The organism is Halorubrum distributum JCM 10118 (assembly GCF_000337335.1).
GTDB classification, from domain to species: domain Archaea; phylum Halobacteriota; class Halobacteria; order Halobacteriales; family Haloferacaceae; genus Halorubrum; species Halorubrum distributum.
Map to the genome: position 1 here is coordinate 55788 of NZ_AOJN01000013.1, position 52720 is coordinate 108507.

The window sequence follows — 52720 nt, forward strand, 5'->3', positions numbered from 1 at the left end:
GCGGTCCCGGTCCGTCCCGAGACGCGCGCCTGCTGCGACGCGCTCGGTGTCGATCCCCTCGCGACGTTCGGCTCCGGCGCGCTGCTGGCCGCGGTCCCGCCGGAACGGGTCGACGCGGCGCTCGACGCGCTCGACGCCGCCGGGATCGCGGGCGCGGAGATCGGCGTCGTCGAGCCCGGCGGCGAGAGCGACGGCGACGCCGGCTCGGCCAAGGGCGACGGCGAGCCGGGAACCGTCCGGATCGACGGGGAGCCGCTCGCGGAGCCGCCCCGAGACGAGCTGTACCCGCTCTGGGAAGCCCGGGAATAGCTCTCTCCCCGCCGATCGCTCACCTTTTTCGGTGAGGGACCGAAGGCGGTGACATGACCGGAGCACGCGTCGGGTCGGCGCTCACCGACGAGCAGGCGGCGGTCCGCGATCTCGTCGAGGAGTTCGCGGCCGAGGAGGTCCGGCCGAATGCGGCCGAGGCCGACGAGACGGAGACGTTCCCGGAGGACGTGTGGGACGGGCTCGCGGAGCTCGGCCTGACGGGACTGACCGTTCCGGAGGAGTACGGCGGGTTCGGCGCCGATAAGACGACCTACGCGGTCGTCAACGAGGCGCTGGCGCACGGGTCGCTCGCGGTCGCGACCGCCCTCTCCGTCCACTGCCTCGCCACCTCCTGTATCGCCGAGTTCGGGACGGAGGCGCAGCGCGAGGCGTGGCTCCCGGAGATGGCCGAGACGGGTCGCCCGGTCGGCATGTTCTGCCTCTCCGAGCCGCAGGCGGGGTCGAACCCCGCCCAGATGGCGACGACCGCGACGTACGACCCCGAGGCCGACGAGTACGTCCTCAACGGCGAGAAGCAGTGGATCACGAACGGGCGGCGCGGCGGCGTGGCGATCGTCTTCGCGAAGGCCGCGGGAGAGGGCGACGCCGATTCCGACGAGCTCGACGACGCGATCACCCAGTTCCTCGTGCCCGCCGATACCGACGGCTTTGAGGTCGGCAAGAAGGAGGAGAAGCTCGGCCTCCGCGCGTCGGACACCACCGGGATCACCTTCGACGACTGCCGGGTCCCCGCCGAGAACCGGCTCACCGAGGAGGGGAAGGGGCTCTCCGCAGCCTTCCGGACGCTCACCGAGGGCCGGATCGGCATCGCTGCGCAGGCGGTCGGCGTCGCGCAGGCCGCGCTCGACGAGGCGACGTCGTACGCCGAGGAGCGCGAGCAGTTCGACCGCCCGATCGGCGACATCCAGACGATCCGGCACAAGCTCGCGGAGATGTCGACCGACGTGTCGGCGGCGCGGCTGCTCGTCCGCGAGGCGTGCCGGCAGGCGGAGGCGGGCGAGGACTACCGCGTCGCCGCCTCGAAGGCGAAGTACCGCGCCAGCGAGGCCGCGATGTCGGTGACGAACGAGGCGGTCCAGATCCACGGCGGCTACGGCTACACCACCGAGTTCGACGTCGAGCGGCTCTACCGCGACGCGAAGATCACGGAGATATACGAGGGGACGACCGAGATCCAGAAGACGATCATCGCCCGGGGGGTGTTCGGCGAGTGACTCCCGGCGTCGAGGGGGCGCCCGCCGGCGCCGACGGGACGCCCGCCGCGTCCGGAACCGACCCCGTCGGCTCGCGGCTCGCCGGCTACGACGCGGTCGTCTACGACCTCGACGGCACCCTCGTCGAGCTCGCCGTCGACTGGGACGCGGTCGCGGACGACGTCCTCGACGCCTACGCCGAGCGCGCGCTCATCCCGCCGACCGAAGAGCTGTGGGATCTGCTCGGCGCGGCCGACGACTACGGGATCCGCGCCGAGGTCGAGGCGGCGATCGCGGGCCACGAGCGCCCCGGGGCCCGCGAGTCTGCGCGGCTCCCGCTCGGGGATCGACTGACCGGAACCGCGGCTGGCGCCGACGCCGGTTCGCATCCCCCCGCGGGCGTCTGCTCGCTCAACTGCGAGGAGGCGTGTCGCATCGCGGTCGAGACGCACGGGCTCGACGACGCGCTCGTCTCGGACGCCATCGTCGGCCGCGACACCGTCGAGACCCGCAAGCCGGACCCGGCGTCGCTGCTCGCGGCGATCGATCGGATCGGCGCCGCCCCCGAGGACGCGCTGTTCGTCGGCGACTCGCGGAGCGACGCGGTCACCGCCGAGCGCGGCGGCGTCGACTTCGCGTGGGTCGCCGACTTGGTCGCGGAGTAGCGCGCAGGGAAAAGCCGCCGCGCGCTCAGTCCCGCTTTCCTGATTCGTTCGTGCTCGGCTCGCCGTCCTCGGTCGGATCTCCGTCGTCGTCCGAGTCGGCTTCCTCGTCCGGGTCGGCTTCCTCGTCCGAGTCGGCTTCCTCGTCCGGAGCCGCGTCGTCGTCCGTGCCCGCGCCGCCGTCGCCGGCCTCGGCCCGCTTCGCGTACAGCGCGACGGCGACCGCGGTGACGAACCAGATGGGGGCGCCTACCCGGACCGCGAACGCGGCGCGCGCGCCCCACGACTCCAGCGTCACGAGCGTCGACAGCAGGGCCGCGGCGGGGGCGCCGACGAGGATGGTGACGACGAACGTCGTCTGCATCACCCACGCGTAGTCGACCCCCTCGTACTCGGCCCGCTCGACTGGTTGCACGCGAGAGGCTCCGCGGCGGAGCGGCAAATCGGTGGCGGTCGCCGGCGGTAGGGTCGGACGCGGTCGCGATCGGCGGCGAGGGCGGCGAGCGAACCGCTGGTCGCGCCGCCGCGCTCACTTTCCGGTTCCCGACGATTTTACGGCGGCGCGCGGGTGAATCCGAGGTATGACCACCACGCGGGGACTCCGGGACGCCGAGGATCCGATCACGATGCTGACCGCCTACGACGCCCCGACGGCGGCGGTCGTCGACGAGGCGGGGGTCGACGTCATCCTCGTCGGCGACAGCATGGGCAACGCCGCCTTGGGCTACGACTCCACGCTCCCCGTGACGTTCGACGAGGTCGCGAGCCGGACCGCGGCGGTCGCGCGCGCCACCGAGGACGCCCTGGTCGTCGCCGACATGCCGTTCCTCTCGTTCGGCGTCGACGAGGCCGAGTCCGTGCGCAACGCCGGGCGCCTGCTAAAGGAGGCGAACGCGGACGCGGTGAAGATCGAGAGCGGTCCGCACACGGTCGCGACCACGCGCCGCATGACGGAGGTCGGGATCCCGGTGATGGCGCACCTCGGCTTGACCCCCCAGCACGTGAACCGGCTCGGCGGCTACACCCGACAGGGGACAGAGCAGGACGCCGCCGAGGAGATAATCGAGCTGGCGGGCGACCACGCCGACGCCGGGGCGTTCGCGCTCGTGTTGGAACACGTCCCGGCGAACCTCGCGGGCGCGGTGACCGAGGCGCTGGAGATCCCGACGATCGGCATCGGCGCGGGCCCCGACTGCGACGGGCAAGTGCTGGTGATCAACGACGCCGTCGGCCTCGGCGAGTGGTCGCCGCCGTTCGCGCGGCAGTTCGGCGACGTGCGCGGGGAGATGGTCGACGCCGTCGAGGCGTACGCGGAGGCCGTGACGAGCGGCGAGTTCCCGGCCGAGGAGCACTCGCACGTCGAGGCAGAGCTAAACGACCTGTACTGAGACGCGACCCGCTCGCCGCTGCCCCGAAATACGGACCCTCAGACCGGGAGGAACCCGAGGACCGCCGGCATCGCGTCCGGGCCGACCTGCGTGACGGTGACGTAGAGGACGGTGAAGATCACGGCGTTGTGGAGGCCGTGGAGCAGCGCGGGGACGACGAGGTTCTCGGTGTACTCGTACACCGCGCCGAAGACAAGGCTCGGCACGAAGAGGATCGCCACGGTCGTGAGCCGCGCGGAGAGGCCGCCCGTCAGCGCCATCACGTGGATGGTCGCGAAGATGGCGGCCGAGAGCACGATCGACGGGGCCGCCGGCAGCGACTCGCGGAGCCGCCCCTGGACGACGCCGCGGTAGAGGATCTCCTCGCAGGGGCCGATGACGAGGAACGAGGCCGCGATGAAAAGCGGGATGATCGCCGGGTTCCCCATCGCCAGCTCCGCGCTCTGGTTCGCGGCCGTCTCCGTCCCGAGCAGCTGGACGATCGTCGAGACCACGAGGATCAGGATCAAGATGACGACCCAGCTGCCGAGGACGATCCCGACCTCCTTGAGGCTCGGCACCCGGACGCCGAGGTACGAGACGATCCCCTCGCGGTCGAAGCCGCGCCACGCGAGGTAGCCGACCGCGAGCCCGCCGAACGCGACGTACTGGCCGAATATGAGCGTGAGAACGACGCTCGCGGTCAGCGAGAGCCCCCCGACCGCCGCGTCGATCGCGAAGACGGCCACGCCGCTCGCGAGCGCGATGACCGGCCCGAGGACGCCGAGGAGCAGCGCGGTCGCGACCGCGATACCGGGCGACCCGCCGGTCCGGTCGGGGCCGCCGGCGTCGTCGACGGGGTCCGGGTCGATCTCGTCGAACTCCTCGGACACCCCGCCGTCCGGGGCCGGATCGCCGCTGGAGGGATCTGTCATTGCCGCGGGTAGGAACCGCCCGGCAAAATGGTTGTCCGTGTCGGAAGGCGCGCGGACGGCTATCTCCCGGGCGCGTGAGCCGCGATTACCGGTGGAGCAGCTCGTACCATAGCACCGCGGTGACGGCCCGGCCGTCGCGAAGCTCGTCGTCGACGACCGCGGCGAGCAGGTCGTCGTACGGCACCGTCTCGACCGAGATCGACTCGTTGTGGTCCAGCTCGCGCTCGGCGGTCGGCTCGCAGCCGGTCGCCAGCACGTGGTGGTGGACCGAGTCCGCCATCCCGTTCGTCGGCTCGACGGTCGTCAGCCGCTCGAAGGCGTCCGCCTCGTACCCCGTCTCCTCGGCGAGCTCGCGGGCCGCGGCGCGTTCGATCGCGTCGTCGGTAGCCCCGCCGTCAGCGCTCTCGTCCCCCCCGTCTTCGGGCTCCATCGTCCCCGCCGGGATCCCGCGGTTCACCCGGCCGACGGCCTGCCGCCACTCGTCGATGACGACGGCGTCGCCGTCGGGCGTCAGCGGGAGCACGACGACCGCGGGCGGCTCGTCGACGTAGTGGAACCCGTCGGTCTCGCCGCTCGGGAACCGCACCTCGTCGCGGCGCACGTCGAAGCCGGGGCAGGCGTAGTCGACGGCCGAGTCGAGCGTCTCCCAGGAGAGATCGTCCATGCGTCCGGGTCGGCGGTCGAGCACCTAAACCCCCGGACTCCGCGGAGCGGTACTCGGCGGGCGCGTCGCCCGGCGGGGACGCTACTCCGCGGAAGCGTCCCGTCGCCGGTCCCGGAGCTCGTCGACCGCACGGCGCGCGACCGCCCCGGCGATCCACGCGACCGTTCCCAACGCGAGGGCCTCGACGCCGACGAAGACGAGCCCGTCGACCTCGACGAGCGCGGCGACGCGCTCGCCGAGGGGCCGACCCGGGAGCCCGAGCAGGTAGTGGTCGGCGTTGCTCCCGAGCAGCGCCCCGTAGACGGTGCCCCACGCGAGCGCGATCCCGGCCCGCCGGTAGGCGAGGACCGCGGCCGCGAGGACGCCGAGGGTCGCGGCGTCGACCGCGAGGAACACGACCCCGCCGGCGTGCGCGAAGAGTCCGAGCGCGTAGGCGGCCAGGGAGACGAGAAAGAGCAGCGGCGGGACGAGGAGTCGACGCCGGCGCGGCGAGCCGTTCGGGTCCGAGCCGAGGAGGACGCGGCGAGCGAGGGACATGCCCGCGGATCGTTTCGACCGCGTAATGAATCCACGCGTCAGGCGCGACTCACGACCAGTCGCCGAGCGACGCCTGCCCCTCGTCGGTTCCCCGTCGCTCGCGCTCCGCGATCGAGCCGGACTCGTCGCCGCCGCGGTCCGGCGGCCCGTCGACCCAGTCCGTGAGCTTGCCGCCGTCGCCCCCTTCACTCCGCGTCTCTCGTTTTCCACCCTGCCCTTGGCCACCGCCGTCGCCGGCGTCGAACCCGCCGAGCGTCGCCTGATCGGTCTCGGCGAAGTCGAGCTTGGAGACTCGCACGCCGAGCTTGCGGACGCGCGCGTCGTCGAACTCGGAGAGGAGATCGAGCGCCACCTCCTCGACGAGGTCCGGGTCGTCGACGGGGCCCGGGAGGCTCCGGGCGCGGGTGTTGACGTCGAACGGCGGCTCGACCGCCTTGATCCCGATGGTGCGGTAGAGGCAGCCGCGCTCGCGGGCGCGGCGGGCCACGTCGGCGGCGAGCGCGGAGACGGTCTCCCGCTTCGTCGCCTCGTCGGCGGTCGTCGGCAGCGCCGACTCGCGCGAGAGGCTCTTCGGGAGGCCGGTCGGCGTCACCTCGCGGTCGTCGTCGCCCGCGGCGCGCCGGGAGAGCTCCGGGCCGCGCTCCCCCAGCGCCTCGGCGAGGCGGTCGCGGTCGGCGGCGGCCAGGTCGCCCGCAGTCTCGATCCCCAGCTCCGCGAGCGTCTCCTCGGTCACGGGGCCGACCCCGTGGACGTCGGCGGTCGGCAGCGGCGCGAGGAACTCGGCGACCGACCCCGGCGGCACGACGACGAGGCCGTCCGGCTTGTCGGCGTCGCTGGCGACCTTCGCGGCCGACATGTTCGGCGCGACGCCGACGCTCGCGGGCACCCCCGCCTCCCGCTCGATCCGGTCTTTCACGTGGCGGGCGTACCCCTCGGCGAGCGTCCGGGCCTCTGCCGGGCCCGCGGCGCCGCTCGGCGGGGGGTCGTCGGGACCGTCGTCGGTCCCATCGCCGCCGCCCCCGTCGCTCGGGCTCCCGCCGCCCCCCGCGGCCGCCCACGAGGTCCGGTCGGTGACGTCGAGGTACGCCTCGTCGATGCTCACCTCGCGGCGGGTGTCGGCGCAGTCGCGTAGGACCTCCTTTACCTCGCCCGCCACGTCCTCGTAGAAGTCGAGGTCGACGGGGACGTACCGGCCCGTCTCCTCGGGGTCGGGCGCGTCCGGGTCGTCAGGGTCCGCGTCCTCGCGACGGGGAAGCAGCTCCAGCGCCTTCGAGATCGGCATCGCGCTCTCGACGCCGAACTCGCGGGCCTCGTAGCTCGCGGTCGCGACCGCCCCGATCGAGTCGCCCGGCTCGTACCCCATCCCGACCACGACGGGCTCGCCCGCGAGGTCGGGGTGTCGCAGCCGCTCGCAGGAGGCGTAAAAGCAGTCCATGTCGACGTGACAGACGACGCGGTCAACGGCGTCGTCGCCCTCGTCGCCGGCGCCCGGGAGCGTCTCCCCGGCGGCGGGCGTCCCCCCGGTCATCGCGTTCGGGTCCGCGCTCCGCGGCCTTAAGAACCAGCCACGCGGGCCGGAAGTGGACGCTGGACGCGCAGCGTCGCACGCGGATCCAGATCCGATAGCCAGGTCGGTAGTCGTTTATTCTGTGCGCCCCTATTTTCCCGTATGTCCGGAGCGATCGACGTGCTACACGTCGACGACGACCCCTCGGTCCTCGACCTCGCGGAGGCGTACCTCGAGCGGGAGCTCGACGCGGTGGCGGTGACGAGCGTGACCGACCCGGAGACCGCGTTGGACCGCCTCGACGAGGCCGCCTTCGACTGCGTCGTCAGCGACTACGACATGCCCGCGATGGACGGGCTGGAGTTCTTCGAGACGCTGCGCGAGCGCCACCGCAAGATACCCTTCGTGCTGTACACCGGCAAGGGGTCCGAAGAGATCGCGAGCCAGGCGCTCAACGCCGGCGTCACCGGCTACTTCCAGAAGGGCGGCCCCGAGCAGCTCCGCCGGCTCGCGAACCGCGTCGACCAGGCCGTCGACGAGCACCGGACCAAGGAGATCGCCGAGCGGTACTCGACGGTCATCGAGGCGCTCGGCTACCCCGTCTACGTCGTCGACGAGACCGGAGAGTTCCGGTTCGTCAACGAGCCGTTCGCCGAGCTCACCGGCTACGACCGCGAGGAGATCATCGGCCGCACGCCCGGGTTCATCAAGGACGACGCGGCCGTGGCGGAGGCCGAAGACCGGCTCGGCACGATCCTCTCGCACGACGGCCCCGACGTCCAGCACTTCGCCGTGGACATCGTCCCGAAGGACGGCGAGCCGATCCCCTGTCGCGACCACATGGCGGCGCTGCCGTACGAGGGCGACTCCTTCGACGGCAGCGTCGGCATCCTCCGCGACGTCTCCGACGAGCGCGAGCGGCGCGAGGAGTTGGAGACGAAGACCCGCGCGCTCGACGAGGCGCCCGTCGGGATCACCATCACCGACCCCGCCCGGGAGGACAACCCGATGGTGTACGTCAACGACCGGTTCGTCGAGATGACGGGGTACGACCGCGAGGAGTCGATCGGCGTCAACTGTCGGTTCCTCCAGGGGCCGGACACCGAGGAGGAGTCCGTCCAGGCCCTCAGAGACGCGATCGACGCCGAGGAGTCGACGAGCGTCGAGCTGTTGAACTACCGGAAGGACGGCACGGAGTTCTGGAACCGGGTGAGCATCGCCCCGATCTGCGACGCGGACGGCGCCGTCACGCACTGGGTCGGCTTCCAGGAGGACATCACGGCGTTCAAGGAGCGCGAGACCGCCCTCGAACGACAGAACGACCGGCTGGACTCCTTCGCGAGCATCGTCTCGCACGACCTGCGCAATCCCCTCAACGTCGCGCAGGGGCGCGTCCAGCTCGCCCAGGACGCGGTTGCCGACGGCGGGGACGAGAACCTGTCCGCCGCGCTCGACGCGCTGGATCGGATGGAATCGATCGTCGAGCGCACGCTCACGCTGGCGCGGGAGGGGGAGACGGTCGGCGACCCCGAGCCCGTCGACCTCGCGGCGGTCGTCACCGACAGCTGGTCGACGGTCGACACCGCCGACGCGTCCCTCTCGATCGAGACCGAGCGCGAGGTGCTCGCCGATTCGGACCGGCTCCGGAACCTCTTCGAGAACCTGATGCGCAACGCGGTCGACCACGTCGGCCCGACCGTCTCGATCCGCGTCGGCGACCTCCCCGGCGGCTTCTTCGTCGAGGACGACGGGCCGGGGATCGACCCCGCGGTCGCGGACTCGCTCTTCGAGCCCGGCGAGAGCGGCACCGCGGGCAACACCGGGTTCGGGCTCGCGATCGTCCAGGAGATCGCCACCGCGCACGGTTGGACGGTCGAGGCGACGACCGGCGAGGAAGGCGGCGCGCGGTTCGAGGTCCGCGGGATCGACAGGCGGACGCCGGCGCCGCGCTGAGCGGCCCCGTTCTGCCCCGGTTCGCCCGAAAGCGGATCGACTCCCCCCGTTCACAAGCGCCTTTATGCTTCGTTCCGAACTTCGGGTGAATGGGCTCGCTCTCCGGTATCGCCGAGACCGACCGCCGCGTGATCGTGTTGGCGCTCGCGCGGATGGTCGGCGCGGCCGGGAACTCCTTCCTCATCGTCGTCCTGCCGCTGTACATCACCAGCGACGTGGTCGACATCCAGGGGTTGCTCGGCACGGAGGTCGGGGTCGGCGCGGCCGCGGTCACGCTGACCGAGCCGCTGCTGATCGGGGTCGTCCTCTCGCTTTTCGGCTTCCTCAACAGCCTCTCGCAGCCGTTCACCGGAAGACTCTCTGACCGGGTCGGCAGGAGGCGCCCCTTCGTCCTCGCCGGAATCCTCCTCCTCGGGACCGCGAGCGGGCTGTACACGATCGCGACGAGCTACCCGGCGCTGGTCGCGCTCCGCGCGATCCAGGGGCTCGGCGCGGCGCTCATCATCCCCGCGACCGTCGCCCTCGTCAACGAGTACGCCGCGAGCGACACCGACCGCGGCGGGAACTTCGGGGTGTACAACACGTTCCGGCTCATCGGCTTCGGCTTCGGCCCGGTCCTCGCGGGCGCCGTCGTCGAGGCCGGTCCGTACGACCTCTCGCCGATCGGCCTTCCGGTCCTCGACGGCTTCGACGCGGCCTTCGTGGCGGCCTGCGCGGGGGCGTACCTCAGCTTCACCTTGGTGTTCCTGCTCGTCCGCGACGCCGACGTCGAGGCCGAGGCCGGCGACGACGTCTCGATCCGGGTCCGCGGCGAGGACCGCCTGCTCGACCCCGTGTTCACGCTGGGGCTCGCCACCGTCGCGATGGGCGCGTGCATCGCGCTGTTCGCGACGCTCCAGAACCAGGTGAACGTCCGGTTGGACCAGCCCCCGGTCTGGTTCGGCGCGCAGTTCGCGGCCGTGACGATCGCCAACGTGATCTTCCAGGTCCCGGTGGGGCGCGCCAGCGACCGGATCGGCCGCCGGCCGTTCCTGCTCGCCGGGTTCGTCCTCCTCGTCCCGACCACGCTCCTCCAAGGGATCGTGACGGAGCCGGCGCTGATGATGCTCGTCCGCCTCGGGCAGGGGGTCGCGGTCGCGTGCGTGTTCGCGCCGTCGCTCGCGCTCGCCGGGGACCTCGCGCGGGAGGGCGAGTCCGGGACCACCCTCTCCGTGCTCACGATGGGGTTCGGCTTCGGCGTCGCCCTTGGGCCGCTGGCGTCCGGCTGGCTCTACGGCTTCGGTTTCGTCGTCCCCTTCGCGGTCGGGGCCGCGGCCGCCGTGCTCGCGCTGATCGCCGTCTTCACGCAGGTGGAGGAGACGCTGGACGTCGACGACGAGCCGGCAGCGGCGCCGGGCGCGGACTGAGAGAGGGCGGCGGACCCGGACCGCCCTAACTCGCGCGCTTTTTCCCGGTCGCGGCCGAACCGCCTCGCGTGTCGAGCGACCGCCTCCGCTGCGTCGACTGCCGCGAGCCGATCCCCGCAGACGCGCGGATCTGCCCGCACTGCCGCGCGATCCAGCCGTCGCCGCTGCTCGACGTCGTCGTCGTCGTCGCCGGGGTGTTCGCGCTGCTGTTCGGCGTCGTCCTCGCGGTGATGACCGTCGGGGCCAGCCGCCTCCTCGGCTTCCTCCTGCTCGTCGTCGGCTTCGGGCTGGCCGTCGGCGGCTACACGCGGTACCTCGACCGGCAGGCGGCGAGCCGGGCGCGGTAGGGGCGTTTCGCCTCCCCGGACCCCTTTCCCGTCGCTCTCGCTGCGACAATTTAAGTACCGTCGACCGCCACGGTACGGACATGCTCACCCCACTCACCGGCGGCCTGGTCCTCGCGGGGCTGGCGCTCGCGTTCGTCGGCGCGGCGGTCTCCGTCTACGCGGTGACGCTGACGGGGCTGCTCGTCGGCGCCGGCGCCGGCTACCTGTTCGCGCCGAACGTCGTCGGCCTGGTCGCGGTCGACGGTGCGGTCCTGACCGCCGGCGCGGTCGGGGTCGGCGGCCTCCTCGGCGGCTTCCTCGCGTACGCCGGGCTCTCCTTCGCGGTGTTGGGGATCGGCGCGGTCGTCGGCGGCTTCGCCGGGCGGTTCGCGGTCGGCCCCTTCTACGCGGCGGACGCGGCGGGGATCGAGGGGACGGCGCTGCTGGTCGGCGCGACGCTCGCGGGCGTCGCGGTCGGCGCGCTGTTCGGGTTCGTCCTCACCCGGACGACGCTCGTGGTCTCGACCGCGCTCATCGGCGCGGCGTTCGCCTCCCGGTCGCTCACGCCGGCGGACTTCGAGGCGGCCGCCGCGGAGACGACGGTCGAACCCCTCCTCTTCGACCTCTCCGCGCCCGCGTTCCTCGCGGTGTTCGTCCTCGGGGCGCTCTCACAGCTGGGGCTGTTCAAGTTCGGCTACGTGACGAAGCTGGTCGGGTTCCTTCCCGGCGCGCGGCGGTGGACGGCGGACGACGACCGCGACGCGGACGCGAAGGGCGCCTAATCACCTCCCGGTGCCGACCTCCGGCTACTCGTACTCGTAGAAGCCGCGGCCGGTCTTCTTCCCGAGGTCGCCCGCCTCGACCTTGCGCTTGAGGAGGTAGGCGGGCTTGTAGCGGTCGCCGAGCTCCTCGTGGAGCGTCTCGCTGGCGTCGAGCGCCACGTCGAGCCCGATGTGGTCGGCGAGTTCGAGCGGGCCCATCGGGACGTTCGTGCCGAGCGTCATCCCGCGGTCGATGTCGGCCTTCTCGGCGACCCCCTCGTCGTACGCGCGGATCCCCTCGTTTATCCACGGCATCAGGATGCGGTTGGTGACGAAGCCGGGCTTGTCGTCGGCCTCCCAGGTCTCCTTGCCCAGGTCCTCGGCGAAGGCGTGCGCGAAGTCGACGACCGCGGGGTCGGTACGCTCGCCGACCACGACCTCGACGCCGTCCATGATCGGGACGGGGTTCATGAAGTGGAGGCCGACCACGTCGGTCGCGCGGTCGGTCGCGCTCGCGACGCTCGTGATAGACAGCGTGGAGGTGTTCGTCGCGAGGACGACGTCGTCGTCGGTGACGCGGTCCAAGTCGGCGAACACGTCGCGTTTCACGTCGAGGTCCTCGATCACGGCCTCGACGACGAGGTCGGCGGCCGCCAGGTCGTCGAGGTCGGTCGTGCCCGTAATTCGGTCGCGGATCGCGTCCGGTTCCTCGTCGAGCGCGTCCTTCCCGGCCAGCCGGTCGAGGCTGTCCTCGACGCTGTCGAGGCCGCGCTCGACGTACTCGCTCTCGACGTCCCGCATCACCACGTCGTAGCCCGCGGTCGCCGCGACCTGCGCGATGCCGTTGCCCATCGTCCCGGCGCCGACGACGCCGACGACGTCCACCTCGGAGAGTTCTCGCATGCGGACCGCTGCCGCGCCGCGGGTGGTAAGTATTGCGGAAGCCCGAGGGCGACGCCGTTTCTCGCAAAGAAATTAACAATTTGAGTAGTAATGGATCGGTTCGCTCGATCGCTCGGCATTCGCCCGGAGACGCCACGTAAAGGGTCGCTCCGATTCTTTACGTTCGGTGAAACCACCATAGCCCTTTTTACGTATGTAACGGAACTACGAACTGATGCTTCCTCACGCCGCCGACGACATCGAGCGCGACGGTAAATCCCTGATCCTCGCGTACGACCACGGGCTCGAACACGGGCCGGTCGACTTCGAACCGAACCCGGACACGGCGGATCCGGAACGGATCTTCGAGCTCGCCACCCACGAGGCGGTCACCTCGCTGGCCGTCCAGAAGGGGCTCGCGGAGGCGTACTACCCCGACTACGAGGACGAGGTGAACCTCCTGTTGAAGCTCAACGGGACCTCGAACCTCTGGCGGGGAGAGCCCGACAGCGCGGTCAACTGCACGGCGGAGTACGCGGCCGAACTGGGCGCCGACGCGGTCGGGTTCACCGTCTACGGCGGGTCGAACCACGAGGTCGAGATGGCCGAGGAGTTCCGCGAGGCGCAGGAGGGCGCCCGCGAACACGACATGGGCGTCGTCATGTGGTCGTACCCCCGCGGCCAGGGGCTCCGCAACGACGGCAGCCCGGACGTGATCTCCTACGGCGCGCGGCTCGGCCTGGAGCTCGGCGCCGACGTGGTGAAGGTGAAGTACCCCGGCTCCGCCGAGGCGATGGGCCACGCCGTCGAGATGGCCGGCCCCGCGGACGTCGTGATGTCCGGCGGGACGATGCGCGACGACAAGGCGTTCCTCCGGAACGTCTCGAACGCCATCGACGCGGGGGCGACCGGGATCGCCGTCGGCCGGAACGTCTTCCAGCGCGACCAGCCCGAGCGCATCCTCGACGCGCTGGAGGCCGTGATCTTCCAGGAGGTCGACCCGGCCGAGGCGCTGGCCATCGCCGAGAGCGACGACTGATGACCGACTCCGACCCCCGCGCCGACGGCGGGCCCGCCGACTCGACCGTCGCGGCCGTCTTCGACGCGGTCGCGGCGACCGCCCCCGAGATCCGCGACGCGCTCCCCGGCCGCCGCGTCGAGAGCGGGACGGAGAACGCCTCCGGCGAGTCGGTGCTGGCGGGCGACCTCTACGCCGACGAGCTGCTCGGCGAGGCGATCACCGGGGTCGACGGCGTCGGCTCGTTCGTCAGCGAGGAGCGCGAGGAAGCGGTCGACGCCGGCGGCGCCGTGGGAAGCGGGCCGGACGACGCCTACGCGGTGGCGATCGACCCCCTCGACGGCTCCTCGAACCTCCGGTCGAACAACGCGATGGGGACCGTCGTCGGGATCTACGACGCCCCGCTGCCCGCGAGCGGCCGCGACCTCGTCGCCGCCGGCTACGTCCTCTACGGGCCGATCACGACAATGGTCGTCGCCGACGAGGCGGGCGTCCGCGAGGAGGTCGTCGAGCGCGACGGCGGCGGTGCGGACGGTTCGACGGTCTCGCGCTCGGTCGTCGAGGCCGACCTGACGCTCCCGAGGGACCCGACCGTCTACGGGTTCGGGGGGCGCGTCCCCGACTGGCCCGCCGACTTCCGGGCGTACGCCCGCTCGATCGAGGACGACCTGAAGCTCCGCTACGGCGGCGCGATGGTCGGCGACGTGAACCAGGTGCTCACCTACGGCGGCGTGTTCGCGTACCCCGCGCTCCGGAGCGCGCCCGAGGGGAAGCTCCGCCTCCAGTTCGAGGCGAACCCCATCGCGTACATCGTCGAGCGCGCGGGTGGCGCCTCCTCGGACGGCACCGGCTCGATCCTCGACGTCGAGCCCGAGGCGGTCCACCAGCGCACGCCGCTGTACGTCGGCAACGAGGCGCTGATCGAGCGGCTGGAAGCGGCCGTCGACGCGGACTGAGCCGGACCGTACCGTCGCCCCGGGGCTCGGTCCGTCGTCCGACGCCCGCCGCCGATCTCGCATGGAAAACTGTTTAGGACTCTCCGCAAATCTTGCGTCCATGAAAGTCCACGTCGGCGCGGCGGCGACCCCCGAGGAGGCCGAGGCGATCGCGAAGTCGCTCGCGGAACACCTCGGCGTCGACGTCGACGTCCACATCGAGGGCGAGGAGACGCCGCTCGCGAGCGCCGAGCCGTCCGAACCGAGCTACCCGCTCGACGACGACCTCGGGCCCACGGAGCGCGAGCGCGACCTCCGCGCCGAAATCGCCGACATCCGCGAGGGCGGCCCGGAGAAGTACCGCGACCGGCTCTCCGAGCAGGGGAAGCTGTTCGTCCGCGACCGCCTCGACCTCTGGTTCGGCGGCGAGGACGGGACGCGGGGCGCCGGCGACGCGAGCGCGGCCGACGGCGACCCCGCGGGCGTGAAGTTCGAGGACGGGAAGTTCGCCGCCTTCGACGACTGGCACCCGGACGCGCCCGCCGGCGAGGACGGGGAGCGGAACGAGGCGGGCGGCGACCGCCTCCCGGGCGACGGCCTGCTGACGGGCGCCGCCGAGTTCGAGGGGCGCGACGTCCACTTCATGGCCAACGACTTCACCGTGAAGGCGGGGTCGATGGCGTCGAAGGGCGTCGAGAAGTTCCTCCGGATGCAACAGCGCGCGCTGAAGACGGGCAACCCCGTCCTCTACCTGATGGACTCCTCCGGCGGGCGGATCGACCAGCAGACGGGCTTCTTCGCCAACCGCGAGGGGATCGGGAAGTACTACTACAACCACTCGATGCTCTCCGGCGCCGTCCCCCAGATCTGCGTCCTCTACGGCCCCTGTATCGCCGGCGCCGCCTACACGCCCGTCTTCGCGGACTTCACCGTGATGGTCGAGGACATGTCCGCGATGGCGATCGCCTCGCCGCGGATGGTCGAGATGGTCACCGGCGAGGAGATCGACCTGGAGGACCTCGGCGGCCCCCGCGTCCACGCCGAGGAGTCCGGCTCCGCCGACCTGATCGCGCGCGACGAGGAGCACGCCCGCGAACTGGTCTCGAAGCTGATCGGCTACCTCCCCGATCAGGCCGGCGAGAAGCCCCCGAAACGCGAGACGAAGCCGCCGAAGTTCTCGCCCGACGGGATCGACGAGCTGATCCCGGAGGCGCCGAACCGCCCGTACGACGCCCACGACCTGATCGACCGGATCGCCGACGCCGAGTCCGTCTTCGAGCTGAAGGAGGGGTACGGCCCGGAGATCGTCACGGCGTTCTGCCGGATCGACGGCCGGCCGGTCGGCGTCGTCGCCAACCAGCCCACTGAGCGCTCCGGCGCCATCTTCCCGGACGCGGCGGAGAAGGCCGCGGAGTTCATCTGGACCTGCGACGCCTACGAGATCCCCCTGTTGTATCTCTGTGACACGCCCGGCTTCATGGCCGGCTCGCAGGTCGAGAAGGACGCCATCCTCGAGAAGGGGAAGAAGATGATCTACGCCACCTCTTCGGCGACGGTCCCGAAACAGACCGTCGTGGTCCGGAAGGCGTACGGCGCGGGGATCTACGCGATGGGCGGCCCCGCCTACGACCCCGAGAGCGTCATCGGGCTCCCCTCCGGCGAGATCGGGATCATGGGCCCGGAGGCCGCCATCAACGCGGTCTACGCCCGCAAGCTCGCCGAGATCGACGACCCGGAGGAGCGCGCGGCCGAGGAGGAGCGCCTGCGCGAGGAGTACCGCGAGGGGATCGACGTCCACCGGATGGCCAGCGAGGTCGTCATCGACGAGATCGTCCCGCCCTCCGACCTCCGCGCGGAACTGGCCGCGCGGTTCGACTTCTACGAGGACGTTCAGAAGGATCTGCCCGACAAGAAACACGGAACGGTCCTGTAACCGGCGGAACGGGTCGGCCCGGCCTACAGCGCCGCGACCAGCTCGCCGCCGTACGCCCCGACGGCGCCGTCGAGCCCGAGCCCGACGGCCAGCCCGACCGCGAGCAGCGCGCCGGCGTAGGCGGCGGACCCGACCAGCGACGCGGCGGCGAACCGCGGCGCGGAGACGGTCGAGGCGTTCGCGGTCGGCACGGCGAGCCAGCCGCGCGTCCCCGGGACCGCGTTCGAGGCCGCCACCGCGGGGAGCCCCCACCGGTCGAACCAGCGGCCCGCGCCGTCCAGTCGGGCCTCGTCGACCGGGACGAGGGGGAGCGACGTCGGGTCCGCGTCGAACCGGCGGACGCCGACGAAGAGGAGGGACTGGCCGACCGTCGCGCCGGTCACCGCCGCGGCGAACACCGGGAGCACCGCGACCGCCTCGACGCCCGCGGCGACCACGGCCGCGACGAACAGCGTCCGCGCCGGCAACACCTTCCCCACGAGGGCGCCTTCGAGGGCGAAGACGGCGAAGACCGCGACGGCCCCGTAGGTACCGACGAGGGCGAGCGCCGTCTCCGCGTGGGGGCCGATCACGACGAACCTCCGCGCCCCACGCGCATAAGTCCCGTCGAGAGGGACGGTAGCACCCGGCAACGCCCCGATTATCGCGCGGCGCGGGTCCGCTCCGCTCGTTCCCGCACGGCTGGGGCGTGGCTATTTACCGCCCACGCGCGCACCGATCCCCGTGATACCCGTATGATCGACGTCGGCGACACGGCTCCGGACTTCGCCGCGCCCGCGGTCACTGGCGAGCGCGCCGACGAGCTGGCGCTGTTCCGGCTCGTTGAGGCCCACGACGCGGTCGCGCTCCTGTTCGCGCCCGCGACGTTCGTGCCGACGTGTACGGCCGAGCTCGCCGCGGTCCGCGACGCCGGCTGGGCCGACCGCGACGACCTCGCCGTCGCCGCGCTCACGGGCGACTCGCTGTACGCCGGGTTCGCGTACGCCGACCGGTTCGACCTCCCGTTCCCGGTCGTCAGCGACTTCCACGGCGGCGTCGCCGAGTCGTACGGCCTGCTCGCGGACTCGTGGGAGGGTCACTCGGACATTCCGCGCCGCGCGGCGCTCGTGGTCGACGGCGACTGGACGGTCCGGTTCGCCGAGGCGACCGCCGACCCGCTCGACCGCGCCGCCCCTGCCCCGGTCGAGCGCGCGACGGAGGCGCTCCGAGAGATCGGCGCCGAGGCCGACCGGCCGCGGGTGGCGTACGACGGCCGCTGGGAGACCGACGACTGAGGGGCTTTCCAGGCCGAAGCGCGGTCTCCGAACGCCGGCGTTCGCGGCCGCATGGTTTTATTATCAACGTCGAAATAGGACGGAGTCGTGACGCTCCGAGTGAACGGGAGCTGCCGGTTCCGCTTTCCCGTCCCCGACTACGAGGCGGCGTTCCCGTGGCTGGACTCTCCTCCGAAGTGGCGTCTCGGGAGCTCCGAGGCGGGCTCCGGCGTCGAGGACGGCGTCTGGCACTGTCCGCACGAGGCGTACGGCGACCGCGACCGGTGCCTCTTCCACCTCGACCCCGAGGAGCGGCCGCCGACCGACCTCGCGAACGTCTCGGTCCGACTCGTCGAGGCCGTCGAGGCGGCCAACGCGGAGAGCGACCCCGTCGTCAGCCGGCGGCGGTGCCAGTTCGTCGGTGCGAAGTTTCCGAGGCTCGACCTCGAACAGCGCCAGATCGGCGGGGGGAGCCGGGAGACGATCGACTTCAGGCACGCCGAGTTCGGCGCCGTCGTCTGTCGGAAGACCGAGTTCGAGCAGCCGGTCGACTTCTCCGGCGCGACGTTCGATCCCGGCGCCGCGCCGCCGGCCACCCCCGGGAGCGACGTCCTCGATCCGGCCCTGGAACGCGTCGACTTCGGCATCGACTTCAGCCGCGCGACGTTTTCGGACTTCCTCGACCTCAAGAGCGCGCTGTTCCGCCGACCGGCACTGTTCCGCGAGGCGCAGTTCGACAGGTCCGTCAGCGCCGGGCACGCCCGGTTCCTCGGTCACGCCTCCTTCCTCGCGGCCGACTTCGACGACCTCGCGATGTTCAACGACGCCCTGTTCCGCCGCGACGCCCGCTTCCAAGCCGCTCGGTTCTTCGATCTCGCGGACTTCAAGCGCGCGTACTTCGGCGGCCGAGTCAGCTTCGACCGGGTGCTCTGCGAAGGCGACCTCGAGGTCGACGAGGCCGACTTCGTCGAGCCGCCCCCGAACGGCCCGGTCCGGTCGACCCCGGCGTTCAGGGGGTCGGTGAGCGCGGACATGGCGACGGTGACCGGCCGCCTCTCGTTCGACCGCACCGTCGTCGGCGGCGACGTTCGGATACGGGACGCGGAGCTGTCGAGGCTCCAGTTCAAGTCGCCGGACACGGGCGGGGCGACCGGCTACGTCGACCTGGCTCGCTCGACCGTGACCCGGGGGACGCTCGGCCAGCCCGACGGCGGCGGAAAGGCGGTGTACGACCTGTTTCGAACGACGCTGGGCGACGTCAAGTTCACCGGAGACCCCGACGAGCTCCTCTTCACGCGGCTCCGGCTCCTCCGGACGCGCTACGACGGGTTCGACTTCACCGACGACGACGCCATCGACCTCTCCCGCGTCGACAACTGGATCCACCGGTTCGATGTCGACCCGATGGCGATCCCCTGCTACTGCGGGGACGGGCCCGAACACGCGGGCCGCTACATCGTCGACGACGCGGTGTGCCCGCGCCACGACCGGGAGGCCGACCACTCCGCGCTCCAGGCGACGTACGCCTACGCCAAAAACGGCGCTGACGCGGCCGGTGACAACGTCACCGCGGGGGCGTTGTTCTACCGCGAGATGCGGTTCCACCGGGCGGAGTACCTTGACAACGCGCTGTACGGTGACTCCGAGGCCGGGGTCCTCGGACGACTCAGAGACGGCTCCCGGTGGGCCCGGTCGTGGCTGCTCGCGGCCTCGACGGGCTACGGTGAACTGCCGTACCGGGTGGTGGTCACGTCGCTGGCCCTCATCTGCGGCTTCGGGTACCTCTACTGGAACCGGTCCGGCCTCGCCGGGGAACTGGGCCCGCTCGAAGCGCTGACCTTCTCGTTCCAGTCGTTCATCTCGTTCGTCCTCGGACCGCCGGGAACGACGACCCTGACACAGGAGATCACCTCGGCCGTGGAGGGGTTCATCGGGGCGTTCCTGATCGCGCTGTTCGTGTTCACGTTCACGCGCCGGATCCACCGGTGAAACCGCCGATTCGGGCGTGACCACCACAAAAAAGAGCCTGGCTTTCGTACGCGCTTCCAATGGTGACCCACCTCGTCTCTGCCGTCGACTCCTACTCTCTCTCCGACGCCGCGGTCGAACTCCAGTGCCGGCTCGAGACGTCCGGCGCTGCGACGACCGACGACGACCGAACCGTCCCGGTTCGGATCCGGTTTTACGCGCCGGACGTGTTCCGGTTCGAGATGCTGTCGACACCGGAGAACCCGACCGCCGGCTCCCCGATCTCGTACGATATCGACGCCGTCCGGCGCCCAGTCTCACTTTCGGCGACCGAGAGCGACGGGACGCTCCGCGTCGAAACGACGGCGCTGTCGCTGCGCATCGGTCTGGAGGAGTGGGCCTTCGAGGTCCGCGCGGACGGCGATCGGCTCCTCCGCGAGCGCCGCGACGACCGCACCGCCAAGGGCGAACGGCGGACGCAGCCGCTGCGGTTCGTCGAGGAGGAGGTCAACCGCTGGCCGCTCAGGGTGACCGAGACGGGAACGGCGTTCGGGCTGGGCCCGGATGAGCGCGTCTTCGGTCTGGGCGAGAAGTTCACTGACCTCGACAAGCGCGGACGGGTGATCGAGTCGTGGGTGACCCAGCCCAACGGCACCGAGACCGAGTTCGCACACAAGAACGTCCCGCTGTACCTCTCGACGCGCGGATACGGGCTGTTGGCCGACACCGCCCGCAAGACGACCTTCGACTTCGGGGCGTCCTCGTCCGGGACCATCGATCTCCGGGTGGAAGGCGACGCCCTGCGGTTCTTCTTTTTCACGGGCGACCGGCTGAAAGAGCTGCTCCGGCGGTACACCGCGCTCACCGGACGGCCGCACCGCCCCGAGCGGTGGACGTTCGGCGTGTGGATGTCGCGGCTCAGCTACCAGTCCCGAGACGAACTGGAGTCGGTGGCCGAGACCCTTCGGGAGCGGGAGATCCCCTGCGACGTGCTCCACGTGGACCCGTACTGGATGGACATCGAGACCATCTGTGACCTCGCGTGGGACGAGGACGCCTTCCCGGACCCCGAGGCGATGATCGAGTCGCTCGCGGACCGCGGGTTCAAGCTCTCCCTCTGGGAGTACCCCTACGTCCGGGTCGACTCCCCGCTGTTCGAGGAGTTCGCCGACCGCGGGTACCTCGTCGAGGACGGGACCGGAAGCCCGTACGTTCTCTCGAGGCTCAGCGTCGACGACCGGGGCGGAATCGTCGACTTCACCGACCCCGGCGCCCGGGAGTGGTGGGCGGAGCGGCACCGGGAACTGGCCGAGTCGGGCGTCGACGTCTTCAAGCTCGACTTCGGGGAGTACCTCCCGCGAGACGCCGTGTTGAGCAACGGCAAAACCGGCGCGGCGATGCGGAACCGCTACCCGCGGCTGTACTACGAAACGGTTCAGGACGCGCTCCGCGCGGCCGGGCGAGAACGGCCGACGCTGTGGGTCCGCTCCGGCTGGATCGGCGACCAGGTGTTCCCGATCCACTGGGGCGGCGACCCCGACACGACCTTCGAGGCGATGGCGGCGAACCTCCGAGGCGGACTCAGCCTCGGGCTCTCGGGATACCCCTTCTGGGCCACCGACATCGGGGGGTTCCGCGGCGAACCGACGCCGGAGCTGTACGTCCGCTGGGCCCAGTGGGGGCTGCTGGGAACCAGCCACGCTCGGTTCCACGGGACGACGCCCCGGGAACCGTGGCACTTCGGCGAGGACGCGGAGGCGATCGTCCGCGACTACGCGAAGGAGCGCTACCGGCTCCTCCCGTACTTATACACGTACGCCGAACGGGCCGCCAGGACGGGGCTTCCGGTGATGCGGCCGCTGGTGCTCGAGTTCGAGGACGACCCGGCGGCGAGGGCCATCGACACGCAGTACCTCCTCGGGGAGGAGCTTCTGATCGCGCCGATACTGCGCCCGGGCGGCCGACGCGAGGTGTACCTCCCCGAGGGGGAGTGGGTCGACTACTGGTCGGGCGCGCGGTACGACGGCGGCCGGTCGCTCGACGTCGACGTCCCCCTCGACACGATGCCGGCGTACGTCCGCGCGGGGAGCATCGTTCCGTACCGGACGTGGACGCAGCACCTCGACGGCGACCGCGGACCGATCCACCTCCGTGTCGAGTTCGGTTCCAGCGGCGAGACGGCCGCCCCCCGTGAGGCGACGTTCGAGCACTTCGACGCCGGCGCCGACGAACTCGTCTCCGTCACGGCGGTCCACGCGACCGCGTCGGACTCGGTGACGCTCGACGTTCCGCCGGACGTCGCGTCCGCCCGCCTGCGGCGCTTCGACGACCCGCCGGCGGCGCTCGCGGTGAACGACGACTCCTACGAGCGGGTCGCCGACGACCCCGGTCCCGGGGAGTGGACGCACGACGCCGCCGACGGCGCCGTCCAGGTCACCGTCGCGGCGACGGACGGCGAGAACCCCCTGACGTGACGCCCGCGGCCGCGGAGCGTTCCCGCGCCCCCGTCGCCGTGGTTATTTGACCCCGCCGTTCGGAGGTCCCGACATGGACGCCGCCTTCGCGGAGTACCTCGACGAGTTCACGCGCCGGGACTGGGAGACGCTCGCCCCCGACGCCGTCACCGACCCCGTCCGGGTCGCGGTCGTCGGCCTCGGCTGGTTCGCCCGGGAGTGGGCGCTGCCCGGCATCGCTCGGTCGGCGTACACCGAGGCGACCGTCGTCACCGACGTCGACGCCGCCGCGGTCGAGTCGGTCGCGGCCGAGCGCGACCTGACCGGCGTGACGCCCGACGAGTTCCGGTCGGGCGCCGTCGCCGACGAGTACGACGCGGTCTACGTCGCCACGCCCAACGCGACCCACCTGGAGTACGTCGAGGCCGCCGCCGGACAGGGGAAGGCGGTCCTCTGCGAGAAGCCGCTGGAGGTCACGCCGGAGCGCGCCCGCCGGCTCGTGAGCGCGTGCCGCGACGCCGACGTGCCGCTGATGGTCGGCTATCGGATGCAGACCGACCCCGCGGTCCGGCGGCTCCGCGACCTCCTCGACGCGGGCGTCGCGGGCGAGGTGACCCACGTCCACGCGACGATGTCGCAGACGATGCTCGGCGAGCTCGGGAGCGACACGGACCAGTGGCGGCTCGACCCGGAGCTGTCCGGCGGCTGCGCGGTCATGGATCTGGGCGTCTACCCGCTCAACACGACGCGGTTCGCGCTCGGCGCGGACCCGGTCCGCGTCTCCGGGCGGACGCGCTCGGAGCACGAGGCGTTCGCCGACGTCGACGAGCACGCGTCGTTCCGGCTGGATTTCCCCGGCGACGTGGACGCGCTGTGTACGGTGAGCCAGAACGCCCAGCACGCGAGCCGACTGGAGGTCACCGGCACGGACGCCCGGCTGATTCTCGATCCCGCGTTCTACGAGCGCGAGGACCGCGGGTTCGCCGTCGTCCGCGACGGCACGCGCGTCGACGTCGACTTCGAGCAGGTCCACCAGATCGAAGAGGAGTTCGCCTACTTCGGCCACCAGCTGCTGGCGGGCGAGCCGTTCCACCCCGACGGCGAGCACGCGCTCACGGACATGGACGCGCTCGCCGGCGTCTACGAGTCCGCCGAGACCGGGGAGCCGGTCGACCTCGGCGACGCGAAGTAACTCCGGGTTCGCTACTGCTCGATCCCGTACACGTCGCTCGTCCAGTCGCGCGCCGGGGTGTCGTACACCGGCGCGTCGCGGTCGCGCTCGTCGAGCCGTCGCCGATCGGCCTCGTCGAGCTCCCAGTCGAGGTCGGCGTTGGCCCGGACGTGCTCCGGGGTCGACGAGCGCGGTAGCGGGACGACGCCGCTGTCTATCGCCCACCGGACGACGACCTGCGCCGGATGCTTGTCGTACTTCTCTGCCAGATCCGCGACGACCTCGTCGCCGAACACGTCGGTCCGCGCGAGCGGCGCCGCCGCCTCGACCACCGTATCCGTCTCGCGGCAGTAGTCGACGAGGTCGGGCCGCTGGAACCAGGGGTGGAACTCGATCTGGTTGACCGCGATGGGGACGTCGGAAATGTGATGCGCGCAGCTCAGCTGGTACGCGCTGAAGTTCGAGACGCCGACGTCGCGGACGAGCCCGCGCTCGCGAAGCTCCGCCATCGCCCGGAGCGTCTCCCGCAGCGAGATGGCGGGGTTCGGCCAGTGGATGAGGTATAAGTCGAGGTAGTCGGTGCCGAGCCGGTCGAGCGACGCCTCGCAGGACTCGATCACCGACTCGTAGTTGAGGTTCTTCGCGAGCACCTTCGAGGTGAGGAACACGTCGTCGCGGTCGACGCCGCTCGCCGCGAGGGCGTCGCCGACGGCCGCCTCGTTCATGTACCCCTCCGCGGTGTCGATGTGCGCGTAGCCCGCGTCGAGCGCCGCGCGCACGCTGTCGGCAGTCTCGCCGTCGCTGAGGTCGTACGTGCCGAGTCCGAGCGCCGGCAGCTCCGCGCCGCTCGGCAGCGTCTTCGTTGGTACGGTCACGCGAACGCCTTCGACGGATCGCCGATTGAAACTACCGGTCGGGGAACCCGCCACGGTCGCGGTTCTCGGGGGCCGCGTAGAGGTATTTAAACTGTAGGCGCAGTTCCTCGACCGCTTATAAACGGTCGGCGGTGGCGCGTGCCTGCGAGCGGCCGAACGGCCGCGAGCAGCACCGCGCGAGGGAGTCGGTCGCCGAGCGAAGCGACGGCGACCGACGAGGCTGGGGAGGCGTGAGGCACGGGGCGGTGCTGTGCGGCGTGGGACTCAAAGGGGCAGCCGCGAGGGCGAAGCACGGCGCAGCAAGTACCGCAGCGAGGGAGCGTAGCGACCGAGTGAGGAACGCAGCAAGCCGCGCGAGTCCTCGCGGCTGGGGCTTTGGAGGTGTTCGTCGTAGACACCGAGTCAACTATTTATAAGAGAACAGCAGGGATTCGGAGCCGTTCGCCGCCGCCCCGTTGTCCGTTTATAAATAACTGTTAGCGTTCAAATCCCTCTCGGAGATTTCTCTCACTACGTTCGAGAGTTCGCTGAACGAAGTGAAGCGAACGCTAACTGTCGAAGTCAGTTAGAAAATGCACCGGCCGAGATTTGAACTCGGGTTGCAACCATGGCAAGGTTGCGTGATACCACTACACTACCGGTGCGTGCTTCGCATTCGATCGTAGCCCGGGTCGGAGATATAAGGGTTCCGAACGACGGTCGGCGGAAGGGTCATCGGTGCCGCGTCCGCACGTAGACACGAACCCGAACGATGACCGACATCCCCGACCGCATCGACAGACGCACCGCCATCCGCGCGGCCGGCGGTTTCGTCGGAGCGACCGCCCTCCCGACGCTTTCCGGCTGTCTCGGCGGGAACGGCGGTGACGGGAGCGACGACCCTGACGAGGACCCGCCGCCGGACGACGGCGCGGACGTCGACTACGACGTCGAGACCGTCGCCGAGGGGTTCGAGAACCCGTGGGGGCTCGCCTTCCTGCCCGACGACGGCCGCCTGCTCGTCACCGAACGGCCCGGCCGACTCTCGCTCCTCGACCCCGCGGACGGGACCGTCGAGGCGGTCGCGGGCGCGCCCGAGGTGTTCGCCGAGGGCCAGGGCGGCCTGCTCGACGTCGCGGTCCACCCCGACTACCCCGACGACCCGCGCGTCTACCTCACGTACTCGGCGAGCGCCGCCGACAGCCCGGCCGGCGACGGAGCCAGCGGCGCGACGACCCACGTCGGCGCCGGGCGGCTCGCGCTCGACGGCGACGGCGGGACGCCGGCGCTCGACGGCTTCGAGGCGCTGTTCGTCGCCGAGCCGTTCCGCGACACGAACCTCCACTTCGGGTCTCGGGCGACGTTCGGGCCGGACGGCGCGCTGTTCGTCACGGTCGGGGACCGGCGCGACACCGACTTCGGCCCCGACCACGTCTCGCAGGACCGCTCGAACGACCTGGGCGCGACGCTGCGGCTCACGCCCGACGGCGACGCGCACCCTGACAACCCCTTCGTCGACGACCCGGACGCGGCCGACGCGATCTACAGCTACGGCCACCGCAATCCGCAGGCGATGGCGGTGCGACGCGAGACGAACGCGCTCTGGCAGTGCGAGCACGGCGAGGAGGACGGCGACGAGATCAACGCCATCGAGCGCGCGGGCAACTACGGGTGGCCGATCGCGAGCGAGGCGTGCCGCTACGGGACCGACGACCCCGTGGCGCCGGGCCACGACGAGCGCGACGACGTGATCGCGCCGGTCCACTACTGGCCCTGCGGCTCCGGGGGCTTCCCGCCGAGCGGGGCGGTCTTCTACGACGGCGACGCGTTCCCGAAGTGGCGGGGAGACCTCTTCGCGGGCACGCTCGCGGCGCGGTACCTCGGGCGGTTCACGGTCGACGGCGACGGCCGCGACGCGACCGTGACCGAGCGCGATCCGCTGCTCGACGACCGGGAGTGGCGTATGCGCGCGGTCGCGGTCGAACCAAGCAGCGGCCACATCTACGTCGCGGTTGACGCTGGTGACGCCCCCGTGGCGCGGATCGTTCCGGCCTGAGCCGAACGGTCGCGCTCGGGTCGGACCCCCGGTCCGTGTGACGGACTCTCTCGATTCACAGTCGAAATCTCCCGCCAGACCCCGTGTGAACGCGCCACAGCCGGGAATCAGGACCGCTATCCTTTTACGGTGGCGTCCGGAATCGAGGGTTACAGTCTCGCCACGATGCGTACCGAAGACGGACTCACGATCTGTGTTCCGTCTTCGCTCGTCCGGGAAGCCGAGGACGACCGCGAGGCGACTCGCAAACTCGGCTACGTCGCCCGTGCGGCGGCGGTGTTCCGGGCGGATCGGCTCGTCGTCTTCCCCGACCGGGAAGGCGACGGCCGACGGGGCGGGGAGTACGTCCGCACCGTGCTGGGGTACGCCGCGACGCCGCCGGAGCTCCGGAAGGACCTCTGGGGGCAGCGCGACGAGCTCCGGTACGTCGGCGTGCTCCCCCCGCTCCGCGTGCCGTGGCGGACCGGCTCGACCCCTAGCGGGGGAGAGTCGAAAACACAGGGACTCGTGACCGAGGTCGGACCTGAAGGCCGCGTCCGGGTCAATTCCCCGCTGCGGGAACACCCGATCTCCCTGCTCGTTCCCTCCGGAATGGAGGTCGAGCAGGGGGAGCGCGTCACCATCAGGGTCTCTTCGAGAGAACCGGTCCGCGCCCGCATCGCCGGGAAGCCCGAGGAGGGGTTCCAGGTCGTGGCCGCGGACCTGTCGGAAGCGCTCGCCGGCGACGGAGTGGCCGTCGCGACGTCGCGACACGGAGAATCGCTCTCCGTCTCGCGGCTCGGCGACCTCGTCTCGGACGCGCGGAAGGCCGGCGGTTACACCGTCGTCTTCGGCGCGCCCGAGCGGGGGCTTCCGGAGATGCTCGGGCTTTCGCCCGACCGCATTCGGGCGGCCGTCGCCGACGGCCGCTCGGTCGAACCCGATCCGGGGTTCGACCTCTGGCTGAACACGATCCCGGCACAGGCGAGCGAGGTCGTCCGGACGGAGGAGGCTCTGTTCGCGACCCTCGGCTCGCTCACACTCACGGAGTAAACACATGCCACAACCAAGCCGACCACGAAAAGGCTCGCTGGGCTACGGCCCGCGCACCCGCGCAGACAGCGAGGTGCCGCGCATCCGTTCGTGGCCAGAAGACGACGGGGCCCCTGCGCTGCAGGGATTCGCCGGCTACAAGGCCGGGATGACCCACGTCATGATGGTCAACGACGAGGCGAACTCGCCGCGTGAAGGGATGGAAGAGGCCGTCCCCGTCACCGTCGTCGAGACGCCGCAGATGTACGCCGTCGCCGTGCGCGCCTACGAGAACACGCCGTACGGACAGAAACCGGTCGAAGAGGTCTGGGCGACCGAGTTCCACGAGGAGCTCGACCGCGCGCTCGACCTGCCGGCCGAGGAAACATTCGAGGAAGACGCCGACGAGCTGCGCGCGCTGCTCGACGACGACGTCGTCGACGACGTGCGCGTCATCACGCACACGGCGCCCTCGGACCTCTCGAACGTCCCCAAGAAGAAGCCCGATGTCATGGAGACGCGCGTCGGCGGCGGCTCCCTCGAGGAGCGCGCCGACTTCGCGCTGGACCTGGTCGCCGACGGCGGCGCCCACGAGTTCGGCGACGTCTTCCGCGCCGGCCAGTACACCGACGTCTCCGGCATCACGAAGGGGAAGGGGACGCAGGGCCCCGTCAAGCGATGGGGCGTTCAAAAGCGGAAGGGCAAACACGCCCGCCAGGGATGGCGGCGCCGGATCGGCAACCTCGGTCCGTGGAACCCCTCCCGCGTCCGCTCCACCGTGCCCCAGCAGGGCCAGACCGGCTACCACCAGCGCACCGAGCTCAACAAGCGCCTCATCGACTTCGGCGAGGGCGACGACGCCTCCGTCGACGGCGGCTTCGTCAACTACGGCGAGGTCGACGGCGAGTACGCGCTCATCAAGGGCTCGCTGCCCGGACCGGACCAGCGTCTGCTACGACTCCGCCCGGCCATCCGGCCGAACGACCAGCCGCGCCTCGACCCCGAGGTCCGGTACGTTTCCACCGAATCCAACCAGGGATAACCAATGAACGCAACAGTACACAACCTGGACGGCGACGAGGCGGGCAGCATCGATCTGCCGGCCGTCTTCGAGACCGCGTTCCGACCGGACCTCATCGGTCGCGCGGTCGGCGCCGCCCAGGCAAACCGGAAGCAGGCCTACGGGGCCGACGAGTTCGCCGGGCTGCGGACGCCCGCCGAGTCGTTCGGCTCCGGCCGCGGGCTCGCGCACGTGCCACGTTCCGAGAACGTCGCCCGTCGCGTCCCGCACGCCGTGTCGGGGCGCGCCGCGCACCCGCCGAAGGCCGAGAAGGACCAGACGAAGAGCCTCAACGACAAGGAGCGACAGTTCGCGATCCGGTCGGCCATCGCGGCCACGACCGACGCCGAGCTCGTCGCCGAGCGCGGCCACGCGTTCGACGAGGACCTCGACCTCCCGCTCGTCGTGAGCGACGAGTTCGAGGAGCTCGAGAAGACCCAGGAGGCCCTGGGCGTGCTCGAAGCGGTCGGCGTCGACGCCGACATCACGCGCGCCGAGGAGGGCCGCTCCGTCCGCGCCGGACAGGGGAAGGCCCGCGGTCGGAAGTACCGACAGCCGAAGTCCGTTCTCGTCGTCACCAGTGAGGAGCCGTCCCGCGCCGCCCGCAACCTCGCGGGCGTCGACGTCGCGACCGCTCGCGAGGTCAACGCGGAGGACCTCGCGCCCGGCGCGCACCCGGGCCGACTCACGCTGTGGACCGAGAGCGCCGTCGAGGAGGTGGCGGACCGATGAACTCGATCATCGAGCATCCGATCGTCACCGAGCAGGCGATGAACGAGATGGACTTCAACAACAAGCTGCTGTTCCTCGTCGACGTGGACGCGACCAAACCGGAGATCGAATCCGAGGTCGCTGAGCGCTACGACGTGGGCGTCGTCAACGTGAACACGCAGGTGACGCCGCAGGGCGAGAAGAAGGCGATCGTCACCCTGTCCGCGGACGACGACGCGACCGAAATCGCCTCGCGCATCGGGGTGTTCTGAGATGGGACGACGAATTCAAGGACAACGGCGCGGACGCGGCGGCCCGACGTTCCGGGCCCCCTCCCACCGTTACAAGGCGGAACTGTCGCACAAGAAGCTCGAAGACGTGGACACGATCACCGGCGAGATCGTCGGGATCGAACACGATCCGGCCCGCTCGGCCCCCCTCGCGGAGGTCGAGTTCGAGGACGACGACCGTCGCCTCGTGCTCGCGCCGGAAGGCGTGCGCGTGGGCGAGACGATCCAGGTCGGCGTCTCGGCCGAGATCAAGCCGGGCAACACGCTCCCGCTGGCGGAGATCCCCGAGGGCGTCCCGGTCTGTAACGTCGAGAGCAACCGCGGGGACGGCGGGAAGTTCGCGCGCGCCTCCGGCGTGTCGGCGACGCTTCTCACCCACGACCGCGACGTCGCGGTCGTCCAGCTCCCCAGCGGCGAAGTGAAGCGCCTCGACCCCCAGTGCCGCGCCACGATCGGCGTGGTCGCGGGCGGCGGCCGGACGGAGAAGCCCTTCGTCAAGGCCGGCAACAAGCACCACAAGATGAAGGCGCGCGGCACCAAATACCCGCGCGTGCGCGGCGTCGCGATGAACGCCGTCGACCACCCCTTCGGTGGCGGTGGTCGCCAACACCCCGGTCAGCCGAAGTCCGTCTCGCGGGACGCCCCGCCGGGACGCAAGGTCGGTGACATCGCATCCAAGCGCACCGGACGAGGTGGCAACAAATGAGTTCAGACTACCGAACCGGCCGCGAGGGCAAGGAGTTCGCCTACCGCGGTCACTCGCTCGACGAGCTGCAGGAGATGGACGTAGACGAGGTCGCGGAACTGCTCCCCGCACGCCAGCGGCGAAGCATCGTTCGCGGACTCGGCACCGAACAGCAGAAGCTGCTGGAGACGGTCCGGAGCCGCGACAAGGAGACGACGGCGGACGACCCGATCCGGACGCACCTGCGCGACATGCCGGTCCTGCCGGAGTTCGTCGGCGTCACCTTCGCCGTGTACAACGGCCACAGCTTCGAGCGCGTTCAGGTCGAGCCCGAGATGATCGGCCACTACCTGGGCGAGTTCCACCTGACACGAAGCACCGTCGAACACGGCCAGGCCGGCATCGGCGCGACCCGGTCCTCGAAGTTCGTGCCCCTCAAGTAACCCATGGGAATCAACTACAGCGTCGAGGCCGACCCGGAGACCACCGCCAAGGGGATGCTCCGTGACCGGCCCATCAGCGTGAAGGACAGCAAGGAGATCTCCCGAGAGATCAAAGGCGAGACGGTCGCCGACGCGGAGGAGTTCCTCCAGGAAGTGATCGACGAGGAGACCTCGGTGCCGATGCGCCAGCACAACGCCGGCGCGGGCCACCGCTCCGACATCGACGGCTGGGACGCGGGACGGTACCCCGAGAAGGCCGCCAAGGACTTCCTCAAGCTCTTGGAGAACGTCAAGAACAACGCCGACGAGCAGGGGTTCGACGGCGAGGAGATGGTCATCAAACACGTCGCCCCCCACAAGGTCGGCGAGCGACCCGGCCGGAACCCCCGCGCTGCGGGCGCGACGGAGTGGAACACCACGCTCGCGGACGTCGAACTGATCATCGAGGAGCCGGAGGCTGACAACTAATGGCTGACGAACACCAATTCATCGAGGACGGCCTGCGCCGTTCCCAGATCAACGAGTTCTTCGCGGACGAGCTCGGCCGCGCCGGCTACGGCGGGATGGACGTCGCCCAGACGCCGATGGGCACGCAGATCGTCTTGAAGGCCGAAAAGCCCGGCATGGTGATCGGGAAGGGCGGGAAGAACATCCGCAAGATCACCACCGAGCTCGAGGAGCGCTTCGACATGGACGACCCGCAGATCGACGTTCAGGAGGTCGACGAGCCCGACCTGAACGCCCAGATCGTCGCGGACCGTCTCGCGAACGCCCTCGAACGCGGCTGGTACTTCCGGAAGGCCGGTCACACGACGATCGACCGGATCATGGACGCGGGCGCGCTGGGCGCCGAGATCGTCCTGAGCGGGAAGGTCACCGGCGCGCGTTCGCGCGTCGAGAAGTTCAACCGCGGCTACATCAAGCACAACGGCGAGCCCGCCGAGGAGGTCGTCGACCACGGCCAGGGCGTCGCAGTCATGAAGCTCGGGACGATCGGCGTCAACGTGAAGATCATCCCGCCGGGCGCGACGCTCCCGGACGACTTCGACGTCCGCGAGGACGCCGAGGTCCCGGAGGTCGAGCAGGCGGCGGTCGACGCCGACGCCGACGAGGGCGTCGAGTCGCTCCTCGAGGAGGAGCCCGAGGAGGTGCCCGACGTGGGCGACGACGAGGACGTCGACGTCCCCGACGAGGACCCTGCGGAGGTCATCGACGAGGAGGTCGTCGAGGAAGTCGTCGAGGAGACGCAGGAGACGGCCACCGAGGCGACCGACGTCGCCGCGGAGGAACCGGTCGACGAGGACGTCGACGCCGACGAGCTCGACGAGCTCGACGAAGAGATCGAGTCCGAGGCGGCCGACCTCGTCGCGGAGATGGAAGCGGCCGACGAGGAAGACGAGGAGGACGAGTAATATGGCGATCCTCTACACCGACGAGATCCGCGACATGACCGCGGCGGAGCGGGAGGTCGAACTCGAGGAGCTCGAGACCGAGCTGCTCAACTCGAAGGCGCAGCGAGCGGCCGGCGGCATGCCGGAGAGCCCGGGCCGCGTCAACGAGCTGAAGAAGACCATCGCGCGGATCAAGACGATCCAGGCGGAAGAAGGCGACTTCGACGACGAACAGTAAGATGATCTCCCCCGACAACATCGTTCGACACGAGCTCGTCGGCCTCCCGGTTCGGGTGGTCGACGCCGACAGCGACGCCCACGTGGGCATCGCCGGTCGCGTGCTCGACGAGACGTTCGGCACCCTCGTGGTGCGGACGGGGTCGGGGGACAAGCGCGTGCCCAAGTCGGGCGCGACGTTCGAGTTCGGCGTCGTCGAGACGCCGACCGCTCGCACAGATGAAGCCGCCGGCGACCGAGAGTCGCCGGGGTCCGCGTCCCAACTCGGGTCGGATACTACGGGGGTCCGCCCCCGTCAGTCTGGCCCGTCCGGGTCCACAAGCGTCGTCACCGGTGACGGCGCGGGCCCGGCGAGCCGACGAGGCGAGTGCAAAGACGCGGTCTACGCGACGGTGGATGGCGATCGGTTGCGGCATCGGCCCGCCGAACGCACCGAACGAGGTGCCACACAATGGCGATAGGAATCGACGTACCCACGCCTCCGGAGCCAGACAACCCGGAGGATTACGACTACGAGAAGTGCCCGTTCTACGGGCAGCTCTCCGTCCGCGGCCAGACTCGCGAGGGAACGGTCGTGTCGACGGATATGGCAAAGACCGTCATCGTCGAGCGAGAGTACGACGTGTTCGTACCGAAATACGATCGGTACATGAAGCGTCGCTCGCGCATCCCGGCCCACGTGCCGGGCGTGCTCGACTCGCTCGAAGTCGGTGACGAAGTGAAAATCGCGGAGACGCGACCGCTCTCGAAGACGAAGTCCCACGTCGTCGTCGAGAACCTCTCTGGTGATCAGTGATGGAGGCGCTCAAGGCCGACGTCACGCAGGGGCTCTCGAAGGGCTCGCTGATCACGTGCGCCGACAACACCGGCGCCCGTGAGCTGAAGGTCATCTCCGTGTCGGGCTACTCCGGCACGAAGAACCGCCACCCGAAGGCGGGGATCGGCGACAAGGTGACCGTCTCGGTCACGAAAGGGACCCCGGAGATGCGGCGGCAGGTGCTGGAGGCGGTCGTCGTCCGCCAGCGCAAGCCGATCCGCCGCCCGGACGGCACGCGCGTGAAGTTCGAGGACAACGCGGCCGTCATCATCGACGACCTGGAGGAGCCGCGGGGCACGGAGATCAAAGGCCCCGTCGCTCGCGAGGTCGCCGAACGATTCGGGAGCATCGCCTCGACCGCGACGATGATCGTCTAACTATGACGAAACAGCCACGCAAACAGCGAAAACGGTCGGAGACCGCGCCGCTCCACGAGCGGCAGAATCAGGTCCGGGCCACCCTCACCGAGGATCTCCGCGAGGAGTACGGACAGCGGAACGTCCGCGTCAACGCCGGCGACACCGTCGAGGTGCTTCGCGGCGACGCGGCCGGGACGGAGGCGGAGGTCGTCTCCGTCGACCTGTCCGCCGAGCGGATCACGGTCGAGGACGTCACCGTCGAGAAGGCGGACGGGGAGGAGGTTCCCCGCCCCATCCCGGCGAGCAACGTCCGGGTGACCGAACTGGACCTGGAAGACGAGCGCCGGGAGGCGCGGCTCCAGGAGGACAACGAATGACGCGACACCAGAAGCGACTGTCAGTACCGAACTCCTGGCCGGTCGAGCGCAAGACGAACACGTTCACCGTGAAGGCGGGCGCGGGCCCGCACGGCGAGGCGGGCGTTCCGCTCGTCGTCCTGCTGCGGGACGTGCTCGGCTACGTCGACTCGACGAAGGAGGCGCGCTACGCGCTGAACAACGACTCGATCCTTGTCAACGGGGACGCCGTCTCGGACGAACAGCGTCCGATCGGGATGTTCGACATCCTGGCGTTCCCCGAGCGCGGGGAGTACTTCCGCGTCTTCCCCGACGAGGGCGGTCGGCTCGCGCTGACCTCCGTCGACGAGGACGCCGCGGGCAGCCGGCTCGGGAAGATCACGAACAAGTCCGTCGTCCCCGGCGGGGTCGTCCAGCTGACGCTCCACGACGGGACGAACGTCCGCGTCGACGACGACGCGGACTACGACACGAACGACTCGATCGTCGTCGACAACGAGACGAAGGAGATCGTCGCCCACTTCGAGTACGAAGAGGGCGCCCTGGTCACCGCCGTCGCCGGCCAGCACGCCGGCCACATCGGCGAGATCGACGACATCGACGTGACGCTCGGCTCCGGCGACAACACCGTCACCGTCGCCAGCGACGACGGCGGCTACGAGACCGTCGAGGAGTACGTCGTCGTGATCGACGAGAACTTCACCGACGACGACGCCGACGAGGCGGGNGATTCGGATGAGTGAAGCCGAGAGCGCCGACCACGAGATGCGCGAGCCGTACCTCGAGAAGGTCGTCGTCCACATGGGGGTCGGGCAGGGCGGTGAACCCCTCGCCGACGCCGAGGAGATCATCGAGGAGATCACGGGCCAGCAGTCGGTCCGGACCACCTCGAAGCGCACTATCGCCGAGTTCGGGATCCGCAAGGGCGACCCGATCGGCGTGAAGGTGACGCTGCGGGGCGAGGACGCGCACGCGTTCCTCGCGACCGCGCTGGACCTGGTCGAGATCGGCCGGAGCCAGTTCGACGACACGGGTAACCTCAGCTTCGGAGTCGAGGACCACACCGACTTCCCGAGCCAGGAGTACGATCCCAACACCGGGATCTACGGCCTCGACGTGACGACCACGATCGTCCGTCCCGGCTACCGCGTCTCGAAACGCGACAAGGCGACGGGGACCATCCCCGCTCGCCACCGGATGACAGCCGAGGACGCGGCCGCGTTCCTCGAAACGAACTTCGACGTCGAGGTATCCGAATGAGCGAAGCGAACAACGACACGGGCGAGCACGCCGCGAAGCGCACCGACTCCCGGCACACGTGCCGGCGGTGCGACCGCGAGCAGGGACTCGTCGGCAAGTACGACATCAACCTCTGCCGGCAGTGCTTCCGCGAGGTCGCCCGAGACATGGGATTCGAGAAGTACAGCTGATTATGACGGGAAACGATCCATTCACCAACGCGCTCGCCGGCATGGACAACGCCGAGAGCGTTGGCCACCTGTCGTACACGGTAGAGCCCGCTTCGAACATCATCGGCTCCGTCCTCGAGGTCCTCTACGACCGCGGGTACGTCGACGGCTTCGAGTACGTCGACGACGGGAAGGCCGGGAAGTTCGAGGTCGAACTGAAAGGCGCGATCAACGAGTGTGGCGCCGTCAAGCCCCGCTACTCGGCGGGCGCGGACGAGTTCGAGAAGTGGGAGAAGCGATACCTCCCCGCCCGTGACTACGGGACGCTCATCGTCACGACGAGCCACGGCGTCATGAGCCACTACGAGGCCCGCGAAGCGGGCATCGGCGGCCAAGTGATCGCATACGTCTACTAACAATGAACAGAGTCGAAATCGAGATTCCGGACGACGTCTCCGCCGAGACCGATCACCTCGAACTCACCGTCGAGGGGCCCAACGGAAGCGTCACGCGACGCCTCTGGTACCCCGACGTCGACGTTTCGATCGAGGACGGCGCGGTGGTCATCACCTCCGAGAACGAGGACGCGAAGACCAACGCCACGGTCGGCACCTTCGAGAGCCACGTCGCCAACATGATCCACGGCGTCACCGAGGGCTGGGAGTACGCGATGGAAGTGTACTACGCCCACTTCCCGATGCAGGTGAACGTGGAGGGCGACGAGGTCGTCATCGAGAACTTCCTCGGAGAGAGCGCCGCGCGGCGCACCCCGATCCGCGGAGACACGGACGTACAGGTCGACGGCGAGACGGTTACGCTCACGGGCTCCGACAAGGAGGCCGTCGGGCAGACCGCCGCCGACATCGAACAGCTGACGAAGGTGACCGACAAGGACACGCGCGTCTTCCAAGACGGCGTGTACATCGTCGAGAAGCCCACCGGAGGTGCCTAATCAATGGCAGACGAACTGGAAGACATCAGCGGTGTCGGTCCCTCGAAGGCGGACGCGCTTCGCGAGGCCGGCTACGAGACGGTCGAGGACGTGAAGGCCGCCTCCCAGTCGGAGCTCTCCGAGGTCGACGGCGTCGGGAACGCGCTCGCCGCGCGTATCAAGGCCGACGTCGGCGGATTGGAGGTCGACGAGGAGGCGGACGCGGAGATCGAAGACGAGACGGACGAGGAGGAGGCCGACGAGGCCGACGCCGACGAGACCGTCGAGACGGAGCTTCGCCCCCGCGGCCACGCCGACAAGACGCCGGAGCTGGACGACGAGACCGCTCGCGCGCTCGCACAGAAGCACCGCGAGGGGAAACCGCAGTTCAACCGGCAGGACTACCACAAGAAAAAGCGGATCCCGACGTCGTGGCGCAAGCCGCGCGGCGGGCTCTCCAAGCAGCGCCGCCGCATGAAGTCGAAGGGCCCAGTCGTCGAGGCCGGCTTCCGCTCGCCGAAGGCGTCGCGCGACCTGCACCCGAGCGGCTTCGAGGAGGTCCGCGTTCACAACACGGACGACCTCGAGGGCGTCGACGGCGACACGCAGGCGGTGCGTATCGCCTCGAAGGTCGGCGGTCGCAAGCGCGAACTGATCGAAGACGAGGCGGAGGAGCGGGGCATTCGCGTGCTGAACCCGACCTACGTCGAAGTGGAGGTCAACGATGAGTGATCTGAAGGCGCAGAAACGGCTCGCAGCGGACGAGCTCGACGTCGGCAAGGGCCGCGTCTGGCTCGACCCCGACGCACAGGAGGAGATCGAGGACGCAATCACCCGCGAGGACGTCCGCGAGCTCATCGAACAGGGAACGATCCGCGCGAAAGACGAGAAGACGAACTCGCGCGGTCGCGCCCGAGAGCGCGCCGAAAAGCGCTCCTACGGGCACCAGTCGGGCGCCGGTACCCGGAAGGGTCGCTCCGGCGCGCGACAGGACACGAAAGACGACTGGAAGGCGCGCATCCGCGCACAGCGGGCCCGCCTGAAGGAGCTTCGCGACGAGGAAGACGTGCTCGACGCCTCCGAGTACCGCACGCTCTACAACAAGGCGAGCGGGGGAGACTTCGAGGACGTCGCCCGACTCGAGGCGTTCATCGAGACGCAGTACGGTTACGAGGTGACGGACTAATGGCGACAGGACCACGATACAAGGTGCCGATGCGGCGCCGCCGCGAGGTCCGGACGGATTACCATCAGAGGTTGCGCCTGCTGAAATCGGGCAAGCCTCGCCTGGTCGCCCGGGTGAGCAACGCTCACGTCAGGGCGCAGCTGGTGACCCCCGGATCTGACGGCGACGAGACCCACGCGGCCGCCTCCAGCGAGGAGCTCGGCGAGTACGGCTGGGACGCCCCCACGGGCAACCTCCCCAGCGCGTACCTCACCGGCTTCCTCGCGGGCGCCCGCGCAGTCGACGCCGGCCTCGACGAGGCCGTCCTCGACATCGGGCTCAACACGGCGACGCCCGGCAACAAGACGTTCGCGGTACAGGAAGGAGCGATCGACGCGGGCCTCGAGATCCCGCACAACGACGACGTGCTGGCCGACTGGTCGCGCACGCGCGGCGAGCACATCGCCGACTACGCCGAGCAGCTCGACGAGCCGCTGTACAGCGGCGAGTTCGACGCCAGCGAGCTACCCGAGCACTTCGACGACGTGCTCGAGACAATCCAGGAGGACCATGAGTAGACACAACGACGGCTGGGAGCCGCGGACGCGACTCGGCCGCAAGGTACAGGACGGGGAGATCTCGTCGATGGAACAGGCGCTCAACTCCGGCCTCCCGCTGAAGGAGGCGGAGATCGTCGACCAGCTCCTCCCGGGGCTCGAAGACGAGGTGCTGGACATCAACATGGTCCAGCGCATGACCGACTCCGGCCGGCGCGTGAAGTTCCGCTGCGTGGTCGCCGTGGGCAACCGCGACGGCTACCTCGGCTACGCGCAGGCCCGCGACGACCAGGTCGGCGGTGCGATCCAGAAGGCGATCGACGTCGCGAAGCTGAACATCATCTCCGTCGACCGCGGCTCCGGATCCTGGGAGGACCAGCCCGGCGGCACCAACTCCCTGACCCGGACGGCGAAGGGGAAGGCCGGCTCCGTCACGGTCGAGATCAAGCCCGCCCCGCAGGGGCTGGGCCTCGCGGCCGCGGAGACGGTCCGCAACATCTTGGAGCTCGCCGGCGTCGAGGACGCCTGGACGAACTCCGACGGCAACACGCGCACCACGGTGAACCTCGCGAAGGCGACGTTCAACGCCTTGGAGAACGCGGCGCAGTCCCGCACTCCGCAGCACGCGCGTGAGGTCCACTACGACGAGGTGAGCGAGTGATGCAGGCGATCGTGCAGCTCCGCGGCGACGTCAACCTCGACTACGGCGTCGAGGACACGCTCGACATGCTGAACGTCGGGCGCGTCAACCACGCGACGTTCGTCCCCGAGACGGACTCGTACCGCGGCATGATCACGAAGGTCAACGACGTCGTCGCGTTCGGGGAACCGAGCGTCGAGGCCGTCGCGCGAACGATCGCGCGACGCGGCGAGCCTCTGGAGGGCTCGGCCGACGTCGACGACGAGTGGATCGACGACAACACCGACTACGCCGACCTGGAGGCGCTGGCCGCGGCGCTCGTCGACGAGGAGACGACCCTGCGCGAGCAGGGCCTCTCGCCGACGCTGCGGCTCCACGCCCCCCGCGGCGGTCACGAGGGCATCAAACACCCCGTGATCGAGGGCGGCGAGCTCGGGAAACACAGCACCGAGGAGATCGACAGTCTCCTGGAGGCGATGCGATGACGAGCAAGAAACGACGACAGCGCGGCTCTCGCACGCACGGCGGCGGCACGCACAAGAACCGGCGCGGCGCCGGGCACCGCGGCGGCCGCGGCGCGGCCGGTCGCGCGAAACACGAGTACCACAACTACGGCCCGCTCGGCAAGCACGGGTTCAAGCGGCCCGAGGACGCCCAGACCGAGGTCCTCGAAGTGAAGGTCCAGAAGCTCGACGAGGACGCGGCGCTGTACGCCGCGGACGGCCTCGCCGAGGCGGACGGCGACGCGTACGTCTTCGACGCGCGCGACGTCGTCGAGGACGGCCACGAGGCGGACGTCGTGAAGGTGCTCGGCGGCGGGCAGGTCCGGCGCGAGCTCCGCGTCACGGCGGACGCGTTCACCGCCGGCGCGGTCGAGCTCATCGAGGAGGCCGGCGGCGAGGCGACGCTCTCCGAGCGCGCCGAAGAGCCCGCTGACGAACCGGAAAACACTTCCGACGACGAGAACGACGAGGCGTAACATGAGCTGGAAGGAGGCCGCCGAACCGGTGCTCTCGCGGATGCCCGTCGTGGAGCGGCCCGCGGGACACGTCCCGTTCAAACGGAAGCTCACGTGGACGGCCGGAGTCCTGATCGTCTACTTTTTCCTGACCAACATCAACCCGTTCGGGTTGGCGGTCGGGCAGGGGTCGGACTTCTTCGGGCAGTTCCGGTCGGTACTCGCCGGCTCGTCCGGGTCGCTGTTACAGGTCGGTATCGGACCGATCGTCACGGCGTCCATCGTCCTCCAGCTGTTGGGCGGTGCGAACCTCCTCGGGCTCGACACGGAGAACGACCCGCGTGACCAGGTCCTCTACCAAGGCCTCCAGAAGCTGCTGGTGATCATCGTCTCGGCGCTGACGGCGGCGCCGATGGTGTTCACCGGGAGCTTCCTTCCGGCCAGTAGCGAGGTCGCGAGTTCGCTCGGGATCGGTATCTTCGGCGTACAGGTGCTGATATTCGCGCAGATCTTCGTCGGCGGTATCCTCATCCTGTTCATGGACGAGATCGTGAGCAAGTGGGGCGTCGGCTCCGGCGTCGGGCTGTTCATCATCGCGTCGGTGAGCCAGCAGATCGTCGGCGGCTTCTTCAGCTTCTCCGCGCTCGGTCCCCCCGGCTTCTTCGCGAGCTGGTACGGCGTCATCATCGGCGACGCGCCCGCCTCGCTGTCGCCGTTCACGGCCGAGGGGCTCCAGAACCTGCTGTTCGACCCGGGGAACATTCTGGCGCTTTTCACCACGGTGTTCATCTTCGGGATCGTCGTGTACGCGGAGTCGGTCCGCGTCGAGATCCCGCTGTCGCACGCCCGCGTGAAGGGCGCTCGCGGACGCTTCCCGGTGAAGCTCATCTACGCGTCCGTCCTGCCGATGATCCTCGTTCGCGCGCTGCAGGCGAACATCCAGTTCCTCGGCCAGATCCTCTCCTCGCAGTGGGCGGGGATGCCGGCGTGGCTCGGAACCTACAGCGGAGGACAACCCATCTCCGGGCTGTTCTACTACCTGAATCCCATTCAGGCGCGGACCCAGTGGATGTGGTTCCTCGGACAGCTTGAGTCGGCGTCGATCGAACTGTGGATGATCGCTATCCGACTCGGCGTCGACCTCACGTTCATGATCGTCGGCGGCGCCATCTTCGCGATCTTCTGGGTCGAGACGACCGGCATGGGGCCGGAGGCGACCGCGAAACAGATCCAGAACTCCGGGATGCAGATCCCCGGGTTCCGCCGGAATCCGCAGGTCGTCGAGAAGGTCATGGAGCGGTACATCCCGCAGGTGACCGTCATCGGCGGCGCCCTCGTCGGGCTGCTCGCCGTGATGGCGAACCTGCTCGGCACCATCGGCGAGGTCTCCGGAACCGGACTGCTGCTGGCGGTCTCTATCACGTACAAGCTGTACGAGGAGATCGCCGAAGAGCAGCTGATGGAGATGCATCCGATGATGCGCCAGATGTTCGGCAACGAGTAGCGCCTCGCAACACCCATTTTTCGCGTCCACCGACCGCAGAGCGACGCGTCTCGCGGCCACCGGTGCGCCGCTTCGCGTCCCTTCCGCCCCCGGATCTCCCCGTTTATTGGTCCGGCCGTCCAAGCGTGCGCCATGGCCGACACGATCCTCGTCCCGCTCGAACTCCCGGACCCCGAGCCGCTGTCGCCGCTGCTGATCGAGGACCTCTCGTCGCTCGACGTGGTGGTGCTCGGGCACTACGACCTGCCCGAACAGACGCCGGCCAGCTCCGCCCGCGAGCAGTTCGGCGACGCGGCGCAGGCGACGCTCGACGAGGTCGCCGCGTCGTTCGCGGACGCGGGGGCCTCCGTCCGGACGCGGCTGGTGTTCGGGAAGGACCGCGCCGCCGCGATCCGACAGGTCGCGGTCGAAGATGACTGCGCGGCCGAGCTCGACCCCGCTCCGACCGAGGGAGTAGAGCGCATCCTCGTGCCGCTTCCGGACGTCGCCGAGTTCGACCGGCTCCCGCGGTTCATCCGCGTCCTGAGCGAGGACTCGACGCAGCGCATCACCCTCTTCCACGTCGTCGAGGGCGAGGAGCGCCGCGAGCGCGGCGAGGCGGTGGTCTCGGAGACCCGAGACCGCCTGGTCGACGACGGGTTCGACGCCGACGCGGTCGACACCCTCGTGGTCGAGGGCGACGAACACGACGAGGAGATCCTCCGCGTCGCGGCCGACTACGACGCGGTCGTGATGTACGAGCCGCAGTCGCGCCTCGGCGACCGCGTCTTCGGAACGCTCGCTGACCGCATCGCGGACGAGACCCGCGATCCGGTCATCGTCGTCGACCGGGACTACTGACGCCGCCGCGGCGGTCAGTCCTGCTCCGTCGGCGCGACGCCGTCGTCCGCCTCCCCGCGACGGGCGCGGATGATCGTCCCGACCGCTCCGGTCCGGTCCGTCCGCGACCGGCCGTACGCGAAGTAGACGAGCGCGCTCCCGACGATGATGCCTCCGGCTCCGAGGATCGGAAGGGTCCCCATCTGCGTGAGCAAGGCCATGCCGCCGAGGAACCCGAACACCTGAACGTACGGGTAGCCCGGCGCGGTGAACTCGGGGTCGTATGACGGGAGGTCCGCAACCCGAAACGCCACGAGCGCCATGTTCTCGAAAGAGAAGACGAGGATCTGGAACGCGCTCGCCAGCTTCGCCAGCTCGATCACCGGGACGAACGCGATGAGCAGCAGCAACAGGACACCGGTGAGGAGCACCGAGTTCCGCGGCGTCTTGAACCGCACGTCGATGGTGCGTAGCGCCGGCGGGAGGAGGTCGTCCCGACTCATCGCGAGCGGGAACCGCGACGAGGAGAGGACGCCGGCGTTCGCCATGCTCGTTAACGCGACGACGGCGATCACGGAGATGAGCGCTACCCCGACGCCGCCGAACAGCGCCCCCGCTCCGTCGGCCATCGGCGTGAGCGACGCCGTCCCGCCCGGACCGCCCGTTTTCAGCACCTCCGGATCGCTCAGTCCCACGACCGCGCCGACGACCGCGACGTACAGCACGGTCATGATCCCCATCGACCCGAGCATCGCGCGCGGCAGGTTCTTCCCGGGCGCTTTCACCTCCTCCGCGACGCTCGCGACCTTCGTCACGCCCGCGTACGAGACGAAGACGAAGGCCGCGGCCGTGACGACCCCGCGGCTCCCGTCCGTCGTGAACGGCGCGTACCGGGCGGTGTCGACGACGAACCCCGCGTTGACGACGTACCCGAGCAGGCCGGCGACGACCAGCGAGACGATGACCGCCTGGATCTGTCCGCTCATCTTCGTCCCGGAGACGTTCAGGGCCACGACGAGCGCGCCGAGCCCCAGCGCGACGTACACCACCGCGCCCTGCGAGAGCGGCGCGAAAAGCAGCAGATACGCGCCGAGGCCGACGAGCGCGAACGAGCTCTTGAACACGAGCGAGAACCACGCCCCGATCCCGGCGATCGTCCCGAACAACGGGCCGAGCGCCCGGTCGATGTATAGGTACGTGCCGCCGGACTCCGGCATCGCCGTCGCCATCTCGGCTTTCGACAGCGCGGCAGGTAAGACGACGAGCGCGGCCAGCACGTACGCGAGGACCACCGCCGGTCCGGCCTTCTTGTATCCCAACGCCGGGAGAACGAAGATCCCGCTCCCGATCATCGCACCCATACTGATCATCATCGTCGGGTACAGCCCGAGACTCCGATCGAGGTCGTGGTGGCCCATTCGACTATGTACGATTATTCGCTCTCACGGTTTATCACCGTCGGAATCGACGGATATGGGCACCCGGGAGCGCCCACCAGACCACAACGTCTCGGCGGCGGACGGCGTCGCCGATCGCGACCGATCCGACTACGAGTCGTCGCGTCGCCCGGTCGCCTCGCCGTCCTCGTCATCCCCGTCGCCGACGGTCTCTTCGACGGTCTCGCCCACTTTCTCCTCGACGGTCTCCTCGACCTTCTCGCCCACCGTCTCTTCGACGGTCTTCTCGACGGTCTCCTCGACTTTCTCACCGACGGTCTCCTCCACCGTCTTCTCGACGGTTTCCTCGACTTTCTCGCCGACGGTCTCCTCGACGGTCTCGCCAACCTTCTCCTCGACGGTCTTCTCGACGGTCTCCTCCACCTTCTCGCCGACCGTCTTCTCGACCGTCTCGCCGACGGTCTCCTCGACCTTCCCGGTGACCTCCTCGCTGACGGTGTCGCTGACGTCGTCGGCGACCTCGCTGACTTCCTTGTTGACGGTCTCGCCGACGCTCTTCTCGACCTCCTTGCTCACGGTCTCCTCGACGGTCTCGCCGACGGTCTCCTCGACGGTCTTCTCCACTTCCTTGCTCACCGTTTCGCCGACCGTCTTTTCGACCTCCTTGTTGACGGTCTCGCCGACGGTCTTCTCGACCTCCTTGTCGACGGTCTCGCCGACGCTCTCCTCGACCTGCTTGCCGACCTGGTCCGCGACCTCGCGGGTCATCCAGTCCGGGTCGAACCGCGCCATCTTCCAGACGACGTGGATCACGTACGAGGCGAACACCCCGATCCCGAACGCGATGGCGACGTTGTTCACCTGGAACGTCGCGATGAGCACGATCGACAGGGCGATCAGCGCGCCGTACGCGATGTCGGTTATCGCGTCGACCCGCGCCGGACTCACCATCCGCGGCCCTCCGTCTCGTCCTCGACTGCGCCGGACCGTCCTCGCGTGGCGTCTCCGTTCATACGTTCACGTTCCGAGCCGACGGCGTAAAAGCCTCCCATTGTCGCCGCCGGCCGCGCGCTCGACGCGTCCGCGACCTCCCGCCCCCGGAGCGCGGTCCTTTTAGCCCGGATGGCCGAACCGAGCGTATGGACATCGAAGAGGGCGGACTCACCGTCTCCGTCCCGGAGGCCCGCGACGGCGCCAGCGAGGGCACCGGCGGCGGCGTCTTCTTCAACCCGACCCAGGAGCTGAACCGCGACGTGACCGTCGCGACGCTGCGCGCCTACCGCGACCGCGAGCCGCGAGCGGCCTCCTATCTCGACGCGATGGCCGCCTCGGGAATCCGGGGCGTCCGCGCCGCCGCAGAGGGGTACGACGTCACCTGCGCCGACGTCGACGACGAGGCGGTCAAGCTCGCCGCCGCGAACCTCGACGCCAACGGCCTCGACGGCGAGGCGGTCCACCGCGACGTCAACGCCCTGCTGTACGACGAGGGCCCGTTCGACGTCGTCGACCTCGATCCGTACGGCACGCCGATCCCCTTCGCGGACGCGGCGTTCGCGAACGGCCGCAACCTGGTCTGCGTCACCGCCACCGACACCGCGCCGCTGTGCGGCGCCCACCTCAACAGCGGGATCCGCAAGTACGGCGCGGTCCCGCGCAACACCGACTACCACCCGGAGATGGGGCTCCGGACGCTGATATCCGCCTTGGTTCGGACCGCCGCGCGCTACGACAAGGCGGCGACGCCGATCCTCTCGCACGTCTCCCGCCACTACGCGCGGACCTACCTCGAGCTGGAGTCGGGCGCCCGCGCGGCCGACGACTGTCTCGACGGCGTGGGGCACGTGGATCACTGCGAGGACTGCCTCTGGCGCGCCGCGACGCGCGGGCACATCGCCGACCCGGTCGACGCCTGCCCGGAGTGCGGGAGCGACCGCGTCCTCACGGCGGGCCCGATCTGGCTCGGGCCGGTCGCGGAGCCCGACTTCGCGCGCGCGGTCCGCCGCGAGGTGACCGACGACATGGGCGAGGCGAAGCGCGCGCGCAAGCTGCTCGGCACCGTCGCGCGCGAGCTCGACACTCCCACGCACTACGACCAGCACCGGCTGTACAAGGAGTGGGGCGAGCCGGCGATCGGCATGGACGAGTTCGTCGAGCGCCTGCGCGGCGCTGGCCACGAGGCCAGCCGCGCGCACTACCGCGGCACGGCGGTGAAGAGCACGGCCTCGGTCCCGGAGATGCGCGAAGCGGTCCTCGGCGGCGACGGGGACTGAACCCCCTCTCGCCGTCGGCACCCACTCGTTTTTGTCGCGCTCGGTCGAAGGGCGGAACGTGTCCAGACACTCGCGCACCGCGTTCGGCACGGCTCGGCGCGTCGTCGACGTCGCTGTCGATCGGCAGGTGACGTTCCTCGCCGCCGCCATCGCCTACTACGCGTTCGTCTCGCTCGTCCCCGCGCTGCTGCTGCTGGTCGTCGTCGCCACCGCCGTCTTCGGCGAGACCATCGCCGCCGAGCTGGTGGCGTCCACGGGCGAGTTCCTCACGCCGGCCGGCGAGGAGGCGGTCGTCGGGGCCGTCTCCTCGGCCGGCGGGCGGACCGGCGCGAGCCTGCTCGGGGTCGGGCTGCTGCTCTGGTCGACGCTGAAGGTGTTCCGCGGGCTCGACACGGCGTTCGTCTCGCTGTACGGCGGCGAGGAGACGCCCGGCCTCCTCAAACAGGTCGCCGACGCCGCCTCGGTCGTCGTCGGCGTCGGCGTCGGCCTCGGCGTGATGGTCGCCGTGGGCGCGTTCGTCGCGGCCGCGGACGCGCTCCCCCTGATCGAAGCGGTGAGCGTCCTCGCCCTGCCCGTTCTCCTCGCGGTCGTGTTCCTCCCGATGTACTACCTCCTGCCGCAGCCGGCGATCGCCGTCCGCGAGGCGCTGCCGGGCGCGGCGTTCGCGGCGGTTTGCTGGACGCTGCTTCAGGCCGGGTTTCAGGTGTACGCCGCGGGCGCCGCGCAGTACGAGGTGTACGGCGTCATCGGCGGCATCCTCTTGTTGGTCACGTGGCTGTACCTCGCCGCCGTCGTCGTCGTCCTCGGTGGCGTGGTCAACGTGGTGCTCGCGGGGCGGGGGACTGGCGGCGACGACTCCGGGGAGGCCGGGGGCGGCGGTCCCGCCGCCGCGTTCGACGGCACCGACCACGCCGCGGACCGGCAGTTACAACAGGACCGCGACCGACCCACGGGTATGAACGGCGAGTCGGATCCCGACGGGGACGACGGCGAACGGCCGCGCGGCGCGCCGGACGTCGCCGCCCTCGAAGCGGAGGTCCGGGAGCTTCGGTCGCAGCTCGACGAGTTCGAGGACGACGTGGAACGCCGCACCGTCGACAAACCCGAGGTCGAGTCGGAGCTGAAGCGGTACGTCCGCTCGCGGATGCGGCGGGGCCACGCCAGGGGCTGGGGGCCGTACCTCGTGCTGCTGTACGGGACGGTGCTGACGCTCGCGGCGCTGACGTCGCTTCAGGGGATCTACGCGGTCGGCGCCATCGTCGTCCTCGGGCTGTCGACGCTCGGCCTCTACACGATATTCGTCGTCGTCGGCATCGGCCTCAACCTGATCGAGACGCCCGGCAAGGCGCTTGACTACGCCCGCCGCCGCGGCGATGACTGACCGGGTGGTCGAGACGTGACCGGACTCGTCGCCGCCGAGCGCGGGGTCGGCGAGTTCGCCGTCGTCGACGCGCTCCCGGAGTTCGTCGTCGTCGCCTTCGCGGCCGTCACGCACCTCGCGGACCCGTGGTTCCTCTTCGCGCTGCTCGCGGTCGGCTACTGGTTCGCGAGCGACCGGACCGCGGGCTCGCCGCGCCGCGCCGGCGCGACCGCCATCGCGGCCGTCACCTGCGCGTACGCCGCGACGGCGCTCGGCAAGGCGTGGTTCGCGGTCGCCCGGCCGCCCGGCGCGATGCCCCCCGCCGACGTCCCGACGTGGCTCCCCGCGCTCCTCTCCGGCTGGTACGAGGCGCAGGTGCTCTCCGACGGGTTCGGCTTCCCGAGCGGCCACGCCACCGGCGGCGCGGCCGCGTACCTCGCCGTGGCCCTCCTGTACGACCGGTTCTGGACGGACCGCCCCCGCTACCTCGCGGCCGGGGCGGTCGCCGTTGCCGTCGCGGCCTCGCGGGTGATCATCGAGGTCCACTACCTCGTCGACGTGCTCGCTGGGCTGGCCGTCGGCGCGGGGACGGTCGCCGTCGCCCTGTGGCTCGCCGGCGACCCGCGCGTGCGGCGCTCGGCGAGCGCGGAGACGGCGGCCGGCCCGACCGGTGCGCTGAACCCCGCCCCGGCGTTCCTGCTCGCGGCCGTCGTCTCGACCGGCTCGCTGGCCGTCGCCGTCGCGGGGGGACACACCGGCGAGGTGGTCGAGGCGGGGATCGGGATCGCCACCGGCGCCGGCGGCGCGGTGGGCTGGCGGCTCGTCGAGGGCGACGAGCCCGCGGTCCCGGTCCGCGTTGCGGTCCCCGCGCTCGCGGTCACCGGCGGGCTCTGGGTCGGCGCGTACGCGCTCGCGGGGACGCTCCCGGTGACGCTCGTCGCGACGACGGCGGCCGTGGTCGCCGTCGTCGCGCTGCCAGCGCTGCCGGAGCGGATCGGGGGGACGAGCGGCGCCCGGAACTGAGTCGTTTTTCGAGCGGTCGTCGCGACGCTGTCGCGGTCGACAGCGCATCCTCGTCGACCGACGAGCGCAGCGCTACCGGGCTTCGGAAAATGGAGGAGAGAATCCGCCGACTCAGTCGTCTTCGAGCGCCTGCGCGATGCGCTGGAGCTGCCGGGTCGCGTCGCGGACCTCGTCGCGGAGCTGGCGCACCTCGCGGACGAGCTCCTCGTTGCCGCCGTCGTCGCCGCGAGCGCCCTGCTCGCCCTGCGCGCCGGGGCCGCCGCCCATCCCGGGCGGGCCGCCCGCGCCGCCGGGACCGCCGCCGCCGCCCATCATGCCGGACATCATCTGCGCGAAGGGGTTGCCGCCGCCTCCGCCGCCCATCCCCGGCGGACCGCCGCCGCCCATCATCTCTTCGGGGTCGGGCCGGTCGCCCTCCTCGCGCTCCTCCTCGCGTCGCTCGCGGATCTCCTCGACGCGCTCGCGGAAGGACTTCTCCTCGCCGTCGTCGCCCTCGGCGGACGCGTCCTGTTCGCCGGCCTCGCCGTTCTCGGGGTCGGTGGCGTCGTCGTCGTCTGCCATGCGCCACGCTTCGGCGGCGCCGCCGAAAAGGGTTGTCGTGGCGTCCGCGACGGTGCGTTTATAAGTCACGGGCGGGCGGCGGCGACCGAACGGAGCCGTACCCGCCACGCGACCGGGCGGCGGTCGCCCCCGCCGTCACGCGCGCACGAGGCGGTGGCAGTTCGGACACTCCGCGGGCTCCCCGTCGCCGCCGGCCGCCGGGACGCGGTCGCCGCAGTTCGGACAGCGCGTCCGGGTACGCGCGTACTCGGTGCGCGACCGGACGGCGGATCGGTCGGTGTCGTCGCTCATGTGTGGTTGACACTCTCTGTCACACAAATAGGTTACCGACATATCCCTAAAACATCATTTAGGCCGTTGCGGCGGCCACCGCGCGCCGCCTACTCGTGGCCGGAGACGCGGACCGGCTCGTATGGCTCCTCCAGCCACTCCAGATCGGAGTCCGAGAGGTCGACGTCGAGCGCCTCGACCGCGTCTTCGAGGTGTTCGACGCTCGTCGTGCCGACGATGGGCGTATCGACCGACTCCTTGTGGAACAGCCACGCCAGCGCGATCTGGGCCATCTTCACGCCCTTCTCGGCGGCGAGCTCCTCGACGCGCTCGTTGACGGTCGGGCCGCCGCCCTCGCGGTAGGGGTGCGCGTAGAGGTGGTCCTCGGTCTGCCCCCGGAGCGTCGCGTCCACGTCCTCGTGCGGGCGGGTCAGGTAGCCGCGCGCGAGCGGGCTCCACGGCATCACGCCGACGTTTTCCTTCTCACACAGCGGGAGCATCTCGCGCTCCTCCTCGCGGTACGCGAGGTTGTAGTGGTTCTGCATCGTCGCGAACCGCTCGTACCCCTCGCGCTCGCTCGCGTGGAGCGACTCCGCGAACTGGTGGGCCCACATCGAGGAAGCGCCGATATACCGGACGTCGCCGCGGCGCACCGCGTCGTCGAGCGCGGCCAGCGTCTCCTCGATCGGCGTCTCGTAGTCCCAGCGATGGATCTGATACAGGTCGATCGTGTCCATCCCCAGGCGGTCGAGTGAGTGCTGAAGCTCCTGTTCGATCGCCTTCCGCGAGAGCCCGCCGGAATTCGGATTCGACTCGTCCATCTGGAAGTACCCCTTCGTGGCCACGACGAACTCGTCGCGGTCGTACCCGTCGAGCGCCTCGCCGAGGACGCGCTCGCTCTCGCCGTCCGAGTACATGTTGGCGGTGTCGAAGAAGTTCACCCCCAGATCGATCGCGCGCTCGACGAGCTCCTTGCCTTCCTCCTCGTCGAGGACCCACTCGCGCCAGTCGGGGTCGCCGAAGCTCATACAGCCGAGACAGATCTTCGAGACGGTGGTGCCGGTGTTCCCGAGTGTCGTGTACTCCATACGCGTCCCAGTTCGAGGCGAGACAAAAAGCTACGCGCGGCGGCGGGGATCGCGGGGAGTCGACCGGATTGGCGGGGCAGGGGACCGCCGGGAGTCAGGCGGATCGAAGACGCGGACGCGGCGGGGCGTTAGTCCCGAAACGACGCGGTGTACACGAGGAACGCGCCGGTGAGGATGACGAACGCGAGGAAGGTGACGAGCGCGAGCACGTTCGCGACCGGCGCGAGCGAGGCGAGGAAGGGCTCGCCGGTCGAGTCGAGCACGAGGACGGCGAGGAGGGCGGCGATCAGGCCGAGCAGCCAGTTCGTGAGGATCTCGTCCATGACTCGCCCGACACGCGGGGGCGACAAAAAGCCGCGGATGCCGCGGCGGTGCGAGGGGTCGGAGACGGCGGCGGCGGCCGCACGGCCCGCCGCCGGAGCTATGTCGCTTGCGCCCCACCGACTTTTCGTGAGCGACCGGACGACCTGCTGGCTGCTCGGCGACCAGCTCAACCCCGACCTCGACGTCCTCGACGCGGCCGACGACGTGCTGCTGATCGAGGCCCACGGGTTCGCCGACCGGAAGCCGTACCACGCCCACAAGCTGACGCTCGTGTTCTCGGCGATGCGGCACTTTCGTGACGAGCTCCGCGAGCGCGGCCGCGACGTGACGTACGTGCGGGCGGAGTCGTTCGGCGAGGGCCTCGACGAGTTCTTCGCGGAGCGCGCGGGACGAGGGGCCGGCGACGGCGGCGACGACGGCGACGGCCCGCGCCTGCGGCTCATGCGCCCGGCGAGCCACGGCGCCGGCGAGCGGCTCCGCGAACTGGTCGCCGAGCGCGGCGGCACCCTCGAGCTCGTCGACAACGAGCTGTTCTGGACGACGCCGGCCGACTGGCGAGAGTGGGCCGGCGGGGAGGAGACGGCGATCGGTGCCGACGGTGCCGCCGACAGAACCTACCGACAGGAGAACTGGTACCGCCACGTCCGCCGCGAGACGGGCGTGCTGATGGACGACGGCGACCCCGTCGGCGGCGAGTGGAACTACGACGACCTGAATCAGGAAATGCCGCCGGACGAGTGGGAGCCGCCCGCGCGACCGACGTTCGAGCCGGACGCGCTGACCCGCGAGACCCACGCGTGGGTGTGCGAGCGGTTCGACACGTGGGGGAACGACTCGCTCGACGGGTTCGCGTGGCCGGTCACCCGCGGCGAGGCGCGCGAGGCGCTCGACCGGTTCGTCCGCGAGGGGCTCCCCGCGTTCGGTCGGTATCAGGACGCGATGGTCGGCGGCGAGCCGTTCCTCTCGCACTCGCTGCTCTCGCCGGCGATCAACCTCGGGCTGCTCGACCCGCGCGAGCCGGTCCGGGCGGTCGAACGCGCTTATCAGGAGCGCGGGGTCGAGCCGGGCGCGTACGACCCGGCCGAGCACGACAGGGACGGCGCGGGATCGACCTCGCTCGACGACTTCGGTGACGGCGCAGAGTCGGAGACACCGTCAGAGCCCGCCCCCGTCCCGCTCAACGCCGCGGAGGGGTTCGTCAGGCAGGTGATCGGCTGGCGGGAGTTCATGCGCCACGTGTATCGCGAGGCGATGCCGGAGCTCGCGGACGCGAATCAGTTGGACCAACAGCGGGAGCTCCCCCCGGCCTACTGGGACGGCGAGACGGACATGCGGTGTCTCTCGGAGGCGGTCGGCCACGTCCGCGAGCACGGGTACGCCCACCACATCGAGCGGCTGATGGTGCTGTCGAACTTCGCGCTCGTGTACGGCGCCGACCCCGCCGAACTGAACGAGTGGTTCCACCTCGGCTTCGTCGACGCCTACCACTGGGTGACGACGCCGAACGTCGTCGCGATGGGGTCGTTCGGGACGGACGTGCTCTCCTCGAAGCCGTACGCCTCCTCGGGGAGCTACGTCAACCGGATGAGCGACCACTGCGCGGACTGCCCGTACGCCGTCTCGCGAACCACGGGCGAGGGCGCCTGCCCGTTCAACGCGCTCTACTGGGACTTCCTGAAGGAAAACGAGGAGACGCTGCGGGGTACCGGGCGGATGGGACTGATGTACTCGCACGTCGACGACAAGGACGACGCGGAGTGGGCGGCGATCCGCGATCGCGCGGACCGGGTACGCGAGCTGGCGGCCGAGGGGGAGTTGTAAGAGTCCAGAACTGCGGGCCTACTCGCCGCTCGCGAGCCGGCGCAGCCGCGGGAGCGCCTGCTCGTAGCCGAGCCCGACGAGCCCGACGTACAGCGCGAGCAGCCCCATGCCGACGGCCCAGGCGCCGAGGACGAGCTCGCCGCCGGAGACGGCGGAGAGCCCGAACCGTTCGAGGACGACGCCGACCGCGGCGGCCGCGCCGGCACCGAGGGTGACGGCGAGGAGTTCGACGAGTTCGACCGCGACGGCAGGTACTTCGACCATACCCGAGGGGAACGGTCGGCGGTTATGACTCTTTCGGGAGCGCCGTGAACGCCGAGCGGGCGTCGACGACGGCCGGAGCGCTCGGGTCGCGCTCGCGGGCTACTTCAGCCCGAACGAGCGCATGGCCGTGTCGACGAGCCCCTTCGCGATCAGGGCGAGGCCGGCGATGAGAAGCATTACGGCGCCGGCGATGACGGGATCGCGGACGGCGATGATGCCGACCGCGACGAAGACGACGAAAACCCCGGCGATGCCTTCGAGACCGAGCGTGTCGCGCATGTCGTCGGGTGGTTCTCGGCTGTCCTTAAAAGGGGATGATCTCGCAGCGGAGAGCGGCCCTTTTATTTCCGCGAACGCGTATCACCGCGTACGCATGAGCAACGGAGACGGCGGCGGTCGGAACGACCTCCGGATGCCCGACGACGACGAGGTGTTCGCGGAGGTCGTCGAGATGCTCGGCGCGAACCGCGTCAAGGTGCGCTGTGCGGACGGGAAACAGCGGACCGCGCGCATCCCCGGCCGGATGCAAAAGCGGGTGTGGATCCGCGAAGACGACATCGTCCTCGTCGAGCCGTGGGACTGGCAGGACGAGAAGGCCGACATCTCGTGGCGCTACGAGAAGAGCGAGGCGGAACAGCTCCGCGAGGAAGGCCACTTACAGTGAGTCAGTGAGCGCGGATCGGCAGTTAACACCGCCGGATCCTCAGCCGCTCATTTATAAATAGCTGACTCCAGAACGACGTCGGACGCCTCCAAAGCCCCAGCCGCTCGCTTATACATAACCGATCGTGGATCGGCGGCGAACGCCTCCAAAGCCCCAGCCGCTCGCTTATAC

At 70.3% G+C, this 52720-nt stretch carries 63 protein-coding genes and 1 tRNA gene (1 of these 64 running past the window's edge); 47 read left to right on the top strand and 17 right to left on the bottom strand.

Features of this window, described 5'->3' with window-relative positions; translation table 11 throughout:
* The 3 genes in view from C466_RS00975 to C466_RS00985 are tightly spaced (at most 53 nt apart) and all read left to right on the top strand, a layout consistent with a single transcriptional unit that may run on beyond the window.
* A protein-coding gene (locus C466_RS00975; RefSeq protein WP_004597520.1) for an AIR synthase family protein crosses the window boundary here: on the top strand, positions 1 to 309 show its end. 717 nt of this gene lie to the left of the window's left edge; the window shows 309 of its 1026 coding nt (coding positions 718-1026); its start codon lies off the left edge, out of view; it ends in the stop codon at positions 307 to 309.
* Positions 310 to 362: 53 nt separating this feature from the next.
* A complete protein-coding gene (locus C466_RS00980; protein WP_004597518.1) occupies positions 363 to 1544 on the top strand; it encodes an acyl-CoA dehydrogenase family protein in 1182 nt (393 codons plus the stop codon).
* Complete coding sequence (locus tag C466_RS00985; RefSeq protein WP_004597516.1) at positions 1541 to 2188, top strand: HAD family hydrolase; 648 nt, start codon at positions 1541 to 1543, stop codon at positions 2186 to 2188. Before C466_RS00980 ends, C466_RS00985 begins: the two co-directional genes overlap by 4 nt.
* A gap of 25 nt (positions 2189 to 2213) precedes the next feature.
* Here the strand turns inward: C466_RS00985 and C466_RS00990 are convergent, their stop codons facing one another.
* Entirely contained in the window at positions 2214 to 2600 is a 387-nt protein-coding gene (locus C466_RS00990) for a DUF5822 domain-containing protein (RefSeq protein ID WP_004597514.1), read from the bottom strand.
* 166 nt (positions 2601 to 2766) lie between these two features.
* On the opposite strand from C466_RS00990, the gene panB reads away from it, so the two are divergent.
* Complete coding sequence (gene panB / locus C466_RS00995) at positions 2767 to 3573, top strand: 3-methyl-2-oxobutanoate hydroxymethyltransferase (RefSeq protein WP_004597512.1); 807 nt, start codon at positions 2767 to 2769, stop codon at positions 3571 to 3573.
* A 38-nt stretch (positions 3574 to 3611) separates the two neighbouring features.
* On the opposite strand, the gene C466_RS01000 is transcribed toward panB, so the two are convergent.
* From C466_RS01000 to C466_RS01015, 4 genes are all read right to left on the bottom strand, one after another.
* Positions 3612 to 4487: a CPBP family intramembrane glutamic endopeptidase gene (locus C466_RS01000; protein WP_004597509.1), complete on the bottom strand. Its 876-nt coding sequence runs from the start codon at positions 4485 to 4487 to the stop codon at positions 3612 to 3614.
* Positions 4488 to 4572: 85 nt separating this feature from the next.
* Positions 4573 to 5151, bottom strand: a complete 579-nt coding sequence (locus C466_RS01005; protein ID WP_004597507.1) for an NUDIX hydrolase — start codon at positions 5149 to 5151, stop codon at positions 4573 to 4575.
* 81 nt (positions 5152 to 5232) lie between these two features.
* On the bottom strand, positions 5233 to 5688 hold the full coding sequence (locus C466_RS01010; RefSeq protein WP_004597505.1) for a hypothetical protein: 456 nt from the start codon (positions 5686 to 5688) through the stop codon (positions 5233 to 5235).
* A gap of 49 nt (positions 5689 to 5737) precedes the next feature.
* Complete coding sequence (locus C466_RS01015; protein WP_004597503.1) at positions 5738 to 7216, bottom strand: DNA polymerase Y family protein; 1479 nt, start codon at positions 7214 to 7216, stop codon at positions 5738 to 5740.
* A 141-nt stretch (positions 7217 to 7357) separates the two neighbouring features.
* Here C466_RS01015 and C466_RS01020 point away from each other — a divergent pair, with 141 nt between their 5' ends.
* The 4 genes from C466_RS01020 to C466_RS01035 all read left to right on the top strand — a co-directional run bounded on the left by C466_RS01020 (position 7358) and on the right by C466_RS01035 (position 11662).
* A complete protein-coding gene (locus tag C466_RS01020; protein WP_004597500.1) occupies positions 7358 to 9148 on the top strand; it encodes a PAS domain S-box protein in 1791 nt (596 codons plus the stop codon).
* Between the two features lie 89 nt (positions 9149 to 9237).
* A complete protein-coding gene (locus tag C466_RS01025; protein WP_004597498.1) occupies positions 9238 to 10554 on the top strand; it encodes an MFS transporter in 1317 nt (438 codons plus the stop codon).
* A gap of 68 nt (positions 10555 to 10622) precedes the next feature.
* Complete coding sequence (locus tag C466_RS01030; protein ID WP_004597497.1) at positions 10623 to 10901, top strand: hypothetical protein; 279 nt, start codon at positions 10623 to 10625, stop codon at positions 10899 to 10901.
* Between the two features lie 80 nt (positions 10902 to 10981).
* The gene (locus C466_RS01035) at positions 10982 to 11662 is read left to right on the top strand and encodes a hypothetical protein (RefSeq protein ID WP_004597495.1); all 681 of its coding nucleotides are present in this window, start codon (positions 10982 to 10984) and stop codon (positions 11660 to 11662) included.
* A 24-nt stretch (positions 11663 to 11686) separates the two neighbouring features.
* Here C466_RS01035 and C466_RS01040 read toward each other — a convergent pair whose 3' ends face one another.
* Positions 11687 to 12544, bottom strand: coding sequence for a 3-hydroxyacyl-CoA dehydrogenase family protein (locus C466_RS01040; protein WP_004597493.1), 858 nt, complete (start codon positions 12542 to 12544; stop codon positions 11687 to 11689).
* A gap of 214 nt (positions 12545 to 12758) precedes the next feature.
* Between C466_RS01040 and C466_RS01045 the strand changes: the two genes are divergently transcribed.
* The 3 genes from C466_RS01045 (at position 12759) to C466_RS01055 (ending at position 16409) form a co-directional block, all read left to right on the top strand.
* Positions 12759 to 13562, top strand: a complete 804-nt coding sequence (locus tag C466_RS01045; RefSeq protein ID WP_004597492.1) for a class I fructose-bisphosphate aldolase — start codon at positions 12759 to 12761, stop codon at positions 13560 to 13562.
* The gene (locus C466_RS01050; RefSeq protein ID WP_004597489.1) at positions 13562 to 14497 is read left to right on the top strand and encodes a class 1 fructose-bisphosphatase; all 936 of its coding nucleotides are present in this window, start codon (positions 13562 to 13564) and stop codon (positions 14495 to 14497) included. The genes C466_RS01045 and C466_RS01050 overlap by 1 nt, the downstream gene beginning before the upstream one ends.
* Before the next feature lie 100 nt (positions 14498 to 14597).
* Positions 14598 to 16409 (top strand): acyl-CoA carboxylase subunit beta, encoded by a 1812-nt coding sequence (locus C466_RS01055; protein ID WP_004597487.1) that lies wholly within the window; start codon positions 14598 to 14600, stop codon positions 16407 to 16409.
* 23 nt (positions 16410 to 16432) lie between these two features.
* On the opposite strand, the gene C466_RS01060 is transcribed toward C466_RS01055, so the two are convergent.
* The gene (locus tag C466_RS01060) at positions 16433 to 16981 is read right to left on the bottom strand and encodes a DedA family protein (RefSeq protein ID WP_004597485.1); all 549 of its coding nucleotides are present in this window, start codon (positions 16979 to 16981) and stop codon (positions 16433 to 16435) included.
* 162 nt (positions 16982 to 17143) lie between these two features.
* Here C466_RS01060 and C466_RS01065 point away from each other — a divergent pair, with 162 nt between their 5' ends.
* The 4 genes from C466_RS01065 to gfo6 all read left to right on the top strand — a co-directional run bounded on the left by C466_RS01065 (position 17144) and on the right by gfo6 (position 23275).
* On the top strand, positions 17144 to 17683 hold the full coding sequence (locus C466_RS01065; protein WP_004597483.1) for a redoxin domain-containing protein: 540 nt from the start codon (positions 17144 to 17146) through the stop codon (positions 17681 to 17683).
* 87 nt (positions 17684 to 17770) lie between these two features.
* The gene (locus C466_RS01070) at positions 17771 to 19651 is read left to right on the top strand and encodes a pentapeptide repeat-containing protein (RefSeq protein ID WP_004597482.1); all 1881 of its coding nucleotides are present in this window, start codon (positions 17771 to 17773) and stop codon (positions 19649 to 19651) included.
* Between the two features lie 59 nt (positions 19652 to 19710).
* On the top strand, positions 19711 to 22104 hold the full coding sequence (locus tag C466_RS01075; RefSeq protein ID WP_004597480.1) for a TIM-barrel domain-containing protein: 2394 nt from the start codon (positions 19711 to 19713) through the stop codon (positions 22102 to 22104).
* Between the two features lie 73 nt (positions 22105 to 22177).
* Positions 22178 to 23275, top strand: coding sequence for a D-xylose 1-dehydrogenase Gfo6 (gfo6, locus tag C466_RS01080; protein WP_004597478.1), 1098 nt, complete (start codon positions 22178 to 22180; stop codon positions 23273 to 23275).
* A gap of 11 nt (positions 23276 to 23286) precedes the next feature.
* Here the strand turns inward: gfo6 and C466_RS01085 are convergent, their stop codons facing one another.
* The gene (locus C466_RS01085; protein WP_004597476.1) at positions 23287 to 24129 is read right to left on the bottom strand and encodes an aldo/keto reductase; all 843 of its coding nucleotides are present in this window, start codon (positions 24127 to 24129) and stop codon (positions 23287 to 23289) included.
* 573 nt (positions 24130 to 24702) lie between these two features.
* A tRNA-Gly gene (locus tag C466_RS01090) sits at positions 24703 to 24773 on the bottom strand.
* Positions 24774 to 24880: 107 nt separating this feature from the next.
* On the opposite strand from C466_RS01090, the gene C466_RS01095 reads away from it, so the two are divergent.
* From C466_RS01095 to C466_RS01225, 27 genes are all read left to right on the top strand, one after another.
* Positions 24881 to 26164 carry a PQQ-dependent sugar dehydrogenase gene (locus C466_RS01095; protein WP_004597458.1) on the top strand — a complete coding sequence of 428 codons (1284 nt, stop codon included), beginning with the start codon at positions 24881 to 24883 and terminating at the stop codon, positions 26162 to 26164.
* 165 nt (positions 26165 to 26329) lie between these two features.
* Positions 26330 to 27196 (top strand): putative RNA uridine N3 methyltransferase, encoded by an 867-nt coding sequence (locus C466_RS01100; protein ID WP_004599531.1) that lies wholly within the window; start codon positions 26330 to 26332, stop codon positions 27194 to 27196.
* A 4-nt stretch (positions 27197 to 27200) separates the two neighbouring features.
* On the top strand, positions 27201 to 28217 hold the full coding sequence (locus tag C466_RS01105) for a 50S ribosomal protein L3 (protein WP_004597454.1): 1017 nt from the start codon (positions 27201 to 27203) through the stop codon (positions 28215 to 28217).
* 3 nt (positions 28218 to 28220) lie between these two features.
* Positions 28221 to 28967, top strand: coding sequence for a 50S ribosomal protein L4 (gene rpl4p / locus C466_RS01110; RefSeq protein ID WP_004597452.1), 747 nt, complete (start codon positions 28221 to 28223; stop codon positions 28965 to 28967).
* Positions 28964 to 29218 carry a 50S ribosomal protein L23 gene (locus tag C466_RS01115; RefSeq protein WP_004597450.1) on the top strand — a complete coding sequence of 85 codons (255 nt, stop codon included), beginning with the start codon at positions 28964 to 28966 and terminating at the stop codon, positions 29216 to 29218. The genes rpl4p and C466_RS01115 overlap by 4 nt, the downstream gene beginning before the upstream one ends.
* A 1-nt stretch (position 29219) precedes the next feature.
* Complete coding sequence (locus tag C466_RS01120) at positions 29220 to 29942, top strand: 50S ribosomal protein L2 (protein WP_049897897.1); 723 nt, start codon at positions 29220 to 29222, stop codon at positions 29940 to 29942.
* Positions 29939 to 30364, top strand: coding sequence for a 30S ribosomal protein S19 (locus tag C466_RS01125; RefSeq protein ID WP_004599532.1), 426 nt, complete (start codon positions 29939 to 29941; stop codon positions 30362 to 30364). The genes C466_RS01120 and C466_RS01125 overlap by 4 nt, the downstream gene beginning before the upstream one ends.
* 3 nt (positions 30365 to 30367) lie before the next feature.
* Complete coding sequence (locus C466_RS01130) at positions 30368 to 30832, top strand: 50S ribosomal protein L22 (protein ID WP_004597444.1); 465 nt, start codon at positions 30368 to 30370, stop codon at positions 30830 to 30832.
* The gene (locus C466_RS01135; RefSeq protein ID WP_004597442.1) at positions 30832 to 31776 is read left to right on the top strand and encodes a 30S ribosomal protein S3; all 945 of its coding nucleotides are present in this window, start codon (positions 30832 to 30834) and stop codon (positions 31774 to 31776) included. The genes C466_RS01130 and C466_RS01135 overlap by 1 nt, the downstream gene beginning before the upstream one ends.
* Position 31777: 1 nt before the next feature.
* A complete protein-coding gene (gene rpmC / locus C466_RS01140; RefSeq protein ID WP_004597441.1) occupies positions 31778 to 31993 on the top strand; it encodes a 50S ribosomal protein L29 in 216 nt (71 codons plus the stop codon).
* Between the two features lies 1 nt (position 31994).
* Positions 31995 to 32453, top strand: a complete 459-nt coding sequence (locus C466_RS01145; protein WP_004597438.1) for a ribonuclease P protein component 1 — start codon at positions 31995 to 31997, stop codon at positions 32451 to 32453.
* On the top strand, positions 32444 to 32788 hold the full coding sequence (locus tag C466_RS01150; protein WP_004047221.1) for a 30S ribosomal protein S17: 345 nt from the start codon (positions 32444 to 32446) through the stop codon (positions 32786 to 32788). The genes C466_RS01145 and C466_RS01150 overlap by 10 nt, the downstream gene beginning before the upstream one ends.
* Positions 32788 to 33186 (top strand): 50S ribosomal protein L14, encoded by a 399-nt coding sequence (locus C466_RS01155; protein ID WP_004597429.1) that lies wholly within the window; start codon positions 32788 to 32790, stop codon positions 33184 to 33186. The genes C466_RS01150 and C466_RS01155 overlap by 1 nt, the downstream gene beginning before the upstream one ends.
* Before the next feature lie 2 nt (positions 33187 to 33188).
* Positions 33189 to 33545 carry a 50S ribosomal protein L24 gene (rplX, locus tag C466_RS01160; protein ID WP_004597427.1) on the top strand — a complete coding sequence of 119 codons (357 nt, stop codon included), beginning with the start codon at positions 33189 to 33191 and terminating at the stop codon, positions 33543 to 33545.
* The gene (locus C466_RS01165; RefSeq protein ID WP_004597426.1) at positions 33542 to 34267 is read left to right on the top strand and encodes a 30S ribosomal protein S4e; all 726 of its coding nucleotides are present in this window, start codon (positions 33542 to 33544) and stop codon (positions 34265 to 34267) included. Before rplX ends, C466_RS01165 begins: the two co-directional genes overlap by 4 nt.
* The gene (locus tag C466_RS01170) at positions 34260 to 34784 is read left to right on the top strand and encodes a 50S ribosomal protein L5 (protein WP_004599533.1); all 525 of its coding nucleotides are present in this window, start codon (positions 34260 to 34262) and stop codon (positions 34782 to 34784) included. The genes C466_RS01165 and C466_RS01170 overlap by 8 nt, the downstream gene beginning before the upstream one ends.
* Positions 34781 to 34954, top strand: coding sequence for a 30S ribosomal protein S14 (locus C466_RS01175; protein WP_004597423.1), 174 nt, complete (start codon positions 34781 to 34783; stop codon positions 34952 to 34954). Before C466_RS01170 ends, C466_RS01175 begins: the two co-directional genes overlap by 4 nt.
* 2 nt (positions 34955 to 34956) lie before the next feature.
* Positions 34957 to 35349 (top strand): 30S ribosomal protein S8, encoded by a 393-nt coding sequence (locus C466_RS01180; protein WP_004597419.1) that lies wholly within the window; start codon positions 34957 to 34959, stop codon positions 35347 to 35349.
* 2 nt (positions 35350 to 35351) lie between these two features.
* Positions 35352 to 35885 (top strand): 50S ribosomal protein L6, encoded by a 534-nt coding sequence (locus tag C466_RS01185; protein ID WP_004597416.1) that lies wholly within the window; start codon positions 35352 to 35354, stop codon positions 35883 to 35885.
* A gap of 3 nt (positions 35886 to 35888) precedes the next feature.
* Positions 35889 to 36596, top strand: a complete 708-nt coding sequence (locus C466_RS01190; RefSeq protein WP_004597414.1) for a 50S ribosomal protein L32e — start codon at positions 35889 to 35891, stop codon at positions 36594 to 36596.
* Positions 36589 to 37050: a 50S ribosomal protein L19e gene (locus C466_RS01195; protein ID WP_004597412.1), complete on the top strand. Its 462-nt coding sequence runs from the start codon at positions 36589 to 36591 to the stop codon at positions 37048 to 37050. Before C466_RS01190 ends, C466_RS01195 begins: the two co-directional genes overlap by 8 nt.
* Positions 37050 to 37607, top strand: a complete 558-nt coding sequence (locus C466_RS01200) for a 50S ribosomal protein L18 (protein WP_004597410.1) — start codon at positions 37050 to 37052, stop codon at positions 37605 to 37607. The genes C466_RS01195 and C466_RS01200 overlap by 1 nt, the downstream gene beginning before the upstream one ends.
* The gene (locus tag C466_RS01205; RefSeq protein WP_004597408.1) at positions 37600 to 38247 is read left to right on the top strand and encodes a 30S ribosomal protein S5; all 648 of its coding nucleotides are present in this window, start codon (positions 37600 to 37602) and stop codon (positions 38245 to 38247) included. Before C466_RS01200 ends, C466_RS01205 begins: the two co-directional genes overlap by 8 nt.
* Positions 38247 to 38711, top strand: a complete 465-nt coding sequence (locus C466_RS01210) for a 50S ribosomal protein L30 (RefSeq protein ID WP_004597406.1) — start codon at positions 38247 to 38249, stop codon at positions 38709 to 38711. Before C466_RS01205 ends, C466_RS01210 begins: the two co-directional genes overlap by 1 nt.
* Positions 38708 to 39205, top strand: coding sequence for an uL15m family ribosomal protein (locus C466_RS01215; RefSeq protein ID WP_004597404.1), 498 nt, complete (start codon positions 38708 to 38710; stop codon positions 39203 to 39205). The genes C466_RS01210 and C466_RS01215 overlap by 4 nt, the downstream gene beginning before the upstream one ends.
* A 1-nt stretch (position 39206) precedes the next feature.
* A complete protein-coding gene (gene secY, locus C466_RS01220; RefSeq protein ID WP_004597401.1) occupies positions 39207 to 40688 on the top strand; it encodes a preprotein translocase subunit SecY in 1482 nt (493 codons plus the stop codon).
* Between the two features lie 132 nt (positions 40689 to 40820).
* Positions 40821 to 41528 (top strand): universal stress protein, encoded by a 708-nt coding sequence (locus C466_RS01225; protein ID WP_004597399.1) that lies wholly within the window; start codon positions 40821 to 40823, stop codon positions 41526 to 41528.
* 14 nt (positions 41529 to 41542) lie between these two features.
* On the opposite strand, the gene C466_RS01230 is transcribed toward C466_RS01225, so the two are convergent.
* Both C466_RS01230 and C466_RS01235 read right to left on the bottom strand, forming a co-directional pair.
* Complete coding sequence (locus tag C466_RS01230; RefSeq protein WP_004597397.1) at positions 41543 to 42925, bottom strand: APC family permease; 1383 nt, start codon at positions 42923 to 42925, stop codon at positions 41543 to 41545.
* 129 nt (positions 42926 to 43054) lie between these two features.
* Positions 43055 to 43855 carry a hypothetical protein gene (locus tag C466_RS01235; RefSeq protein ID WP_004597394.1) on the bottom strand — a complete coding sequence of 267 codons (801 nt, stop codon included), beginning with the start codon at positions 43853 to 43855 and terminating at the stop codon, positions 43055 to 43057.
* A 188-nt stretch (positions 43856 to 44043) separates the two neighbouring features.
* Between C466_RS01235 and C466_RS01240 the strand changes: the two genes are divergently transcribed.
* From C466_RS01240 to C466_RS01250, 3 genes are read left to right on the top strand one after another with little or no spacing between them, the layout of a single operon-like run.
* The gene (locus C466_RS01240; RefSeq protein WP_004597392.1) at positions 44044 to 45174 is read left to right on the top strand and encodes a tRNA (guanine(26)-N(2))-dimethyltransferase; all 1131 of its coding nucleotides are present in this window, start codon (positions 44044 to 44046) and stop codon (positions 45172 to 45174) included.
* A 58-nt stretch (positions 45175 to 45232) separates the two neighbouring features.
* The gene (locus C466_RS01245; protein ID WP_004597390.1) at positions 45233 to 46555 is read left to right on the top strand and encodes a YihY/virulence factor BrkB family protein; all 1323 of its coding nucleotides are present in this window, start codon (positions 45233 to 45235) and stop codon (positions 46553 to 46555) included.
* A gap of 15 nt (positions 46556 to 46570) precedes the next feature.
* Positions 46571 to 47557, top strand: coding sequence for a phosphatase PAP2 family protein (locus C466_RS01250; RefSeq protein WP_004597388.1), 987 nt, complete (start codon positions 46571 to 46573; stop codon positions 47555 to 47557).
* A 111-nt stretch (positions 47558 to 47668) separates the two neighbouring features.
* Here C466_RS01250 and C466_RS01255 read toward each other — a convergent pair whose 3' ends face one another.
* From C466_RS01255 to C466_RS01265, 4 genes are all read right to left on the bottom strand, one after another.
* Positions 47669 to 48118, bottom strand: coding sequence for a hypothetical protein (locus C466_RS01255; RefSeq protein WP_004597386.1), 450 nt, complete (start codon positions 48116 to 48118; stop codon positions 47669 to 47671).
* 135 nt (positions 48119 to 48253) lie between these two features.
* On the bottom strand, positions 48254 to 48409 hold the full coding sequence (locus tag C466_RS16855; protein WP_162832651.1) for a hypothetical protein: 156 nt from the start codon (positions 48407 to 48409) through the stop codon (positions 48254 to 48256).
* An 89-nt stretch (positions 48410 to 48498) separates the two neighbouring features.
* A complete protein-coding gene (locus C466_RS01260) occupies positions 48499 to 49476 on the bottom strand; it encodes an aldo/keto reductase (protein WP_004599534.1) in 978 nt (325 codons plus the stop codon).
* Positions 49477 to 49604: 128 nt separating this feature from the next.
* The gene (locus C466_RS01265) at positions 49605 to 49799 is read right to left on the bottom strand and encodes a hypothetical protein (RefSeq protein ID WP_004597383.1); all 195 of its coding nucleotides are present in this window, start codon (positions 49797 to 49799) and stop codon (positions 49605 to 49607) included.
* Between the two features lie 127 nt (positions 49800 to 49926).
* Between C466_RS01265 and C466_RS01270 the strand changes: the two genes are divergently transcribed.
* The gene (locus tag C466_RS01270; protein WP_004597382.1) at positions 49927 to 51621 is read left to right on the top strand and encodes a cryptochrome/photolyase family protein; all 1695 of its coding nucleotides are present in this window, start codon (positions 49927 to 49929) and stop codon (positions 51619 to 51621) included.
* A gap of 18 nt (positions 51622 to 51639) precedes the next feature.
* Here the strand turns inward: C466_RS01270 and C466_RS01275 are convergent, their stop codons facing one another.
* Positions 51640 to 51885, bottom strand: coding sequence for a hypothetical protein (locus C466_RS01275; protein WP_004597380.1), 246 nt, complete (start codon positions 51883 to 51885; stop codon positions 51640 to 51642).
* A gap of 99 nt (positions 51886 to 51984) precedes the next feature.
* A complete protein-coding gene (locus tag C466_RS01280) occupies positions 51985 to 52164 on the bottom strand; it encodes a DUF7470 family protein (RefSeq protein ID WP_004597378.1) in 180 nt (59 codons plus the stop codon).
* 94 nt (positions 52165 to 52258) lie between these two features.
* Here C466_RS01280 and eif1A point away from each other — a divergent pair, with 94 nt between their 5' ends.
* Positions 52259 to 52549 carry a translation initiation factor eIF-1A gene (gene eif1A, locus C466_RS01285; RefSeq protein ID WP_004597376.1) on the top strand — a complete coding sequence of 97 codons (291 nt, stop codon included), beginning with the start codon at positions 52259 to 52261 and terminating at the stop codon, positions 52547 to 52549.
* Positions 52550 to 52720 lie beyond the last annotated feature (171 nt).

What these genes read in the sequence shown, in the direction of transcription:
- C466_RS01015 (WP_004597503.1), bottom strand. Translation starts at nt 7,216, where the DNA reads ATGACCGGGGGGACGCCCGCCGCCGGGGAGACGCTCCCGGGCGCCGGC.
- C466_RS01010 (WP_004597505.1), bottom strand. Translation starts at nt 5,688, where the DNA reads ATGTCCCTCGCTCGCCGCGTCCTCCTCGGCTCGGACCCGAACGGCTCG.
- C466_RS01075 (WP_004597480.1), top strand. Translation starts at nt 19,711, where the DNA reads ATGGTGACCCACCTCGTCTCTGCCGTCGACTCCTACTCTCTCTCCGAC.
- secY (WP_004597401.1), top strand. Translation starts at nt 39,207, where the DNA reads ATGAGCTGGAAGGAGGCCGCCGAACCGGTGCTCTCGCGGATGCCCGTC.
- C466_RS01020 (WP_004597500.1), top strand. Translation starts at nt 7,358, where the DNA reads ATGTCCGGAGCGATCGACGTGCTACACGTCGACGACGACCCCTCGGTC.
- C466_RS01215 (WP_004597404.1), top strand. Translation starts at nt 38,708, where the DNA reads ATGACGAGCAAGAAACGACGACAGCGCGGCTCTCGCACGCACGGCGGC.
- C466_RS01185 (WP_004597416.1), top strand. Translation starts at nt 35,352, where the DNA reads ATGAACAGAGTCGAAATCGAGATTCCGGACGACGTCTCCGCCGAGACC.
- C466_RS01035 (WP_004597495.1), top strand. Translation starts at nt 10,982, where the DNA reads ATGCTCACCCCACTCACCGGCGGCCTGGTCCTCGCGGGGCTGGCGCTC.
- C466_RS01145 (WP_004597438.1), top strand. Translation starts at nt 31,995, where the DNA reads ATGATCTCCCCCGACAACATCGTTCGACACGAGCTCGTCGGCCTCCCG.
- C466_RS16855 (WP_162832651.1), bottom strand. Translation starts at nt 48,409, where the DNA reads ATGAGCGACGACACCGACCGATCCGCCGTCCGGTCGCGCACCGAGTAC.
- C466_RS01210 (WP_004597406.1), top strand. Translation starts at nt 38,247, where the DNA reads ATGCAGGCGATCGTGCAGCTCCGCGGCGACGTCAACCTCGACTACGGC.
- C466_RS00980 (WP_004597518.1), top strand. Translation starts at nt 363, where the DNA reads ATGACCGGAGCACGCGTCGGGTCGGCGCTCACCGACGAGCAGGCGGCG.
- C466_RS01025 (WP_004597498.1), top strand. Translation starts at nt 9,238, where the DNA reads ATGGGCTCGCTCTCCGGTATCGCCGAGACCGACCGCCGCGTGATCGTG.
- C466_RS01275 (WP_004597380.1), bottom strand. Translation starts at nt 51,885, where the DNA reads ATGGTCGAAGTACCTGCCGTCGCGGTCGAACTCGTCGAACTCCTCGCC.
- C466_RS01050 (WP_004597489.1), top strand. Translation starts at nt 13,562, where the DNA reads ATGACCGACTCCGACCCCCGCGCCGACGGCGGGCCCGCCGACTCGACC.
- C466_RS01005 (WP_004597507.1), bottom strand. Translation starts at nt 5,151, where the DNA reads ATGGACGATCTCTCCTGGGAGACGCTCGACTCGGCCGTCGACTACGCC.
- rplX (WP_004597427.1), top strand. Translation starts at nt 33,189, where the DNA reads ATGACGAAACAGCCACGCAAACAGCGAAAACGGTCGGAGACCGCGCCG.
- C466_RS01135 (WP_004597442.1), top strand. Translation starts at nt 30,832, where the DNA reads ATGGCTGACGAACACCAATTCATCGAGGACGGCCTGCGCCGTTCCCAG.
- C466_RS01095 (WP_004597458.1), top strand. Translation starts at nt 24,881, where the DNA reads ATGACCGACATCCCCGACCGCATCGACAGACGCACCGCCATCCGCGCG.
- C466_RS01105 (WP_004597454.1), top strand. Translation starts at nt 27,201, where the DNA reads ATGCCACAACCAAGCCGACCACGAAAAGGCTCGCTGGGCTACGGCCCG.
- C466_RS01175 (WP_004597423.1), top strand. Translation starts at nt 34,781, where the DNA reads ATGAGCGAAGCGAACAACGACACGGGCGAGCACGCCGCGAAGCGCACC.
- gfo6 (WP_004597478.1), top strand. Translation starts at nt 22,178, where the DNA reads ATGGACGCCGCCTTCGCGGAGTACCTCGACGAGTTCACGCGCCGGGAC.
- C466_RS01240 (WP_004597392.1), top strand. Translation starts at nt 44,044, where the DNA reads ATGGACATCGAAGAGGGCGGACTCACCGTCTCCGTCCCGGAGGCCCGC.
- C466_RS01265 (WP_004597383.1), bottom strand. Translation starts at nt 49,799, where the DNA reads ATGGACGAGATCCTCACGAACTGGCTGCTCGGCCTGATCGCCGCCCTC.
- C466_RS01225 (WP_004597399.1), top strand. Translation starts at nt 40,821, where the DNA reads ATGGCCGACACGATCCTCGTCCCGCTCGAACTCCCGGACCCCGAGCCG.
- C466_RS01115 (WP_004597450.1), top strand. Translation starts at nt 28,964, where the DNA reads ATGAACTCGATCATCGAGCATCCGATCGTCACCGAGCAGGCGATGAAC.
- C466_RS01065 (WP_004597483.1), top strand. Translation starts at nt 17,144, where the DNA reads ATGATCGACGTCGGCGACACGGCTCCGGACTTCGCCGCGCCCGCGGTC.
- C466_RS01230 (WP_004597397.1), bottom strand. Translation starts at nt 42,925, where the DNA reads ATGGGCCACCACGACCTCGATCGGAGTCTCGGGCTGTACCCGACGATG.
- C466_RS01000 (WP_004597509.1), bottom strand. Translation starts at nt 4,487, where the DNA reads ATGACAGATCCCTCCAGCGGCGATCCGGCCCCGGACGGCGGGGTGTCC.
- panB (WP_004597512.1), top strand. Translation starts at nt 2,767, where the DNA reads ATGACCACCACGCGGGGACTCCGGGACGCCGAGGATCCGATCACGATG.
- C466_RS01200 (WP_004597410.1), top strand. Translation starts at nt 37,050, where the DNA reads ATGGCGACAGGACCACGATACAAGGTGCCGATGCGGCGCCGCCGCGAG.
- C466_RS01130 (WP_004597444.1), top strand. Translation starts at nt 30,368, where the DNA reads ATGGGAATCAACTACAGCGTCGAGGCCGACCCGGAGACCACCGCCAAG.
- C466_RS01100 (WP_004599531.1), top strand. Translation starts at nt 26,330, where the DNA reads ATGCGTACCGAAGACGGACTCACGATCTGTGTTCCGTCTTCGCTCGTC.
- rpl4p (WP_004597452.1), top strand. Translation starts at nt 28,221, where the DNA reads ATGAACGCAACAGTACACAACCTGGACGGCGACGAGGCGGGCAGCATC.
- C466_RS01155 (WP_004597429.1), top strand. Translation starts at nt 32,788, where the DNA reads ATGGAGGCGCTCAAGGCCGACGTCACGCAGGGGCTCTCGAAGGGCTCG.
- C466_RS01280 (WP_004597378.1), bottom strand. Translation starts at nt 52,164, where the DNA reads ATGCGCGACACGCTCGGTCTCGAAGGCATCGCCGGGGTTTTCGTCGTC.
- C466_RS01055 (WP_004597487.1), top strand. Translation starts at nt 14,598, where the DNA reads ATGAAAGTCCACGTCGGCGCGGCGGCGACCCCCGAGGAGGCCGAGGCG.
- C466_RS01045 (WP_004597492.1), top strand. Translation starts at nt 12,759, where the DNA reads ATGCTTCCTCACGCCGCCGACGACATCGAGCGCGACGGTAAATCCCTG.
- C466_RS01190 (WP_004597414.1), top strand. Translation starts at nt 35,889, where the DNA reads ATGGCAGACGAACTGGAAGACATCAGCGGTGTCGGTCCCTCGAAGGCG.
- C466_RS01235 (WP_004597394.1), bottom strand. Translation starts at nt 43,855, where the DNA reads ATGGTGAGTCCGGCGCGGGTCGACGCGATAACCGACATCGCGTACGGC.
- C466_RS01125 (WP_004599532.1), top strand. Translation starts at nt 29,939, where the DNA reads ATGAGTTCAGACTACCGAACCGGCCGCGAGGGCAAGGAGTTCGCCTAC.
- C466_RS01260 (WP_004599534.1), bottom strand. Translation starts at nt 49,476, where the DNA reads ATGGAGTACACGACACTCGGGAACACCGGCACCACCGTCTCGAAGATC.
- C466_RS01205 (WP_004597408.1), top strand. Translation starts at nt 37,600, where the DNA reads ATGAGTAGACACAACGACGGCTGGGAGCCGCGGACGCGACTCGGCCGC.
- C466_RS01170 (WP_004599533.1), top strand. Translation starts at nt 34,260, where the DNA reads ATGAGTGAAGCCGAGAGCGCCGACCACGAGATGCGCGAGCCGTACCTC.
- eif1A (WP_004597376.1), top strand. Translation starts at nt 52,259, where the DNA reads ATGAGCAACGGAGACGGCGGCGGTCGGAACGACCTCCGGATGCCCGAC.
- C466_RS01150 (WP_004047221.1), top strand. Translation starts at nt 32,444, where the DNA reads ATGGCGATAGGAATCGACGTACCCACGCCTCCGGAGCCAGACAACCCG.
- C466_RS01040 (WP_004597493.1), bottom strand. Translation starts at nt 12,544, where the DNA reads ATGCGAGAACTCTCCGAGGTGGACGTCGTCGGCGTCGTCGGCGCCGGG.
- rpmC (WP_004597441.1), top strand. Translation starts at nt 31,778, where the DNA reads ATGGCGATCCTCTACACCGACGAGATCCGCGACATGACCGCGGCGGAG.
- C466_RS01195 (WP_004597412.1), top strand. Translation starts at nt 36,589, where the DNA reads ATGAGTGATCTGAAGGCGCAGAAACGGCTCGCAGCGGACGAGCTCGAC.
- C466_RS01255 (WP_004597386.1), bottom strand. Translation starts at nt 48,118, where the DNA reads ATGGCAGACGACGACGACGCCACCGACCCCGAGAACGGCGAGGCCGGC.
- C466_RS01120 (WP_049897897.1), top strand. Translation starts at nt 29,220, where the DNA reads ATGGGACGACGAATTCAAGGACAACGGCGCGGACGCGGCGGCCCGACG.
- C466_RS01180 (WP_004597419.1), top strand. Translation starts at nt 34,957, where the DNA reads ATGACGGGAAACGATCCATTCACCAACGCGCTCGCCGGCATGGACAAC.